Source organism: Pandoraea sp. PE-S2R-1 (assembly GCF_002179865.1).
Taxonomy (GTDB): Bacteria; Pseudomonadota; Gammaproteobacteria; order Burkholderiales; family Burkholderiaceae; genus Pandoraea.
The window spans coordinates 1-53,449 of the sequence record NZ_NGUR01000010.1; the positions used below are offsets into that span (position 1 = coordinate 1).

The window sequence follows — 53,449 nt, forward strand, 5'->3', positions numbered from 1 at the left end:
TCGAGCGCAGTCAGTACATTGATTCTTCAGGGCACCGGCACCGCTAGCAACGCGTTCGTGAACTTCGGCACCCTGCTCGCTCAAGGCGACAACTGGACATGGAGTGGCAGCGGCAACTTCAACAACGCCCAGTTGCAGACCGGCACGTTCAACCTCACCGGCACGCTCGGCGGCGCGACGACGACGGTGGCCTCTGGCGCAACCCTTATTGGCACTGGGACGCTCACGGGCAACGTCACAAACCAGGGCACCGTTCACCCAGGGGACGGCAGTGGCAATGGCACGCTGACTATTGTCGGCAACTACACCGGGCAGAACGGCACCCTGAAAGTTGACTCTGTACTTGGCAACGACAGTTCGCGTGTCGCCCCTCTCACTGTGAGCGGCGGCACGATCAACGGCAACACATCGGTTGCCGTCAATAATCTTAGCGGGCTCGGCAACCTGACCACGGGCAACGGAATTCCGGTGGTGCAGGCCGTCAGCGGCGCGACATCGACTGCGTCAGCCTTCGCGCTCGGCTCCTCGGTGAGTGCCGGCGCCTACACCTATTACTTGTATAAGGGTGGCACGACGGCCGACAGCACGAACAGTTGGTATCTCCGCTCGACGGTTGCTGCCCCCGTTGAGGTGACCGTCACAGATCCGGTCACCGGAGAGCCGGAAGTCGAAATCCTGACGCCCACGCCAGGTATCGGAACACCGCCAACCGCGACGCTCCAGCCCGGCGACGACCCGCTCCCCATCTATCGGATCGAGGTGCCCGTCTACTCGATGATGCCGGAGCTAGGCAGAACCGCAGGCTTCGCCCAATTGGCCACATTCCACGAACGGCAGGGCCAGCAGGGATTGCTTGATGAGCGTGGCTGGCTGACCGATGGCTGGGCTCGGGTGTGGGGGCAGACTGAGCAATTGCGTACGAAAGGCGATGTCACCCCTCAGTTTGACGGCAACATTGGCGGCATTCAGATCGGGCACGACTTCTTTGCGAGTCGCAGCGATTCGGGCCACGGCGACCACGTGGGGATTCTCGGCGGGTGGACACGTGCTTCGGGTGATGTTCAGGGTCTCGCACTCGGTATGCCTGATACGCACGCCGGATCTCTCGGGCTGGACATGTACAGCGCTGGTCTCTACTGGACTCACGTCATGCCCAGCGGTGCTTACACGGACGCTATCTTCTTGGCATCGTCGATGCAATATCAGGCAAAGCCATTGAGCGGCCTCAACCGGAACGTCAACGGCAAGGGCCTGGCCGCGTCGCTGGAGACGGGGTGGCCGATTCACCTATCGGAGACGTTAGCGCTCGAGCCACAGGCGCAGATCATCTGGCAAAGACAGAGTATTGACGATTTCAACGATGGAATTTCCACCGTAGCGTTCAACAACGTCAACAGTCTGATGGCGCGTATTGGCGCGAGACTGGAAGCTAACTACGACGGCGCGCGCGGGCTGCTCCGCCCTTACCTACTCTTCAATCTCATCCACAGCTTCGGTAACGATGGTCGCGTTCTGTTTGGAGGCAATACTCCGGTGGTGACCAACTCCAACAGCACAGCCGCCCAGTTCGGCATCGGCGTCGCCGGCCGCTTCAACAAAGCAGCGAGCGTATATGCCACGCTCGCCTACTTGACCCAGCTTGACGCAACGCGACAGCAGTCGGTGTCTGCCACGCTTGGTCTGCGCTGGACATGGTGACCCATCGTTCGATGACTCCATAGACGGAGGAGCCGGCGGTGCTGCCGCCAGTATCGAAGGTCGGTGGGCACAGGCATTGGTTCGACGCCGACGAATCGAGGGAGGCGAAAAGGGAAGTTGAGAATGCAAGATAGCCCGCGCAAGCGGGCTATCTCATTTGGCGGAGAGGACGGGACTCGAACCCCAGCACAATCCTTATACATTGGGGCTTTCAGGCGATACACTGGCACAATGCTGGCAGTCCGCACCCATGCTCCTGGCAATGGCTGCTTTCGGCAGTAATCGACGTCTCAGTTCGGTGGCCCAAACGACGCCTTTATATTACGGAGCATGCATTCGCATGCTCCCATGGGCATTAGTCGCGCACCGTCTGCCCGTATTGGTTACTAGTCGTCCAACGTTTCATAATCGGCTCCTTCCTTCGTCCATTCCCGGATGAGCCCCGCTACGGCGCGAAGAAATGATTCCGCTAACGGGACATCCGGTGGAGTACCGAAGCCATGCGTAATACCGTTTCTCATAGTCAAAAATTTTTTGGCTATCTGAAAGTCATCGACGGCAATGTAACCAGCGGTGTAGAGTTGGTTCATCAACTTTGTAGCGGGTAGTCTTTCGATAGGCATTGCCGTCGTGATAGCGAGCTTACGCATTGCAGCCTCAAAGACAGACCATAAGTACAGGATTGCGGGTTCAGCATTCCCATTGTCGATCAACAATCGGATCGTTCCGAGTTTCGCCTCCAGCTCCCCCCAACCCACAGTCTCCTGCAACGAGACGGGTACATTCAAGTCATCGACCGTAACAAGGACAAATCTCCACCCGTCATGCTGCTGAACTGTGTGGGCGAGCGACTGGTACCGCTCAATGGACGTCCTTGCGTTGACCGTCTTAACTTCAACGATGAGACCACCATCACGTTTGCGAGCGACAAGGTCGGGGACGTAGTTGCCGAGATCGAAGGGAATATCCTGCCTCCGGGGCTCGATCAGCACAGCATAGCCGTCGCGTTCGAACCGTTCCTTAAGCTCTTGGATCTTCGCTTCATGTGCCGAGTGGTTGCTCTGCGTCGTCATAGATAGTCCTTCAATTCAGAAGCATGCGACACGCGGACGTAGACGCACTCATCGGCGTTCGCAACACCTGCCTGCAACAGCGGCGGCAAATCGGTCACGTCGATCGGGTCAGACAGGAACCGACGATGGCAATCAACATCACATACAGCGACGTCATCTTCGTACACCATACCGACCAGGGCGTCCTGAATCGGCTTAATGATGTTGTCTACGTCAGCAGCATCATCCGCAGCTAAGTACACTAACGTCACCCGCAACTCACCAGCAAACGGTTGCGTATCCGCTGGCCAAATTTTGGCGGCCTCTGCGTTCACAAAGGCCTTCCAAGTCTGTAGGTTTTTTCTCTTCCTAGTCTGCAAAGATACTGGCCGCTGAGGTATCACGAATTCAAAGATTCTGTTCGGCATATTGCCCCCCCCAAGCCAAAACTATGCCACAAAGTTTGTCGGATCCGAAGTGGGCAACTACGGGATCAGCGTCACGGAGCAGCTGCATTGCTGCGCAGTTGGTCGCTCGGGAAATCCGATTCAAGGACGGCAACGGGCAGGAATCAGTCATTGGACGGACGGTGATGCTCCTTCGACCCGAAGTAGCGTACCGGCATGGGGCGCAGGTGGTCGGAGGTTCAAATCCTCTCGCCCCGACCAGAATTGAACCCGCACAGTCATTGGTTGTGCGGTTTTTTTCGTTTGAGTCAATCTGTTGATTCGCACAGCGTAATATTAGGTGACTGTCTAATATTCACTGACGCTTGTCGGGGACGATTCAGGATGTCGACTTGGGCTGCGGAGCTGCGCTCATAGAAGCGGCATCTGGAAGTGTGATGAACGACCTTGCCTTATCCATCCATCGATCGAGCGCCAAGTCAATCGACATAGTCGGCCGGTTAGATGGTCGCGACCAATCGCTTTTCGCTTCCCGGTTTGTGGATGTAGTTCATCAGCGGGCGGTGTTGCGCATTGAACGTATTCAACCCGAGTAAAAAGCACCGGCTATCTCGCAGTTGCACGTCTCATCCAGCGTCGAAGCATATGTATGACAGACTACACTACCTCGACCACCGTAAACCAATCACTCTCCGCAATCCAGTTGACCAAGAGCGGAGAGGATTTAGATCACTCCTTCGCCGGCGCAACGCGGCGCTTAGACTGGGGCTTCTTTTCGGCCATCTTTTCTGGAGACCTCTTAACCCTCTGAGGAAGATTTGATACGCGGAGGCCAAGCGCTGGATCGACGCCGACATATCCCATTTCATGGGCAATGCTACGAACTTTCGGAACGAATACAGGATACGCTTGCAGCGCCGCATACTGCATGAAGCCGGCAAGTTGCTCATCCTCGATCCAACCGCTCGACTCTGCTTCGAATAGGAACTCGGCGCACACACTAATAGAGAAATGCGGTTTCTTATCGCCACTTCCCTTGCCGAATCCATCTAGTGAATATGTGAACTGAACAGCCGCATATTCACCAGGGTCGTTCTTCTCCGGAATAACATTTCCAATTGACTCGAGCCTACTGTGGGAGGTCCCGCCTCTGGAACCGTCATCAGCGGGCTCGGCAAAGCTCTCAGCCTTGATGCTCTTGATCCGATAATCCACCAAACGAAAATCGGTCAAATTCAGTGCCGCGTTACTTTTGGTGCCTCGTTCGACCATTTTGTGACTGCTCTGTATGAGAATGATTCTTCCGACTCGAACATCCCATGTTCGGAATGCGTATGTCGATGCTCGTGCTGGTGAATGGTAACCATTCGCGCCCCAGACACCTCATTGGCGATCGCTTCCCCTACGAATTCATTCAATGAAACGCCGCGACGAGCAGCCGCGATCTGCGCAGCACGATGCGTTGCCGGAGGGATCCGCACATTGAATCCACCACTACACGGTTTATCTGGCTCTACGTCGTTTTCGGCACAAGTATCAAGATAAAAATCCACCGCTTCGACGAACGCCTTCCTCAGTTCACCGAGAGTCTGTCCTTCATACGTTACAAGATCATTGATGAACAAAATCTTGCCATGAAGAACATCGTCCTCAAGACTTGTGTCGATTGAGCCAACATACCCTTTGTGGTCTAGAACTTTTGCTTTTTCAGTCATTATCGCCCCCGTCACTCAGCAAACCGAATTCACGTAGCTTCTCCACTACGTCTCGGATACTGTAGACCTTCACAATCGAACCTGGATGGGGTTTGTGAAGAAAAATTTTTCGCCCAGTCTCATCAAAGAACGTTCGATACGACCCGCCCTTGGCCGCCTTCTCTGTGAACCCTAGGCCTTCCAGAAGAGTGACCATCTCATCCCAGGAAAAATCCGACGGAATTTGGACCACTCGTGCACGAAGCTTCTTTAGCTTGGACACTAACTATATCCATTAAGTATAGGAAGTGCAACTGGATATTAGTTGCAAACCGTCGACGCAGCGCATTACTCACATTCCCCGTGCTTGCATGACGATGACGTTTCGCGTCATAAACGCACATATGACGCATAGTTTGAGCATTATATAGCGTCATATACAGTAATCACTCACCCGCGGTGTTGCTGTGTTTTTATACAGTATTTATGCTAATTTACCTCCCTCACCAGCACCTGAGGGGGGTCGCCATGCGAGATCCTCACATCACCAGATTCATCGTCGTCCCGTTCCGCAAAGGTGCTGGCGGCGATCTGCTGCCCATCGAGGTGCGACCTGCAAGCACGAGCTTCGGGGCCGTGCGCGTGGCCCACTCGATGCGCGAGCGTCACGCCGGCGTTGCCGCGTACGAAGTGCAGATGGATCCTGAGACCGGCGCAATGGATTCGCCCAAGGTGCTGTTTCAGCACGGCCGAATTCCGGCGATCGACGAGCATGCGGCAGCGTAGCTGAGCCCGTTATACCTCTCAATCCCCGTCCGTCAGAGCTGACCATCGACCAGCTCCGCAGCCTCTGGCTGACCAACAAAGATCCAGACGTCCGACCTGCGCTCGAAGAAGTCGCGTTCCGCCGACGCGAAGCTCAGCGAAAAGACAAGGTACTGCGGGAAGTGGAGACGCTTTACGTGGTGATCCACCAAGCGTGGCGGGAGGAAGTTGGAAGCACCCTGATCGCGCTCGAATGTCTGAAGTCGTAGCTTGGGCAGCACCGTGAGGCGAAAGGAGAGTCACCACGCATTCCTGGGGCACCACTTCGGAGATAGACTGAACCCGTTGACAACCACCCTGCCTCTCGTCCCCGGACACCACCACAAATGGCAAGAAGCAGACGCCCCGCCATCCGCATAGGACTTTAGTCCAATGCGCTCCCAACAGAATTGCCGCACCTTCCCTTTGTTCGAAAGCCGAAACAATCAGTTTGGCCGCGTAAGGCACAATAGTCTAACGAACACGGGAGACAGCGCACCTCACCGACGGAGGCCATTTGATGAAGTCACCGCTCCAAGCAAGAGATGATTCTGATGCCATCCAAATGGCAACAGCACGGCCGGTCACAGAGAGGTCGAGACTGGTAGACAACCGTCCAACGGCATTGGCGCAACGCCAATTAGCCGAGATGATGAATAGCAGTCCGCGGACAGTGGCCCAGCGTATTGAAGTGGACGCACTCACCGGCGGGAACGCGCGACTGCCAGAAGGCAGCGCGGTTGCTGGGGCGCTATCACCCCAGCAACCTGAAGAAAAAGCTGACAATACCGGCTTGCCCCATCAGTTGAAGGCGGGAATAGAGTCGCTCTCGGCCATGAGCATGGATCACGTAACGGTGCACTATAACTCGGGTAAGCCGGCGCAGTTGCAGGCGCATGCCTATGCCTATGCCGAAGGTAGTGAAATTCATCTTGGGGCGGGCCAAGAGAGGCATTTGCCGCATGAGGCCTGGCACGTGGAGCAACAGGCGCAGGGGCGTGTCCGACCAACGCTGCAATTACGCGACGCTGTGTCGATAAATGACGATGAGACGCTCGAACGGGAAGCCGATGTGATGGGAGCGCGCGCTGCAGCGTATGGCGGGGTCCCGCACGCCGCCCCGGTGGCGCAACCGGCCATGATCCCATCCGGACCAGTCCAGCGCGTGACGACGGTCGGCGCACAGGCTCGCACGCCGCATGCGCTGATCGGCGCGGCCACCATGTCGGATCAGGCACCCGTCGCCACCGCGGCCAACGGCGACCGCGGCGTGATTATCGAAGTGATGGAAGGCGTCCGCGCTTCGGCCATCGCCAAGATCGACAGCATCGCCAATTCCGCCACTGCGACGGATAACCGCGCCATTATGATCGGTTTGAACAGGCCCGCTGCGGCCGGCGATGTTGCCCCGCTCCCAAACTCCAACTTCGTCAGACCCGGCGCTGTTCTCGCGTCATATGCAGACCTGGTGGCAGATGCCACGGCTGTCGCGACCCATGCCGAGACGCGTGGGGTGCAAGGCGGCTGCTTCCCGACGGTGTTCAGCAATACCGCGCCGGGCGGCGGCTATACCTTCCCGTTTCTTGAAATGCGTGCCAACGTGACCCTCCATCCCGGCACCGAGCATCTGATCAGCCGCCTGCGCGATGCAACCGCCATCTCTCCCGTCATGCGCAGCATGGACGCCGACGTGACCGCCGATCCGCTGCTCGCCACGCCCGTGTCGGCGATGGGACTGGACGCGCGTAAAGCGATCGCTGATCTGGGTCGCGTGACGTACGAGGAACGCGAGGTGGAGGGACCCAACGGACCGGAAAGCAGTGCACCGGATATGGCGTCCAAGGGCGCCGATGTCGTCAGCGGCGGCTATCTCTGGGATACGACGCCGCGGGACGCAGCCTTCTGGGGCGATGGATTTGCCGACCATGGAGGCGACTGGAACCGCAAGCTGACGAGATGTCTTGAGGCGATCAACGAAGGCGAACACCAGGTACGCCGGCGCTACAACGCGATTGCGCCCAAGGCCGTCTATTGGCCTGAACCGAATACCTACATGGACTCCGTGGCACGCACGGCAGGCGCGCGTGTTGCGCTGGAACGGGGCGTGAACTCTGGCAGAGATGCACAGCAGCGAGAGTCGACCTACTACGTCCAGGAGATCAGCAACATGGCCGGCCGCTACCTGCCGGAGCTGCAGACGACCAAGCCCTTGAAGGGGTATTTCACCGCCTTGCGCGACCTGATCAAGCAATCCTCCGTACGCCGGGTGACCTACGGCGAGGTCGATACGGTCGTGCGCAGTGTCCGCCAAACCCATCTGAGCGAGTCGCACTTGGGAGACATCGGCCGTTGGAACAATGGCGCGCAGAGCGTCATAGACAGTACTAACGCGCTGGACGCCGTTCGCGGAAACGTGCGGGGCGCGGTGGTGCGGTCGATCTTGGACGAACTGCGCTGATGGCGTCGGTTCGGCGCCGTATCGGCCAACTCCCCAAGCGCGGCGGCGCCAGGGGTTTATCGGCGGGTCCGCCCGGACGCGTGCAGGGCAATGATCAGTCGGCAGCATCAGGCAGCGGACACACCTCCGCGGGGCTATCCGACAGCCCAAACCCACCCATAAGTCGTTTACACATGGACGGCCCCGCTCTGCTGAAGCGGGCTCCGAAGATGAGTGATATCCGCTACGGTACGGATTGGGATGAGTGGTGGGAGAAGCCGATGGGATCGCGATAGCTACTCATTGATGCACGGCTACTGAAATCAAATGTGAATGATCTCTGCTACGATCGCGGAGTCGAATCCAACACTTAAAATCATGCCATTTCAGATTGACCCATTCGGTCCACTTGGTATTGGTGTAACGCTTGCAATTGCTGCATGGCAATTCATTGAAGCTCGCATCGCGAAGAAGGAGACGCGCAAAGCAACTGAGGAGCTTCAGAGAATGAATCAAGAGGCTCACAAAAGGTTACTGGAGCTACCAGGCGCGTTGATTCGTGGGATCGGGGAAGTTGTTAGGCGCGCGCCGGATGTATACGGAAGTACAGGGGAATGGGCCACGCCTGGATCGCTCGACGGAAATAGTTCGTGGATACAGTCTCGATACGCCGACATTAACAACGATGGAACGGACGAATTGCTAATTGAAGTGATATCCGGCCCCCATTCCACGGCCCTTCTTGTATTCAAGTGCGAACCATGGGAATTCAAACAAATCGCCGAGCTTTACTGCACAACGGGGCATGGCTTTGACGTTACTATCAGCGATGAAGGCAAGAATCAAGTTGAAACGGTCGAGGTGTCAAAAAGGGCCGACCTTCCCTATGTGATGGGTTTCCGAGACCGAGTCACTTATATGCTGAAAGACAATCAGTTTGTCGAAACCGGTCGTGTCGAAGGTTGGGATGACGCTGACCTTAGACTAGTTAGGGAAGAGGAAAACAAACTCTTTTAAGCTTATTCAATTGCCCAGTCGCCAACGGAGGCTTCTCGATCCCATCGTTTGCATCTTTGAAGCCCTCGCACCAGAGCCAAAAGCGCAGCATCATTCACTCCCAATGCGTTGAACCTCCAATCCTGACTCCCCAGTACATCAACCAGCGGCGCCATACCGGTACGCATGTAACGGCCGACGCCTCACGAAGCACTCGGTCCGCGATCGAACGCGGCACCGGTTGCGTCATGTAGAGCCAATCATGCACGGCAGCCGCCTCGTTCGACGTGCCGCCGGCCAGCAGATAGGCAATCGGTACGCGCGGCACCGACGCAAAATCAGTGACAAACCCGCGCGGCACGACGAACGTCTGCCCGGCCACATCGGACTGGTAAATCAATGCGCGCACGAGCCGCCATCGGCCATCGTCGCAGCCGGTGGCGTTCTCGATGACCAGCCTTGTCAGGAACCGGCTCATTTTGCCGCGGCGGTCGGTTGATCCGATGGCCAGGCGGCGATCGCGGCCGCCAGCATGATCTGCGCAGTGGTCACGCCCATTACGATGCGATCCTGATCTTGCAACGACAGCTGCGACGCCTTCGCCACGGTGATGATCGCGGGCAGCCCCGCGCTCGCGAGCGTCTGAAGGTTGACGGCATCGACCGTCGAACCGGCCGCGCAGACCGCCGAGACGACCGGCTGGGCATCGGCGAGCGCGTGCAGCGCAGCGTCACTCATGCCGCTGACCTGCTGCAACGAGGTGATGGCGACCTCAACCGGCGGGCACACTCGTGCAGCTACCTGCGCCGGCGTGGGCGCCGACTGGGGCGTCGTCGAGCATGCGGCGAGGACGAACGAAAGCACGGCCGCGCACGCGGCCACAATGACAAAACGCTTCATGGTGGGATCCTTACGGTGTGGTGAGCTTGATGGCGGCGGCTGCCGCGCTGGTGACTGCTGATGAGATGCTGGAAGCGATGCCTCCGCCTGCGGTGATCGGCGCGCTGGCCGATACGCCTGTTTCGGCAAAATCGAGGGTGAAGCCCTCGGTGGTATTGGTCACGCGCACGGTGACTGCACCGACGTCCTTGCTGCTCCACACGGATGCTTGGCAGCAGATCAACCGGCCGGCCGAGTCATAGAACGGCCGCGCTTCGTAGCGCGCGGTGCCCGCGCACGCCGCCAACCAGATGCTGGCGACGCAAGCGAACGCGGCGCGAATCACCGTGGCGAGCCTGGGTCGGACGGCGGGGCCTGAGTCTTCGCTGCTGCCACATGGACGACGCCGAGGGCGGTCAACGCAGCACTGATCGCTGCAATGAAGCCCTCGACGGGGGTCTTCCCCATCCAAGCAAACAAGCCCCAGAGGGCGAGCAGCGCGCCGTAACAAACCACTTTCATGCGAGTGTTCATTTCGTTGTGTCCTTCTCGTGGTGATGGATGATCTCGTCCGGCGTGAACTTGTAGCCATCGACGGCATACTTCTGTGCCACCCAAAGCGGGAACGGCATCGCGTGGATGCCCTCCCCCTTTCCGATGTGGTGGTCCTTACAGAGCAGCATCCCGTTGACCGTCATGTCGTCGACGAAGCGGTACGGGTCGAGTGGCTGTGCGGCCAGAAAGCCGTCCCAGTCGAATGCGCTGGCCCGCTCACCCCAGACGCCGGAACGGCAGTCCTCGGTGAAGCGCGGCCAGTCGATCAGGTTCGCGGTGCTGCGCTCAATCGGGTGGTGATGGGCTTCGAGCGGATGGCCGACGTCTTGCTCGGCACCGCCGCAAACGAAACACCGGCCGCCCTCGCGCTCGATGAGCGCCAAGCGCGTGCGCGTGAACAGCGGCGTGGTGGTGCGCTGCTCGTGGCCCGGAAGCAGCACGTCGACGGTTAGCGTTTCGCGCTCTTCATGGGTGTCGGTTACGGCAGACATAGGTCCTCCAGAAACGAAAAAGCCGCCCGAAGGCGGCCAGCGGCGCAGTGAATCATCAGTGTCGGTCCCCCATGAAATGTCGCCCTTTTCGCTTGAGTACCCCTTCGATGAACTGGGCGCCAACGACACCGAGCGCACTGCCGATCCCGTACAACGCCAACGGCGGAATGTCCGGAATCTGGATCAACACCACACCAGCGATCATTGACGCGCCAGCCCCCAAGATCGAGCGACCGACCATCAAACGGATCGTCAGCACCTCGTCACTGACCAGCAATTTCCCGAGTCCCATGAGAGCCCCCAACAGAGCCAGTCCTGCAAAACCCCACAGCGTTTTTTCGTCGCCCATCGATCCCCCCGGATTTAGGCTGTTGTGACACCGCCCGCGCGCCGGTAGGCATCGAGCAGCGAGTCGAGTGCGTTTTCGTGTTGGCCGTAGCCGGCACCAGGCAGGCTGGCCCAACGACTGCGGCATTTGTTGAGAGCTGACGCGATACGCCCTGCGGAAATGTCAGCTACCGCACCGCATTCTCGAATAAGGCGCAGTGCTATGAGGTCTTGATTGATCGGCGAGAAATCACGCAGTTGGAGCAGTGGACGGTAGGAATCAAAAATCCACTGCATTTCCTGGTAGCGCCCCGCCGCCGTCGACTGCAACGGCTTGCCGTTGATGATCCGAGGCGCACCAGTCTTATCCCGGATCGTGACGACGATTCGCGGATGGTCCTGATAGCTGGTGAACAGCGTCGGGCGCTGCGGTGTGCCACCGACGATGACGTTGTAGCCGTCGTCGGAATTGGCGAGCCCGATCGCCGTATGTTCGCTGATCGCAAGCGTGTCGAGAAACGCGAGCACGTTCCTACCGCCCGCTGTGGCAGCATCAATTCGAGGCATGTTGTTCCTGAAGAAAGTGCCCGAATGGGCTATGGACTATTCGCCGCTGTGCGACGTCAGTGCGGGAAGCGGGCTCAGGGGCGTTGCTGCCGTGCCAACTTCACGAAGGACAGTTCTGTTTCATGCCCCAGGTGCGGGCAGTTGGCTCTGCCGCGTCGCGTCGAGGTACCCGTACCACGCGGCATATGCCTCGTTCTTGGTGTCTGTCTCAATGAACCCGGGCCAAATGCTTTCGTCTTGCGGGCACGGCGAATAGTCAGTCAACTCGCCCGCGCCGTTGACGCGAATGAAAATCGTCGTTGCGGTCATAGCTTCCTCAGAATGTGTAGCCCGTCGATGTCACCTGAAACGTCGGCACGCCGGCGCTCGAACTCGTCTTGACGTAGAGCGAGCCCGCCGTAACGATGTCGAGACCCATCATGATGGTGAGTGTGTTGTTCGCCTGAACGAGAAACGAACCGTTCCCTTGCTCGCCGGTGCCGTTGGCATCGGCTGCCACTTGAAGCGAAATGGTCACGTTCGCCGTGTTGTTGGCGATGATCAAGCCGCCGTAAAGCGTCTTCGCGTTGAGCGGGATATTGCCGGCCGTCGAGAACGACGTGTAAGACCCGTTACTCGTCGATGTACTGAAAATGACCTTGGTGGGAAAACTAACGCGACGGTCTCGCATCGATCCGACGACGAATCGCCCTAGCGAATCCGTACCCCACACGACTACGAGCGCAGAAACCGTGTAGCCAGCCGGCGGTGCCGCCCCGGCGTAAATTTCTGGCGCGATACCAGATGTTGTGTTGACAATCCGCCGGATAACGGCGCCGGTCGTTGGATTGGCCAACTTGTACAGCGCTACGGCACCGGACACCGGCGCGCTTCCGGCATCCATATCAGTCCCGAGGTTGAACGCATCGGACGCGTTCGCCACGCAATAACGCAGGCCACCAAGCACAGATTCGAGAATCACCTCATCCGCCGTGAACGTAGCCGTGGTGGATGGCGCCGAGACCGTCATCTTTGCGTTTCGGGCTTGGCCAACGACGCCGGACACCTGCTTCTGTGCGATGAATTTCACCGCCTGCGCAAGTTGACCGTTGTTTGTTCGATCCAACGTCAATCCACCGGCGAGAATGGTCGTGGCCAACTCTTCCTGAATAGCATTGAATGCATATGAAGGGAAACGCGTCGCCGGAGTGTTGGTTGCCGGATTGCCGTCCGTTGCTTGCCCTGGGGTACCGGTCGCAGGCGCAAGATCGCCGCTACCGACCGGAACGGTATTTGCCGCAATAAGTCGATCCATGTGATTTGCTTCAGGAGTAATTGAATAGAGGAATCGTATGAGCAGGCGCGAACGCCTGAATCTCACACTGAAGTACGTTGTTTCCCCACGAGGAAAACGGTTCACCAAAACCGCTTATCCCGAACGAGAAATATCGAATCGAATACGTCGGCGCATTGACGCGCCATGCAAAAAACCAATCATCGGAGCCAAGCTGCGATCCGAAAGGTGATTGTCCGAAGCGAAAAGGAGCGAACTGATCGACGCTGATCGCATAGCCTAGATTGGCCGCCAGTTGGGTAAAGTACGCGACCGACTGTCCACCCACAGCCGCGAGACGTGCAACGACTTGAGCTCGTCGGGCTTCCACGGTCGGCGATGATCCTGCGCAGGGGTCTGGCAGGCCAAGCGTTGCCTCCCACTCGGGGAGAAGCTCAAACGTGGTGCCTGGAAACGCATCGACCAACAAGTTGTTTGCGCGCGCAGTATTCTGCGCGTACACCGTATTGAGCCCTCGGAATACCTTCGTTTGAACGGCGTCAGGGTCTCTCGGCCAAACTGCTCCCCTTGGCAGCAGGCCTTGGAATGCTTGGAGAAAATCGTCTGGGGTGAGTGAGGGCACCAGCATGGAGGACCTTACGGATAAGTGACCAGGCCGAGTGTCGGCAGTTGGCCGGTCGAGTTGGTAATGTTCCCCGCTGGGCTGGTGATAACGAAGCCACTCGCACCGGGAATCGCTCCGATCGCGGAATTGATATCCGACAGATCGATCGTCTGACCCGGCGCTCCGTTGGCCCTAAACACTCCTATGATCGCCGCTGAAATTGCCGCTTTCGTCGTCGAATCAGCCGCGGAGAGTCCCGTAATCGTGAATGGGATAGCATTCGCAATTGGCGAGCAGACGTACACCAAAGCCGTGACGGGTTGCAGTGGATAAATTGCACTGGCAACGGTCAGTTGGTCCCCCACTGCGACCACTCCTCGCGATGAGTCGCCGGCGGCAACGCCATTCGCCCCTTGCGGGAATCCTCCGTGCCCAGCTTGCGCGTCGTCGAGCATCACGTACACGACCACCGTTCCAGCGCCGAATCCGTTTCGCGTTACCCATGCACGGGTTACCCCGGAAACGCCCAAAGCCCACGTGACGTAGTCCCCGGCTGCCCCACCCTGTGGTGTGGCCTGGTACGCGCTCATCACACGCTCGCTATAGTCATCTTCGATCTCCGCAGCAGCGCCCCCAGTGAAGGCTGCCGCCGCAACACCCCCCGCTTGGACGCCTGGTATTGCGGTGCCGAGAGTAATCACGGTTCCCGCATCACAATTACCGAGCGCGCCGGCTTCATTCGCGAGCAACGTAGCGGTGGCGACACCGTTGGCCTGAGCTGCCGTGTCTCCCTGCGTTGTATAGAGAAAGCCGTCGCCGCGCGCGCAGGCACTTCCCGAAAGGATTACGGCCCCGGGAGTTGCCTGAAAAGACACCGTACCTTTCGCATTCGTCGGTGCCTTCTGATAGGTGTTCCGTAAAGCGCCCCAAGCGGCCAGATACTCGCCCGTGGAAGTGAACGGCACCGCTTGCTTCGAGATGTAATCGATATATCCGTAGTGCAGATGCGCCAAGCCGGCCTGTGCGCGCCCCGTGATCTTGAGGTTAGCGAAGCGGAGCAGCGGGTCAGCCCCGGGCAAGTTAGATGCAACATCAGCAGCAACCTGCTGCTCAAGATCCGTGAGTGTTGGTCGTTGATAGGGCATCAGTCGTTTCCTTGCCAAGCCCAAGTGAACGTGTTCGGCACGATTGCGCCGTCCTGCTTGTAGGCAGTGACCTGGGCACCGAGTTGACCTCGTTTGATCCACGAGACGTTAATATCGAACCGAGCAACGACCTCGTCATCAACCATCCATTGAATGGCTTCGACGATGTAGTCATAGGCGCGCTGCAATGTCTCCTTGGTTTGCTTCTCTCTGAAGATGAGCCACATTCGAGATCCGATCAAGCCGGCAGCGGGATCGTCACCCCACCAACCGCGCGGGTCAGTGGTGCCATCAGGAATGATGTCGTCCAGATCAGCCATTCGATCGGTGAAAAGACTGATCAGAAGCGCCGTGGTGACGTCATTTCCCGTCTCGAGTGCAGCGCCATCAAGAACCCAGTCGCCTCGATTCGCGACCGAGTCCCAAACTGTTGATGTATCCATTCGAGCCAAAACGAAAAAGCCTCCGAAAGGGAGGCTTGTTGATCGAGCAGAGCAATGCTTACTGATGCTGATTTGGTGGGTCACTTGTGACGGTCGACCCACCACCCTGTACCGACTTGACCGGATGGGTATGAGAATTGGATATTTCGCGCATATCCGCCATCGTGTGCGGATTGCTCGCAAAGTTGTCTTGCATGTCGCCGGTCGATATCACCATCGGCGCGTCGAACTCGACGCCTCCGGGTGCCACCACTTTGAACTTGCCAGTGCAGTTCCAAGTCACGTCAGAAGCATCGCTGACCACAACTGGCTGCCCCTTCGCCTCGACAACGATGCCGCCGGCCGCCGTCAGATAGACGGACTTTCCATCTTGGCTGTGCAAGATCGTTTCGCCAGGACTGAGCCCCGTCGGTCGGGACGGTTGATGGCAAGTTCCGATCACGATCCCCTTTGATCGATCTCCCCCAACGAACGCCACCAAGACGTCTGCACCAGTTGGTGGGTTCGAAGAAAAGCCAAATTCGGTGAATCGAGGAAGATCGTCTCTTACCTCACTCGCGCTCAGCTTTACCTGCATGATCTGAATTCCGCCGGTGTCCCGAACAACGGTCACCAATGCGCGGGCAACAACCAATAGGATTCGCTGCGCAAGCCTCTCAAAAATTTCGGTCATGCCAATTCAGCGCCCCCACACGGCGCCTACTAAGTCGCCGTACTGCGGATAGAGCAGGATCGGTTCGGGCTCGAACGCTTCAGGTGGCATCAACGTAAGATTGGCATGCGTACCAGACTCATCAAGGGTGAACGTCACCTCTGCAATTAGATACCGCACAGGCACGGTGCCCGCCTGATCGCCCGAGACCTTCAGACTTGAGATAAGCACGTCCATCAACTTGTTCGGCTCCCACAGGTTGCCGGCCACATCATGCCAGTTGTCAACGGTGAGATGAATGGTCTCGGCACGACCACGTCGGCGCGCGACCTCCCACAAACCGCGCTTCTTGCCCACCTCCCATCCCAGCTCACCACATTCAGCGATGATGACCCGCCGGCGGAAGCGCGGGACATTCGGGTCCTTGGCAATGAAGTGAGGGGCGTTGATGGAGCTCAGATCCTGCATGTTGTTCGTGCCGGTCAGCATCACGACAATTTCGGAAAACCGTCGATCCATTGAGCGCTCTACCGTCGCCGCTTCGAGGTTGATGCCTTCGTGAACACCACTGGCCATCGCCTCGGTACCGGCACGAGCCAAAATGAGACTTCCGTCAGCACCTTCGTAGACGAGCAGCGCACTGTATCGGGCCGTGCGTTCGACGATGTCGAAGGTGCTTTCGCCAGGCAGGATATTGATCTGAGGAATCACCAGCAGGTTCTCGACATCGCACTTGACGTCAACCCTGTATGTTTCGGCTAATTGCGTCGCCATTGAAAAGGCCGTGACGTTGCTCATCTGGTAGTTCGGCCAGACTGCGGCACAGTCCACGAGATCCTGGCAGCGCCCTCGGCCAGTCACTCGTATTTCATGTCCCTCAGCCGATATACTGGGAGTTACACGGTCGATGTACCCGGTAACGACAGGTGCACCGTTCAACTCCAACACACACGGGTCACCAGGTTTTGCAACGATGTCTTGAGCCTGCCCCGGAAAAATCTCGGTCATTTCCAACTCGAAATCGGTTGGACAACGTTCAATCCCTTGTGTAACACGCACGCGCGTCCAGCCCGAGAGATTCAGCCCGTTAATTTGGAGCTTTATCGTTTCTTCCATTGAGATTTCCATGAATATGAAGATCGCCTTTTTGGCTGCGACGCTCGTGACATCGACAGCCTATGCAATGCCAGTCTTTGAGACCGTCAAAGACGATGTCGTCATCTGCAACACCGAAGCACAGTTGCACGAAGCCTCCCAGGCACCGAGCGCGTTGCCGGTTCATAGTTGCCAAAAGGTGAGCAAAGGATTCCGATTTGAAGCGATGAATCGCAATACTTTCTATTCGCCACCGGGCAGCGACGGCAAGCCAGATGCGATGATTTATGGCCGTTTTCTCGCGGCAGATAACGAACGCGCAACTCCAAAGTACTTCAGCGTCATGAAGGCCGATGTCGAGCCGGTACTTGACGCTAAAGGTAACTTCGTAGAGCCCTCATGTGACTACCCCGAAAGCTATGTAACGAGCAAGATCCTTTCCGCTCCAGATGGAAAGCTATATCTGAAGCAAGGCAAGGTGACCATCAAATGTGTGAACGGGGAAATGCAGCAGACCTACCTGCCTCTAAACTGACTTTCTCTCCCATACAAACAAGAAAGGCCACCTAACAAGGTGGCCTTTCATTTCGGTACGGTGCGATGCGGTACGGTGCGAATCTAGGCTTGGTCCTGAGACTTAAGGTCATATGTTTGGCGAGCGCTTGAAACAAACGCAATGGCTTTCTTCGCCTCGGCGACGCAGAAAACTGCATCGCGGTCAAAGTCCTTACCTAAAACGTAGTCCGCTTCCTTACGAAATTGTTTCAACTTGGCGAGTTTTCTTCCGGCCTGCTGAGCATCCGTACGGCCTGGCCTCAAACTCTTCCCCCAAGCTTCCACAGCATTAACTACGGACTTATGACTTTCGCCTTTGTAGGAAGATTCGTCGGGCGGCGCGAACTCGTCAGGAAGCATCTCGACACAAGCATGGAATGCGCCGTAGTATGACCGCGAAACAGACGACCGCAAAGAGTGCTCGCCCAGTGACGTCGCCAACAAGTGCTCCGCTACTTGAATGATTTCATCGTAGTTTGAACTCATTGGGCGGCCGCCTCTAGTCCGACCACAATGCTACTCAACTGAGGATGCTCAATGCTGTCAAACAGCACCGGCGTGAACTCTTCGTCTAGCTCGCGTGCACGAACTTCGCTAGTGCGAACTACTACGTCGACATACAAGCAACCGTCTCCATCAGAAACATCGAGAGCTTGTTTGAATCCCACGGCTCGTACATTTTTCGAAGCAAGGAATGAAAGCGCACAATCGATCGTACGTCGAACCGTCTCAAGGTCAACCCCAAGCTTCTCTATGCCTTCGATCATCTTCATGTCTTCCCGCATATCATCGCCAAGGCTAGGAGTTCGCTGTGCCAGCTTTTCGCAAAGCTCGCGCGCTACATCAAATTCAAACACCGAGAAATTAAGAACGATCGCGGATCGCAGCAACGCTAGGTTTTCAGGCTCCCGGCCCGACGCTAATAGAAATTGATTTGCCGCCTGACGATATCGATTGATATCCCCGAGCGCACGGGCATAGTTGCTTTGAACGGTAGTTGAGCCGCCCATCGCCAACGCGCGCTCGAAGTTGCTTTGTACCCCAACATCGTCCCAACGAAACGATGCGACCACTCCAAGCAACTGAAGTGCTCCGATAGGATCTTCGTCGAAGGACGCTTTTGCATCGCGCTCGCAACGAGCAAGCGTAAATTCGTCGGCCTCGATTCGGGCGTGTGCAATGTCGCCCAGTTCCGCAAACGCCGCTCTTGCTTTGGAGAGCGGAATCGGATTTGCCATAAGTGCTTGATTTATATGGTTATTTACTCTTAGGGGTAAACAATTGTACCATTTTTGAGCAGCGCCGCACCCTATGTCGCTAGAGCATTAAAGGTAGTTGGGCAGAAAGCAGGATGAACCGGGTTCGCCTGTGTAACAAGCTCGTCCGCGCGGCCAACGTCACGGTAGATGCGATTCGCGAGTGCCAACAACGGAATTGTCCCATTGAACTGAAATGTTGTTACTGCCGCCAGTCCCTGTCCCCGACCGTCGAAGTCAGTCACCACGGCTTGCCTCAATGTGCGCAGCGCCACATAAACGTCATCTTCGCCTTGGTCCGCCGCGACCTGAATCTCGGCGTCGATAAGCCCTACGATGGTATCCCGGACACCAACGGCATCGTCGGCTGAGGCTGGCTGATATGCCGTCGAGCTCATCGCAAGCTGAGCAATCGCAGATCGGCGAAGCAAATCCCCCGTCGCACCGCTCATAACTGCTTGCGCTGCCGCGACGGGCGAGCTCGGCGACACTGACGGCGGCGCGTACTGCGCCAACGGCGTCAACAACCTGATTGCGTCAGCGGGCGATGCGGCAGTGTTTGCGGTCGCGGTCATAAGCGACTGCGCCGCCCCGCTAAATGCCGCCGGATTGGTCCCAGCGCTCACGGCCGCGGCGGAAATCGCCGCCCCGGCGGCAACAACATTGGCAACATTCTGCGTGTCCTGAGCAAGGAGGCTCGCTACCGTAGCAGTAGCAGGTGCTTTCCCGTTGGCGCCGGCATAACCAGAATTGCTACCACCGAAGATTCGTCCGAAGTTTCCTGACAGCGTGGAAATCGAATTAAAGAATCGACGGACGCTATGCACCAAGCCGTTCACAGACTGATAAAACCCGACGGCAACACCGACGGCAGTACGAATGACAGCGACGCCCGCCTTGATTGCGTCGAGAGTGCGGCTGACGAAGCTGAGCAATGATGATGCCGTCAAGCCCGAAGCCGCACTGCTTACCGCGTCCTTAGTCGCAGACTGGGCACTCGGATATAACCTATCGCCACCGAGAATGAACGTCAGGCGCAACTCGACGACGCGACCACGATCCCACGACGTCCCGAACTCAGCTTCAGTGCAATTTGCCTTGATCTCACCCCATGTGGGGTGAACAAGCTTCCCGATACCAGGCGGTTTCGTATTGTTGACGGAACCGCCGCGAATCACGTTCAGCAGATTGATCTTCTGCGTGGTGACGTCCCCGCCACCGTAGATCAGGCTGTTCTCAACGAGAAAGCCGGTGATCTGCAGGACGTTCGTCTTCAGGCCGTTGTCCTCGATCCAGGGACGCGTCTCTTTCTTCGGGTAGGAGTGCACGACCACGTTCCGCCCAAACACGCCACTTTCCGATACGACGGCGAACGGCACACCGTTATAGCTAGCCTTGCGCAATTTGCTCGCATAGTCGCCGCTGCCGAATAGACTCATCAAGCCCTGCGCTGACGAGGCAATTCCCTTGGCGGCAGACGCCACGCCGCCGATGCTTCCGGCGACGTTCACCACATCAGCTACGCTCACACCAACGCCTCCATTTTTGACGTCGTTACCTTGGCGGATGCAGTTGCATTGCCTTGCGACCGCACCTTTGCCGTTGCAGGACGGCCGTCCTGATGGATAACCACGTCCACATGGACTCGTCCCGCATCGGCAGTCACAGCAGGTGGCGACTGCCCTGGCAGATTGGCCTCAGCGATGCGCGGAGAACTACCGTATAGGCCTGTTCCGCCCATGCGGGCCTGAACCTGATCCACGTAGTTGCGCGTCTCCTTCGGGGCGTTTTCCATGCCCTTGCGCTGCAAGTTGCCTTGCCCCCAGTTGTACCCGGCAAGTGCCTTGCTCAGATCGCCACCGTTCTGCTTGAGCAAATCTCGGTACATCTGCGCGGCCGCCGTTGAGGACTTCGACAGGTCATTTGGGTCGTCGAGCCCGTATTGCTTTGCCGTCGCATCCATGAACTGGAAATGCCCCTTGGCGCCGGCGGACGACAGCATGTTCGTACCGCGCCCCGATTCCTGCGCCCATACGCTGTCGAGCAGCCCTTTCGGCAAGCCGTACTGTGTTTCAAGCTTCGAGAATAGTGCGTCCGATTCAGCGCTCGATTTGCCTGCACCTGACTGAAGGCGAAGACCTGACGCGATATCTGCGTTCGATTTCCCTGTCAGCCGGTCCCAACCGGCGCCCAGAAAGCTCATGGCCGGCAGGCTGGCCGATGCGGCCCACCAGTTTCCGGCGGCCACGTCGCTCGCTCCCTTTGCCGAATTCGTGTCGGGCAATCCCGCCGCCTTTGCGACCTTCAGTGCGCCCCACGCCGCCAGACCGGCCACTCCAAGCGTGCCCAATGCGGCAACCGCCCCCGGGATGGCCACAGCGGTGAGTGAAGTCAGATTGGCGACGATCGAGACGATTCCAGCGATCGGTGCGGCAAAGGTGATAGCCGCCAGTGCCACCGCAACTCCCTTTACCCCGCCAATCGCATCGATAAAGTTCGTTACCTTCGCCGCAGTTGCATCCCAATCTACTTGCTCAAGCCACTTCGCGAACCGCTCGACGTATTCGGCCACGTTCGTCGCCACTATCTCTCCGTATTGGTCGACGAGCCGTTGCACCACCGTAATGACTCGCTCAAGCGCTGGCGCCATTGCCTCACCGAACGAATACTTCAGCCGCGTACCGGAGGCCTCCAGCTTGATCATCTGCTCGTTGTAAGCGGCTGCTCGCTTCAACCGCTCGTCACTGAGCACGAGCCCCATGCTTTTCGCCTTTTGCACGAACGCATCAATTCCAGATTCGCCCTTTTGCAGCATAGGTAGCAGCGAGCCAACGCCGAATACATCAGCAATTAGCGATTGCGTCTGGACGTTCCCCTTCTGCTTCACGATTGCATTCGCGAGGTCTTTCAGCGCGCGAGTGGCATCGACGGCACCATCCTTCGTACGATGCAAGCTAATGCCGAACTTCTGCATCATCACGAATGCGTCCTGATTTCGGCCATAGGTCGCGTCTTCGATCGTCTTCCCAAGGGTCTTGAGTGATCCGGCCATCTCATCCGCAGATAGGCCGGCAAGTTTCGCTGCCCCCCGATACGCTTGGAGATCAGCAGTTGATACGCCGATGGCAGCCGAAGTCTTCAAAACCTCTGCGCCCATCTTGCCCCACTCGTTCGTCATCAGGGCAATACCTGCGATTGAGCCGAGCCCCGCGATCCCCGCAAGCGGAGCCACTATTCCCAAGAGGCTCCGGCCAGCGGCGGCGGCGGCATAACCGATGCGACGGATACCGCGCGCAACCTTCGTCACCCCTGTTTCATCGCCCAACGCTTTGAGGGATCGCCCCACGTCAGCGAACGGCTTGCGAAGCGTTGCGGCAGCGTCGTTCATCTTCTTCGAGGACGCTGTCACGCGATCGATAGGACGCGTAATACGCTGCATCGACGCTTCAATCTTCTTCGCCACCGCCGACGCCCTGTCAGCGGCCGTGATGGTGATCTGATACGCATTACCTGCCATCAGACCTCCTCCATTGATTGTCGAATGCGTTTGGCCTGGTCTCTCCACCAAGCCAGTTTTGAAAGCGAGAGGCGCTCTGCCTCAAGAGGGCCCCAACTGAAGAAGTGTGTGACGTCAGCGATTACGTCACCGACTCCGTCGGGCCATCGTCGGTAAAACCCGCGAGATACTCGTTCGCCTCCGTGAAATCACGCTGACTGAGCTTTTCGACGGCCGACTTGGGCAGGCCAGAAACAAGGTGGATCAGCATGATCCCGATGCCGATGTTCGAACCTCCGGTTGTCGTCGCTTTATCGAGTTCGCCTGCGGTCGGCTCGCGCAGGTCGAGTTTGTCGTAAATGACTTCGCTCTCACCGCTGCCGAGCTTCACAGGCTTGCGAAGCTTGAGGGTCTTTTCGTCAGGTTGGCTCATGTTTAACTCGTGGTTTCGGAGACTTGTGGGCCTTCCCACCTCACTTCGAGAGTGGCGTCGGTGGACTTGACGGTCTGATCCTCGACCGTCCACATATTTCGGCCGATGATGGTCTTACCGTTGGCGAGCTGCACGACAACCGTCTCGTTGTCCATCGCGTTGAGATCGGCAACAGTAAGGCTCCCCGCGTCGCGCAGGGTTGCGGAAATCGACCCAGGACGCGGCTTCTCACTGAAGCCATGTACGCCATCCACTCCAGAAAGCGTTTCTCGCGTCACCTTGGACGGGTTGTATTCGAAATCCCCCACAAGCAGGTAATTCGTCCCACTGACGGTGATGCTGGCGGTTCCGGCCAGGCGATTCGGATTACCTGCCATGAGGAATCTCCAAAAATAAGAAAAGCGCAGCGTAAGCGCTGGACTTCACTAGGGTTAGCTCAAGCGGAACTGCATGAGCAGTGCGAAAACGCGCAGTTGCGCGATCAATACGGCCGGGTAAATCACATCGACCCGGTTCGGATTGGTACTGTTCTGCTGCACGATGAGCCCTTGGGCGAATACATCGCTCTGCTGTACGTAGCCGTCGTATTCGAGTTGCTGGTATTGCGCGATCAGGCCAGCCTTGATGATCGCGGGAGTCACAATGGACGAGCCCGGGGCGAACCGAGTACCGTCTGCGGCCAGCTTCATGCGCGAATACGTGCTGGTAACGACAGACCGAAGTGACCGCAGGACATATGCCAGCGTGAACAGTGTTTCCACTTCAAGATAGCTGTCGTCCGGTTGACCGAAGCTATTCAGTTGGTAGGTCGTGATCAGGTTTTCGATGGCGACGGTACCGTCGCTGGCGACTGTGAACGTAGAGATCCCGTCCCACAGCAACGTGTTCCGATCGCTCAGAGCAAAGCGCGAAGCCAAGGGCGGCGCCAGGAAGCTCGACAGCGCCAACGTCTGCACAGGTCGAGCAGCGTCAGCACGAACGGAGGTCGCAACCGTGCCCGCGAGATCAGCCGCCAGAATCCATGCCGGAGTCGGTGAATCGTTGAACCCCATGATCGACACGTGCTCATCGTTTCGGCTGTTGCCGAACGTCGTAAGTGCGCCAAGAGTTCCGCGGTAGCCGGCGAAAGCGTGCCCGTAGATCTGCTTGCTCCAACTCCAGCGACCGGTGGTCGAACTCAGGAATGCCTTCATGGCATCCAGCGAGTTCGCATCCGTGTACGGGAACGCGATGAAATCGAACTCCTGATCGAGCAGATTCGCGAACGCAGTGGTGAGAGCAGGATTGACTGCGCCCCCAGTCATGGGAGTAATCGTGATCGCCAAACCCGGCGGCAAAGACTCACCGCTCGCGGCACCACGGTAATTGAGGCGAATATCAATATCGTTGCCTGCCAGCCCCTTGTTCTTGGCTGTCACGGTCACCGTCGAGGTCGAAACACTCGCAGCCACCGGCAGATCCGTCTGGGCATTGATCGCGGCCGCAATGGCGGTGGCGACCTGGGCACTGGTCTGCATCGCCGTAACCGTCGCGGTCACCGGCGGCACACCATTGATGCCGGCGATATAGAGGTACACGACGCCGGTTGCCGTCGGAGGTGAGGTCACCGCAATGGTGCCAGTGGCCGCTACGCCGGTCGCGTCATCGGCCAGAGGTAAATACCAAACCTCGCCGAAAGGGTCCGCCTGACGATATGCCGCCGTCATGAGCGCGAGCATCGAACCCGCGCCACCAACCGACTTGGCCTCGGTAGCACCTTGGGAAATCTGCGGAACGCCCGGCGTCCCTGTCCCGGCAGACGTAATCTGCCCGATGATCAACGCACGTTGCGTCGACGCACCGCTGTTTGCTTTGCTGTTATCGAGCTCGGCATGAAACAGAGGAACCCGCAGATTCTGCGGAATGGTTTTAAAGGGAACTGTCACTTGGCGCTCTCCAAAACAAAAACCCCGCCGAGGCGGGGTAGTTGTTCAAATCGTTGATGTGGTCAGGCGCTTTTCACAGCCTTGGCCGGTGGCGTCTCGGGCTGAGGGCCGGAAACCTTGATAGCGTCGCCATCATTGATGCGGCGTACCCAGTAGAGGTCGAAATCTCCAACCTCCTGCCCGGTTTCGGGGACGAACTGTCGTGTTTCAGGATCGCGAAGCATGATGCCGGGTGCGGGCTTGATGAACATTTCCGCTCCTTACTGTTGCGGGTTGATGATGATTCCTGGCTGAAGCGTGCCATCAGCGACGGCCGCGGCGATCTGCACTTCGTTGATCGGCACAGTCGGAATCGGGAAAAAGTCTTCCGGGCCCTGATAAAACTTGACCTCGATATGCATAACCAACTCGGCCATCGGCATCTCGCCCTCGGACGACGACGATATCTCCGAATCGATCGCAACAAATTGCTCAATGAGTGCGCCACTGTCTGCACTATTCCAGATGAGCGGATTGTTGATCAGCGCCACCTCAATTTGAGCTTTCAGCCGCTCAGCGGCGGCCAACGCCACTACCGATCCCTCATCACCAATCAACGCTGGCGACACGGTCCGAGCAATTACCTGCAAAGTCGCATAGACGTCGTATCCAGGCTGAAACGGCCCGTGGGATTCCTTCCGTTCTTTCGGGGCGCGCACTAAGACGCAGGGATATGCACCACCCATCGTCGGCCAATCGAATGGGGAAAATACAAGGTCGCCGGCATCTGTCGAGCCTTTTAGGGCCTCGACGAACTTGGCGCGAATGTCCGCAGAGGTAGTCATGACGCCCCCATCCTGCTCAGAATCAGTTTCGCGCCACCGTGACTGTCGACTCGGACATCTTTCACGACGTAAGCGCCGCCCGTGCGAACGACCGTCAACTGATCGTTCTGGGCGGGAGGCACACCAAACTGCGACAACTGGACGCCGAGAACAGCCTGGACGGTAGTGATCTCGCTTGACGCGTCGCTGAAGAGCATTTCCTTCTGGTACGCGTCATCAAACACCCCGTCGATCGTCAGCGCATTTCCGACGCGCGGCCGGTACTGCACCGGCTCACCGAACACGCCCATCAGCGGCCCCAGAACCTCCGCTCCCCAATTGATCGGCATTACGCTTCCGCACGGCCGCTGGCGAGCACTTCGGGGCGCGTGCAGAGGTAGAGGGGATACGCATATGCTTCCATCTTCCACCACATGCGACGATCGCGATCGATGATCGGCAGGACATAGACCGGGGCCCCCGGCTGATTGATGAACTCAGCCGATTCACCAGGCGCCATCACTTCTTGGAAGATGCCGGGCGCATTGACCGGGAAGAACTTGACCTTGTCGTCAGCGATTTTCACGGACGTGTTGTCATCCGATCCGCGGTAGTTCACCCACGTCACACCATCGAACTCGAAGGACGCGAACGCGTCGCCGAACGAATCGTCACGGATATCGCGAGCGCCCTCCCAGTTCAGGAACGTGCGAATCACGTCGGAGTGGTTCGAAAACTGGTCGTAGAACGCGTCGCCGCAGAGTGCCATGATGCGCGTCTGGTTCGTGAATGCCCCTTGCGCCTTCCGAGCCATATAGCGTTTCACCCCGTTGATGATCGGGCGAAGGCTGTTGGGCGTATTAGCCGCCAGATTGAACGGCGTCTCGGTTGCTTGCGTGATCTGGAATTCGTCGAACCAGTTGTACAGAACAGAACCATCTTTCGGGTCCAGCACAAGGCCTTGGACAGCGGCCAGGCGCAAGTATTCCTTCGTATACTCGACGCTCGCCAAAAGTCCGGTCGGACCAGCGAGTCGGCGCGCGACTTCACGCTCGAGCTGCATGGGGACGGTAATGACCTGCCCCGTCGGCCCTTCCGGAAATTCGCGGATGTTCTGGATTTCGTAGGTGTAGACCGTATCGTCGTGCATCAGGCGCGGCACGTCGAAGTAGCGCATCTTGCGCTTTTCCGTCGTGCGCTGCGTACCTTCGGTGCCGCGCTCGCTGAATCCGATCAGCTTCAGCGTGCCGGTGCGTTCTTCGACGGACACGGCCGTCGTTCGGATCGGGTTCGGATCGAAGATGTTCAGCCGGCCAAGAGCGCCGGGCTGGTAGGGATTGCGTTGCACGCCCTGCGTGAGCGTCAGCGCGCTAAACGCGTCGCTGTTGAAAATGTCGATGATTTCGCCGGCCATGGCTTATTCCTTAGAAAAAAGAAAAGCCGCCTTGCTGGCGGCCTCAATGCGTTCACGAAAGCGCCGCCAACAGGCGGCTTTTGGACTGGGGTGCGGTTAGCGCGGGATGATGGTCAGCGCCTTCAACTGCGAGAGAGCGCCGGCAATCGCGGCGCCGCTCATACCCGTCGGCCACACCAGTTCCGATGCGTTGACCTCGGCGAGTCGCACGACCACCGCACATGGTTTGTCTGCGGTCGTAACGTCCTTCGATGCGAACAGAATCGCACTCGGCACTTGCGATCCGTCGACGTTAGCGGGGTCGAACGGCTTGTATTTGCCAGACCCAGCCGCCACAGTCACCGAGAAACTGTCGCCAGGCGCGAAGGCAGTACCACCAGCCGTGATCGTGAATGCGAGGCCAGCAGCCTTGAACGGCGTGCCGGTGGCACCGTGGCCGACCTCGGCGCCGGTCGGATCGGACATCACGAAGTGCGTCGCATCGTCGAACTCGACGGAGTAAACCCCTGCCTTGGCCGCGTAGCCTTGCACGCTGAGCGAACCGACGGTGCCATTGCCGGCGTTCGTGCCGGCGGCTGACGTGATCGTCGGATTGCCGGGCGCCGCCGTGGTCGTCAGAGCGAACGTGTCGCCAGATACGAAAGGCGTTCCGCCAGCAGTAATGGTGAACCCGATGCCAAGGCCGCTGAATGCGGAACCGACGGCACCAACGGCCGTTTGCCCGTCCGGCGCAGTTACCGAGAAAGCGGTCGCACTCGTGAGCGCCACGTTGTACGTGCCGATCATCGTCGCCGGTGCGGCTTGAACCGTAACGGGACCGAACGTGCCGGTGCCGGTGTTCGTGCCCAGCGCCGCCGCGATAGCCGTCAGGGCCGATAGCACGCTGCCGAGCACCGTACCGGCCAACACTTTGACGCCGCCCGTGAGGACACCTTGTTCGATCGATTGGTGGCCATTCGCCTGGGAGACGAGAAAGCCACCGTTGTGCCAGTTTTCTTGAAACGGCGTATAGGTCGGGTTACCCATGATGGTTCAGTTCCTTGAAGGCTGAGGGTTTATTAGCGACGGCCCGGATTCGCGGCCTTGAGGTTTGCATCCCAGCGCGCCGCAAGAGCCTGTTGACGAGACGGTTTGGCGCCGCCGTCACCGCCGAGGCTCGGGTTGCGAGCCGCGCGAGTCGAATGAGCTGCCGACGCCGAGGCGGGAGTCGCTTCGAGCGTATCGATCGCTTCCGCACGGGTCATACGAGTTTTGAATGCCAGGTTGGCAGCGAGCACCGGATTGCGAGCGGCCGCCTTCGAACCCATGATGGCGGCGCAACGCGCTTGCTCGCGCCGTCGCGCTCGTGCGGCAGCACTCTTGCCGCGCATTTCTCCGTCGTCGTCTTCTGCGTCCGGATCGGCGTCTTCATCCTCCGCGTCCGGATCGGCATCGTCATTCGCGGTGCTGCGCCCCGACTTATTCGGATCCGAATCGTCTTCTGCGTCAGGTTTGTCGTCCTCGCGATCTTCCGCGCGACGACCCTTCTTGTCCTTCGAATCACCGGGATCGCCATCGTCACGATCTTGGTCGTCCATCTCATCGTCCTCGGCGCGATCATCGTCGCGGCGATCTTCGTCTTCAGCGCGCGCTGCGCGGCTGGTAATTCCAGCGAGATGGGCAAACGAAAGCCCGCGCGCCGCGAGGGTGCGAATACTCTTCATAAGTGAAACCTCTTGGGGTTGGGAATGTCAGCCCAGCTCGGCGAGCAGTGAGCGAAAAGCTTCGTCAGGTGCCATTACGGCATCGGCGAAACCGATCTCGACGCCTTCGGCGCCAAGGAACGTCGTCGCCTGCGTGCCGCGCACAGAGGCCACCGACAATTTGCGATTACGAGCTACGGTCTTGACGAACAGCTCGCCCATTGCATCGACGTCTGCCTGATACCGCGCAAGCGCCACATCGGACAGCGGATTGAATTCGTTGCCATCAGCCTTACGATCGCCGTAATGGATCATCGTGACCGCAATGCCGTCTTTCGCAAGCGCTTGGGAGAAGTCCACGTGTGCGCAGATGACGCCCACTGAGCCAGTGCCGCCAGTACGAGGAACCGTTATCCTGTCCGCCGCGCTTGCAATCGCGTAAGCCGCCGAAAATGCGGATTCGGACAGGACTGCCCAAATGGGCTTCTTGCCGCGCGCGTTGTAGATGGCGTCGACAAGGTCAAAGCACCCGGCCACTTCGCCACCGCCGCTTTCGATATCGAGCATTACCGCGCGCACTGCGGGGTCATCCAGCGCCATGCTGAGATTCGCTCGAATTCCGTCGTAACCCGTCATGCCACACGTCGGGCGCATATACCCAGACTTATGCACAAGCGTGCCCGTGATGGGGATGATCGCGATGCCGCGCACGACCTCGTAGTAACGGTAGTCGGGCTCATCCGCTTCATCTTCGAGTCCGAATTCGCTGATGGCGAGCGGTTGACCGCTCGCGCGAAAGAGTTTCGTAATGCCGAAGCGATCGGCGAGCGCCGCCATAACCATTTCCGCTTTCGCTGGGGTGATGGCCAGGGGTGTGTTGAAAAGCCGCTGGGCGAGGAAAGGCAGATTGTTCATTGGGGTTGAGGTTCCTCTTCCGGTTCGGATGCCTCCTCGGCACTTTCCACACCAGACCAACTTGGAAGCTTCATTCCGAGGCGCTTGAATGCTTCAAGCTCGATTGCTCGTTGGGCGAGGACTTCCTCCCAGTCGAGCCCCTGCTCCGCACACTCACGCTTGAGCGTCGACAATCCAGCGTCCATGCCAAGCACGGCGCCCTGCTTTTCCTTGACCGGGTCGACCCAACCGCGGGCGACGCCCAGCCAATCGCAGCGCGAATAGGCCGTCGCCGCCTCAACAAAATCTGGCGCGCCAACAGGCAGCACGTCGTCAAGCTCGCCGTTCTCCATCGCTTCTTGCAACCACGTGGCAAACAGTGGTGTCGCAGTGCCAACTTTGAATTCCGCATTGCGACGGCTAAGCGTCTTCCAACTTTCAAGAAGCGCGGCGCGCGCACTCGAATAGTTGGTCTTGCTCCAGTCCTGCGTGATCTGCTCCGCCGAAACCCCCATTGCAGCGGCGATCGAACGAAGCATTTCGTGCGCAAACTCCCCGAATCCGCTATGCGGGTGGGCCGCGGCAACCTGCTTGATCTCTTCGCCAGGAGCAAGAGTTGGTACTCGAACGCCATTGAGCATTGCCGGCCGTTCTTTCGCCCAGTCGGCACGAAGCTCTTGGTAATAGCCGATTTCCTGATCGCTACCTTGCGAGTCCATTGCGGCTTCAATCATCGCCGGATCATATGGGCTCGTGACATAAGTGCCAAAGATCGTTGCGACCGTGGCGGCTTGCAACTCAACGCCGTAGTAGCGGGCAAGCATTTTTGCGTGAGCCAGCACCGGCGTGAACACGCCGATCCCACGGCTCTGGCCGGCGCGATCTCGCTCGAAATCGTGGATCACGCGGCGCCAACCATCCTCATCCTCACGCTCAACGCGCTCCCACTCCATCGATTCGACCGCGTTGTACCAATCGTTCTGATGGGCCTTGCGAATGTGATAGGCCAACGGCACGCCATCGTCATCAATCTCAACGCCCCCGCGCAAGTACTTCGTATCAATCATCTGATACGGGTTCGACAGCCGATCTGGATCTACCACCAGAAACGATGTCGCGTATTGAGCGGCCCCACGTCCCACGCGCTCCGGCTTCCAGTACGAGACGAGAAGCGCCTCGCCATCGACCAGCTTGTGACGCAAAGCAAGGCGCAGTTGCTGCGAAACGGTCAACTGGCGCGACACATCGTTGTATCGCCCGAGATCCTCGGAATACAAGCGCCACAGCGCTTCAACGGCCTGTCCAAAATCCTTCGCCCAGGTCGCATCGAATCCCTTCGCGAACCGCTGCAATACTCGCCAGTCCGGACTCGTCGACAATCGTAAGTGCGCACCTACGGTGTTATCGAGAATGCGCGTAATGCCACCGCTCGCCCAGCCATCATTCCGAGCAAGGTCACGCGAGCGTGCGACCATCTGGTCGCGATAGAGGTTGATTTCCGAGTCCGGAGAACGGATCCACGGATACCAACTCCCCATTTCGGGGGATGTGAGCGATGCCGCCTCGTACGGGAAGGCATTCGCGTACGGCGGGCGTGCGAAGCCCGTAGACCCGCCCATCCCAGATTCTGCGCGCAACCGCCCCTCGCCTGACGCGTCCCCAAAGGGCTTGCCAGATGTATCGACGATGAGAGATGCCATTTAGAACAGAATCCTGCGTGCGCGGTGGAAGCTCGGGATGATCCCTAGGGCCTTTTGCAGCATCTGAATGCTGCGCATGATCTGTGCAAGATCGCTTTGCTGGTATGTAACCGACTTGGCCCCGTCGCCCTGGTTGTAAGTGGCCGTCACGATCTTCGAGCCGGACGATAGGTCGAAATAGGCCGCCTGCAGCGCGGCCAGTCTCGACTGCATGTCCGCTGCGCTCATCCCATCCGTGATTGCCATTTCTTTCCTAAGCAAGTCGTCCTGTGAGTTTTCTGCGGGACGTTTGAGTTTCCACCGATGTCACCGGCAACTGTGCTGCAGGCTCTGCGACGGCCTGAGGCACTGATTCGGTCTGTAGAGCGTTGTGCTCGAGAGGCTGCGCCACAAGGTCAGCTCGCCGATTTAGCTTTAATCCAAGATGCATCAGCCCGCAGAGCGCTCCATACGCATACACGCGGCAATCAAGCGCCTCGTTCGCACGGCCAGACGGCAGTTCCCACACCCGGTACTTCTGACCACCCGAGATTTTTACGACGGAGCGTTCTGATGTGAGTTGCTCGAAATAGCCGATATCCCGATCGCTCGGAAAATGCATGAAGCCGGGCCCTGGCTCGTCAACATGAAGTCGATTGCGTATCGTGTCCTTGGCGGTGTTCACGCCGAGAATCACCGGGCGGAACGACGCTTTCGTCCGCCGGGATGGCTTCTTGACCGGCCAAACAGGGTTTCGCTTGCCGCTTACAGCAGATTCACCCTTGATGGCCCAAATCCTCCGACCGAGCCGCGCTTTGGAAAATTCGTAGACCTTCTGGGTGTGGTGTCCGCCCGAGTCGATGCAAACCGCCATTGCCTCAAACGGTCGGCCATCCGCGCGGTGCCATATCTGATCGAGAAACGCGTCGAGCCGTTCCCACGGCCCCGGGGTCTCCAGATCGCCCTCGATGACCTCATAGTCGATCGACCAGCTCTCTTCGTTGCGCCCCCAGCCGACGACTTCGATTTCAAATCGATAGTCCTGCACGTCAACGCCAACCGTGACCACCGCAACACCGTCAGGGACTTGAGCCGCCCAGCGCTCACCTCGAGCGACGAGCGCCTCAAGGCGCAAGACCTTGCCAGAGTTGGGGCGATACGGCATGCCCGCTTGCGTGTTCCACCAGGTTTGCTTCTTCTCTTCGTCGCCCTCGGCTTTCAGCCATTTCGCGGCGATATCTGATGGCTTGTCCTTCGGCCACGGGCTGTAGAGCTTGCTCGCCTGGAATCCAGCGTGCTCGTTATCAACCTTCCACTCGCCGCAATCCGGGCACTTCGCGCGATATACCGCGTGGCGGTCACTTTCCCACCAATCCCAAACCTGTGCGACAGCCGTTTCCGAAGACGACTCGCGTGAATCATCGGGGCCACGCCAAGCGCGCTCGTATGCAGCAAGGGGAATGTGATGCGTACCGCAGCACTCAAACGGGCGAGTTTGGTGCCAACGCACGGTCTGTAGCGCTCTGAGCCGATCACCTTCGGACCAAATCTGTCCGCAGGACTCGCAGGATATCCGCGCGGTCTTTGGCAAATGCTCAATAACGTTACCGCTCTCATCACGGCGCTTGTCCCAATCGACGTGCTTGAAGAAGTCGGGGAACATCCGGTGCCCGCAATGGGGGCAGGCCACCGATGCGCGCCGTTGATCCGACTCCTCGTAACTGTCTTCGATACGACTTTCATCTTCAACTGTCGGTGAGCACGCTCGAACCGAGAGCCAATTAGCGCCGAACGTCGCTGTGCGTTCCTCAGCCAAGGGAATCGGCTCGCCCTCGCGAGTCACCGGATACTTGTCGACCTCATCCGACAAGAGCACACGGATGGGTCGCCGCGCGAGGTTGTCAGGACTGCCTGCCCCCGCTAATGCAAGGAAGCCACCCGGGAACGCTTTGAAAAGTAGCGTTTCGTCGGCGTTACGCGTCTTGCTTGTGCCCACCAGTTCTCGCAGAACAGGCGTGACCCGAATCAGCGGACTAATACGCTCCTTACTGAACTGCTCCGCGGCTGCTTCTTTAGGCTGGAGCAACAGAATAGGACATGGATCGAGGTGCGCAAAATACCCAAACACATTCTCGAGCAACGCAGTCTTAAGCAACTGCGTGCTGACCATCGTGGTGATGATATGAACCCCAGGCTCGGTCACCGCAAGCATCGGCCCACGAGCCACCTCAACCGTCGATGTCTCCCAGTTTCCCGATGTGCTCCCAGATTCCTTTGCAAGTCGCCGAAATCTGTCGGCCCATGCGGGCACGCTAATGCGTGGCGGAGGTGTCCAGGCTCGACGTACCGATGCACGAAGTCTGTCAGCCTTCCCGTTCAGAGAAATTGGCCTCGGGTTCCCCGAGTTGAGCGATTTGCTTGTGGACATGCGCAGTTAGGGCCTCGACGACTCGGTCTGCCTCGACGCCTAGATCGGCCGCCAGAATTGGCCCCACTCGGGTCGGCCAATTGAGCCACGCATCACGCTGCGCCCGAAATTCCTCAAACAGGATTGCTGTTGCGGTATCCAGCTCGACGAGTGATCCGGATTTCCGTTCGTACTCAAGCTGGGCCATCAGGCCGAGATAGTTCTCTTTGAAGCAGCGCGCCTCGTCGAAGTCGAGCATCTCGACGTTACCGGCTAAGATCCGACCCGCTACTTCGCTGGCGCTCTCACCGGCTTCGAGTGTTACCCCAGCCACCACCTGGGTAACAGTATTTCGCTTGTTACCCTTCGGGGCTTGGGTAACAGCCGGAATCCCGTTGCGGCGGTACCTTTTCAAAAGTGCATTCGACTGGTCGACGTCGATGTCATCGCCCGCAAACACAAGCCAGCCGCGCTCCTTCCACTTCGTGACTGTCTTTCGACTGACCCCGTGAAGTGTCGCGAACTCGCTTTGATTCATGTATGGATCTGTTACCTGTTACCCAAATTCCAAAACTCAGCGCTGGGCGAATTCCGCGAGTCTTCGCTCCCGCCCTGCACTATCCTCCGGGAAGGACCCGCCCATTATTTAGGCACCCCGTTTCGACCACGCGGATCATCCGCGACGGCTCGCCGCGAAAGCTAGTTCGTGCCGGAGAATCTGCGGAAACTTCTGTCGAATCTTCGCCATGACGGCTTTCTGAACTGCGTCGTTGGCAAGGGACTGCGGAATTGACGGCCCAAACAATTCCTTTATCGGAAGCCCTGAGCGCATGACCTTGCCGTTGCGCACGACCTTCTGATGATGCTTTCCGGTACGTTCGAAAACGCCACGGTGACCGTTCGGCATGCTCGCAATGAATGCGTGCTTAAGGACCTTGCGACCCGATTTAACTTGGACACTGACTCCGCCGCTCCCTTGGCGTGCGGCGTAGTTGATCAGGCCAATCGGGCGACCGGTAGCTTTTAGCGTAACAACCAGGTGCCCAGCAGATGCGCGCTTGATTGAAAACGACTTCTTGATTGCGCTGGCCTTGATGTTGTAGCCAACAGCACGGACTTCCTTTGACGCCTCGGTGCGGGCTTGGACAGCAGTCTTGTTCAACGCCCTCACAACTGCTTTTTTCTCGGCCCCAAGATATCTCGATAAATCCGCGGAAATGTCTCGAACGTCGGATCGCACATTTAAGCTGAGCATTGCTAGGTTCGCGCCCGCTTAAGCCATGCGGCCGGAAGCACACCCTCGACAGGTGGACGCGGATAAAGCGGAATGTCCACGAGCATTCGCGATGAGGCACCGGCAGGAAACGCTGTTAGGGAAACAAGAGCTAGCGCCCCGACGGGCAGAAGCGCCGCGTCCGTGGTTGCCGCTGTCACCAAGGCGGCGACGCTGCGATTCCCGTTGTGCCAGATGGCGGATCGAATGAACGCAATCTCCCCCAACAAGGCGTCAGCATCGATGCTCTTTGAAGGACGCGCCATGTGAACTCTGAAAAGGAAATTCCCGCATCCGCGGAAGCGGGGCGGGCAAGCGACTTACGTCGAGGAGGAGACAACCAAAACCCGGCAAAGTAATCAAAAATATTTACCGAAAGACATTGCATTGGTAAACATTTTTGATTACTATAGACACATCAACACAAACACCGGAGGTGCGGTGAAGCGAAATGAGTTGGTCCGGTGGCTCGCCGAACAAGGCGCGACTTTCAAGGAGGGCAGCAGCCACACGAAAGTCTACCTACACGGCCAGCAAACGGTGATCCCGAGGCATACCGAAATAAAGAAAGGTACAGTCGAAGGGATCAAAAAGCAGCTCAACCTTAAATGAGGGCAGCCCCGAAAGGGGCTTGTCCGCATGCTTCACCGCACCCACAACCGAGGGCCTGCAATGAAATATCCTGCAACGTTTGAGCCTGACCACGAGGCCGGTGGCTTCGTGGTTACCTTCCGCGACATCCCCGAAGCCATCACGCAAGGCGATACAGAGGAAGAAGCCATGCAAATGGCGGCTGACGCATTGCTCACGTCAATGGACTTCTACTTTGACGATAAACGCCCCGTGCCTAGTCCGTCGAAGGCACTCAAGAGCGAGCGACTCATCTCGCTTCCTGCGAGCGTGTCAGCAAAAATCCTGCTCCTGAACGAGATGCTCGCGCAGAAAATTCAGCCCATCGAGCTGGCACGCCGCCTTAACACGACGAAACAGGAAGTGAATCGCCTTATTGATCTGAGCCATACAACGAAGATTGATCGCATCGAGGAAGCCTTGGCTTCGCTCGGTCGAGATCTCGAACTTGCAGTCACTTGACAGAAAAGCCCGCGAGGTTCTCACCGTCGCGGGCTTTGGAGGCACTGATTCAGCCTTTCCGAAATGATACGTTTTTTGCCGAATTTGTATAGCTCGAAGATGTATAGCGTGGCGCTATACACTTTCGACCATTCGGCAATATGCTCGATACGCTTGCGAACGACCACTCTCCACACGCTTGTAAAACGCATCGCGCGAGATCCCCAGCGCCGAGGCCACCCGCTTGATGTGAGAAACGCGGTGGATGTAGAACAGGTACAGCGCTTCCTTCTCCGGACTCTCGGGCAGCGACAGGACTGCGAGGTTGAAGAAGCTCAGCATCGACGAGCAGATCGCATCCGGCTCAGGGCCGACCTTGCGGGGCTGCATCCCGGCGAGCAGGCCGCTCGGCATGGGCGGGGCGAAGATTCGGCGCGTGCGGTGCCAGGCCGCCCAGTCCTCGCAAAGTGCGCCGAGGTCGCGTTTCGTGGTCATCGCTGTTCCTCGTACAGCTTGCATCGGCGCATGTTCTTGGCGCCCGGCTTGGTCTGCTCCTTGGCGCAATACTCCAATCCCCATAGCGTCAGCTTGTGTAAGCAGCCCTTGCATGTTTTGCTCTCCTCAATTTCAATAACTTTCGCCGGATCCCGATACAAATACGAAGGTAGCGCCGCCATCAGGCAACCTCCGGCGCTACACTTGCGAATATTCGGTGCGCAGTTTCGAACCTTGTTTGCGCAAGCAATGCAGCCTCTGTGCCGTATCGCCGCTGGAACTCGGCAGGGCCAGCATGAAACGCAATGCCGTATCCACCCTCACGATGGTGCATGGGGCACAATGGAATCGTGTCGGTATGGGCCGATCTCTGCCCACCTCCGGCCAGATATCGCACATGGTGAACTTCAGCCGGACTCTCTCCATACCCAAGGTTCCGGCAAACGATGCAACACAGGCCCGCGATGACGCCCATGTGCTCGCGCTCGGCTTTCTTTGCTCGCTTGCGAGGTTTCGACTTGAAAGGCGAGCGCTTAAGCGGGGTCGCCGAGCGCAGCGGTTTCTTTCTCAGCAGACTCATCGCGCCACCTCGCACAGAGCCTTGTGAGAATCGAAATATGCCGCATACGATTTGAGTGGCGTCCACTTCGGCGCGTAGCGCGGGCCAGCTACGGTAGGCGTGCACTCATAGGTGGGTGCCTTGGCCACCATGCGACGCATAGCCAAACGCACTCGCTTTTTGTGGTTGTGAAAGTCACATTCGAGAACCCCATCGGCAACCAGTTCACGACATGCCTTCGCTACCGCCCAGCGCGAAAAGCCACTCATGCCAGCAAGCGTTTCGTAGGCGTACCAAATGCCCTTATCCATGCTTTCGAGAATGGTGCGTTTCATTTGATCTCCACGATGCTCAGGCCCTTCACCGCCATCAGATGGCGTTTGATTCGATACTCGGGAGTGATCATCCCCTTGACGTCTTCGACGATGGTTTTGTCGCCACGCTCATAAACGAAGTCGGCGATATAGCGCAGTGGAGGGGCCAATCGACCATTGATCCGGACTGCCGGCGCCAGCACGTAAACGACTTGCCGCTCCAGGTCAGTGATCTCTCCTGCATCCCGCATGAGCACCAGTTGTTGCCATCGCCGCGCCTCCTTTCGACTGTCGAACTTGATGCCGTCCACGACGCATTTCTCGTTCCGATACTTAGACGGCTTCTTGGCCGCCATAGCAACAAGCGGCGCTGTCAACGGGACAGGGCCGGTCGATTCCAAAGCAACCGCGGTCGCCCCGATTTGCGCTCGGATACGCGCCGTGCCCACACAGCCCTTGCTTATTGCACTTTCCGGAAACGTCAGGCCCTTTCTCTTCACTTCCGCACTCCGCGTAGGTGGGCGATATACGCCCTCAGTTCCTTTTCCTGCCGAACCGCCACTGCGTCACCGCAGCGCCGCCGCACTGCCGCGAGATAGCCCCTCGCCACGTTGCCCTGTCCTGCCAGCGCCGCCCTCGCCGCTTCCTCGAAGCGCCGCCAGCACTCGGTCGGCGTCACGCTGAGACCTTGCCCCGCTCGCTTTCCCAATCGAACACAATGGCGCGCCCGCCATCCTCACGCAGACGGTCGTAGACGCGCTCACCGAGGTATTGCTCTACTTCCTTGGGGGGCAGGTTCGAAAGAAGGATCGTCGGGTGACGCTTCTCATAGCGCTCGTTCATGATGTCGAAGAGGATGGTCTTTTCGACCTCGGACCCAAATTGCACGCCTACCTCGTCGAGGATGAGCAGGTCCGGGAACACCAAGGCCGCGATCGCCTGGGACTCACTCACGGTGCTTCCACGCGTCCACGTATCCTTGACGCCGCGAATGGCGCGAAGAACGGTTGTGAAATACACCGACCGGTTGTCGCGCTCCATGATGTGCAGGCCGATGCCGGCCGCCAGATGCGTTTTGCCCGTGCCGCGCTTGCCGATGAAAATCGCGCAGCGACCAGTACGCAGCACCTCGTCGAAGTTCGCTGCGTAATCCTCGGCGAACTCAAGCGCCGTCCGTTGCCCGGCGACATCGACGCGATACGTACTCAAGCGGCGGTCGTGGAACCGCTCCGGAATGCCCGAGTCGCCAATCTTTCTCTGCCAAGCACGCAGCCGATCGGCGCGAGCCTTCGCTTCGGCTTCGGCACTCTCGCGCTCCTCACGCTCCGTAGAGCATGCCGGGCAGCCAAGCCAGACCTTGCCAATGAAACAGCGGGCGACATACTCGCCATGCACGTCGCAAAGTGCTGCACGCTCAAGCGGTGGGTTGTGGAGCCCGACTCCCTCGCCGATACGGATCACAGCCGCCCCCCGGTTCCGTAGTCGCGGTTCTCGAACCCGCTGTGCGCGGACTGGCCGCCCTGAGTGGCTCGCAAGTCGGCGCCGGCGTTTTGCATCCAACTGCCTTTGAACCCGGCCCACCCCGCCTTGGCGGCGCACTCCACTGCTTGCGCCGGCGTCATTCCGGCCTTGTCGGCCTCCAGCTTGATGTCATCCCAAGCCGTCTGCGTGAGCGGCAGGCGTTTCACCTTGCGGATCGTCAGCCAGTCCTTGGCGTGCTGCTTGTCGACGCCTTCGGCGATCAGATCCTTCTCACTCAGCGGCTTAGCCACCTCATCCCCACCCGACACACCAGCACCGCGCTTGCGCGAGTGCGTTTTGTCTTTCTTCTTCTCTTCTTCTGTATCTGTATCTGTATCTAGGCCGTTACCGGAACGTTTCTGTAACGTTTCATCACCGTTACCATCCTGTTTCGTCTTGTTGCGGTGTGCGCGCACGCGCTCAGTGCTCGAATCTGAGCGCATCTGACGCTTGTCCCAAGCCGCGGGCTGCCAGTTCGCATCGATCAGGCCGACGGTCATCAAGCGCTTCTTGATCTCGCCGACGATGGCAAAGTCGACCCACAGACGTTGCGCAACGATGCGATTGAGTAGATCAGGCGCGCATTTATTGTCCAGAGTGCCGTCACCCTTCAGGGCGAGGAGACCGATGAAATGGCGCTGATCCTCAAAGGCCAGCGTTATCATCTTCGGATCATTGAGGAAGTCCGTGTACATACGGAACCATGGCATTTGTTTCGTGCTCATGCGACTGCGGCCTCCTTGCCGTACTTGCGTTGCAGGAAGACCTGCCCTTTGCCCGTGACGAGGGTTTTGAACGTCGGGTGTGCCTCACCAGCAGAATCGCGCCAGATGTTCTCGACCACACGGAAGTAGCCACGGTCGATGTAGATCTGATACGGGCGATTGCCCTCCATCAGCAGGTTGTCGGCGCGTAGCATGCGAAAGAATGTGTTCTGGCCATGCCCCAGAACCCGCGCGAAGTCGCCAATGCTCACGGCGTCGGAGGTATTGCGAACTGCCTGGGCAAACTCAACCGCTGGACGCTGCTGCTCAAGCAGTTCCGCCTGGTTGGCAGCGAGGCGAAGCGCTTCTACAAACGTGCGTGGAACCTGCGGAGCGACGGCCCGCGCCTCCAGTTCTTGCCACCGATCGACCAAGCGGGCGCAGAACTCCGGCGACAACTGAGCGACGATCACGTAGCTGTCGCGCTTGTTGACGTGGTACTCGACTCCTGGGCGACCGCCGGAGGACTTTTCCGCCACTGGCGTAAAAGCAATCACGCCCTTATCTGCCAAGCGTTCGATCGAGAGTTTTACGGTGTCATGGCGAGACTCCACCAGTTCCGCAATTTCACGGCTCGACATGGTCAGCTCGGCATCACGGCGGACGAGATCGTTCATGGTGGCTCCTCAGTGTTCGCACGGCATGTCGCCGTTGGGCAAGCGTCGAGCTCCGCAGCAAATGCATACGCTCGCCGCAGGCGCCTCTGTGAGTAGCGGTGCGATCAGATGTGAACTCTTGATAAGCGCACCGGCGACCGTCTCCGACACATCCATAACGTAGGGGCCGGGGATGCGCATGTTTCGAACGACATCTCTCATCGTCACCTCACGCTGCTCTCGGCAGAACCTTCACCCGGCGCTCGAAACCGCACTCACCACCCCCCTCTCGCGCACAACGGCACCCAACACCGGTCTCCGCCATCGACGCGAGACCTTCGAGATAACGCGGCGTCACCATCACAAAACCCGTCAGGTAGATCACCTGGTCGAGCTTGTCGATGGGGATCCCGTTCTGCCCGGAAAGAAAGCGCGAAACCTGCGATGCATCCCAGTTCAGAACTTCCATCGCAGCTTTCCGCTCGTCGCCAGAAAGGAGAAGACGCAAGGCCTTCTCAATATTCGGCCGATCAGCCATGTTCAACCTCCCTCAATCTAAGTTGCGTGCTGTTGCACGCTGATTTGCCTACGATGCAAGGCATGAATCCACACCCTGCGAGATAAAGATGAGCACTCACCGTCATGCGAGAATGGTGTTTCCACACAACCAGTTCACTCAATCTAGGAGTGCTCATGACTTTCAGCCTGGACGACAAGACCATCGATGTTCCCTGCGGGAAATGCGGCCAGAAGTCCAAGGAGACGATCCGACGGCTCAAGACGAATCCAGATCTCACCTGCCGTTCCTGCGGCGCCATCACTGCTGTGAAAGCAGACGAGATCCGAGCTGCCGAGCAGGCCATCAAAGAAGCTCTGGACAACATTCGGAAGGCGCTCCGCTAGACCTGCAAGATCACGCAGCGCCATCTCCAACTTTTCGGATCTCATGCAAAACCGAATCGAATGCGCCTCGTTCATTCGCCTTCTCCAGAAGCGCCGCCGGCCAATTCAGGCCAGATCGATTGCCAATCGTCTTTCCGCAGCTCCGGGCGACTGACCGACCCGCGCGTCTCTCGCTCAATCGGCCACGCAAACGGGATGGGCACCGGCCTTTTTCCGGATGCCCAAGCGCTTACGTCTGACGAGTGAGCGCCGATAGCCCGACTGAGGCGACTGAGGCGGCCACGTTCTGCGGAGAGGTACGTTTTGAGGTCCATGGCGAAAGTATAGCAATTTGCTAAATTAAAACAATAGCAAATTGCACATTCCGATTTTTAGCGTTTTGCTATCAAATGCCGTCTATGAGAACGATCGACGAAATCCGCCGCGCGAACTTGCTGCTCGCGATTGACCGAGCAGGAAGCGCAAAAAAGCTGGCAGACCTGACTGGCTTGTCTCCGGCCTACATCAGCCAGGTCAAGACGCGTGCCCCGGAAAGTAAGGGTGGGCGAGAACGCAACTTAGGGGACGACGCCGCACGTCGGATCGAAAGGGCTCTCGGAGAACCAACGGGATGGATGGATGCAGCTCACGCCGAGCGACCTTCGGGCAATACGTTGGCCGAGCGCGTGGCTCGCGTGGTAGCCGGAACTGAAGTGACCCATCAGGAACTTGAGGCGACCGCAGGGGCGCCCCCCGGAAGCGTGTCGAAATGGCTTTCCGGAGAAATATCCGCCATTGCTCATTTGGAGGCAGCCAAGATCCAAGAAGCCTACGGCTTCAACATGGTCTGGCTGGTTACGGGCCAAGGCGAAGAACGCATCCCAACATACCGTAGGCCCGATCAGAAGATTGTTCCAGTGAGCCCGAAACTTCTCGACATTGGAGCGCCGGAGGGTTTTCCTGCGAGACTTCAGCATGCAATGAATCTCAGGAATATCAGACTGAAGGGTGATATCGCAAGCGCCGCCGGCGTCAGTGCATCTGCGGTGAGCCAGTGGTTCAAGGGCGACACCAAATCACTCAAGGCTGACAACATCCTCACTCTGGCCAAGTTCCTTCGAGTTAATGTCGAATGGCTGAAAGACGGGGTGGGCCCGATGGAAGGCGATGCAAACGTTCGCCCCGCGGAAATCGGCATGAGGCGCATTCCGTTGATTAGCAGTGTTCAAGCCGGCTTGATGAGCGAAGTCGTTACGCCCCTACCGACTGGCATCGCGTTTGAGTATCTGCTGACCGATCTGGATTTATCGGAGCATGCTTTCGCGCTGGAGATCGAAGGACGATCAATGGAACCGGACTTTAAGGAAGGGGACCGGATCATCGTTGATCCAGCCTTGGAACCAGTGCCAGGGGATTTCGTCGTCGCGAAGAATGGTGAAGAGGAAGCCACTTTTAAGAAATATCGACCCAAAGGCCCCGGCGCCAACGGCAATATGGTTTTCGAACTTGTGCCCCTGAACCCCGATTACCCCACGATCAATAGCGAACGGGAACCTGCGCGCGTTATAGGGGTGATGGTTGAGCATCGGCGCTACCGACGGCGCTAACATCGAGCCAGCCCGCGATACAGTCACAACCCGCCATGTGCGGGCTTTTTTTTTCGCCAAAAATCTCTGTCAACCATCGAAATCGACACGCAAAGATTAGCACTCCGCACACGAAATTTAGCATTTTGCGAAATTTTTCTTGCAGTAAATTTAGCACATTGCTATATTTAATCTCAACGCAGCACACATCGCTGCCCGCCCGCCCTCTCGGGTGCTCTCTAAAAATTCGACGGATAAAAGGTGTCACGCGGCATAGCGCCGCCATGCGCACACATCTCCCACACGCGTGGATGAGTAGGTTGGAAACGCGGAAATGGTTGGCCAACTGGTTTGGCTGGCTTCCGCAACACATCGCGGCGCCCACTCATCGTGTCGATGGCGAGGTGATCGACACAAAACGCAGCTGACCCCGGAGCCGGCTTGGCCGGGTGTAGCCGGGGCACTGCGTGCGATGTATCTGAGGCGGCTTTCTTCCGAGAGCTGCGCCATATACGTCAACTAACATCGGCTTAAAGCCTTGTCCTTCGCGCCGCCGTCCCGCGGGGGATGATTGTGAACATGGTTTCGCCAGCGGCGGCGGCTTCCTTCATGCCATTCAATATGGCAGTTTGCAAATTTAGCTCCTGCCGTTGCTCGATAACATATGAACGAGCCCGCTCTCTGTCCTCTTCGCTAACGCTATCGGATTTTGTTACATATTCGAATTCCGCGATCCACCCTTCACACATTTCAATTACGTGCTCAGTTGGCAGATAGTCACTGGAGTAAGTCTTTGCTTCTTCACAGCGATCTCGGTCAGCGCTCATAGATCTTACCGACAATGCCTGAATTAAAAACAAGGACACCATTACAAATCTTTCTCGACCGCCGCTGATCGGCATTGACTCGAGAAGCCTCACAATTTTCGCATCGTCTTCGCCTTCGAATACTTCGTGTATCGCCGTTAATCCATGTGGCAAGATCAAGTGGTTGCATTTATCAGCGACGGACTGATTTGTGAAGTTGAGTCCTCCTAAGTTATGGGCGAATTTATTCCTAATTTCACGAATTTGATGAAGCCACTCCGCTTCTTGTCCGCTCACTAAGCCGAGTGATAGTGCGACATCAATCTTCCCGCTGAATGCAGAAAGGGGGCCGCGATGATCAAAAAGAGACTTAACTCCTTCTGCACGATTCACCATGAAGTTGCGCAGCACCTGCTCAAGCATGGCATCAAGGTATGAGGCAATAACAATTGCAGTAGCTCGGTCTGTTGCCCCAACGAGTTCTTTGCGAAGCCGGTCAACATGCCGCCACGGCTCCTTTCTCATTTCATCCCGCATTTCTTCCTCCCCGTAACGAATTAAACCGCAAGAGGTTATCAGATGAAGCGCTTCATCGTGACGGTCTATACGGCCGGTGGCCGCTATCGCGGCGATGGTATCGCTCGCACCTGGAGCGAACTCGGACAAGCTGCCGCTGAGCACTTCGGCACCTCCGCCCTGCGAATCGTCGTGAGGCCCGCGCATGTTTGATCGCATCCTCATCTGGACTGTCAACGGCGCCGACAAGTGGATTCGCGCTCACCAGCCAGCCGCCTGGACGATCTGGGGCGTTCTTCTCGTTGCCTGCCTCTATGTGAGGTGGAAGCACGGCGTATGAGCAATGCCCCGAACAGGGCGGCAGCCTTGCGGGCTTGGGAAGCACTCCGGTCGCTTGTGAGCAAGCGTCGAGGCCGAACAGCGAAACCCGCACTCGTCGGGTCAGCCAGATATCACGAAGAGATTGAGGCGCGCCAAGCACTGGCCGAGGCGCTCGCCGCTCACTCGCCCGTCCTACTGGCCGCCCTCGCCTTCTACATCAAGACCGATGCCCAGCGCCGCGACGACGTCGAAGAGGACGCCGCGCGCTGGCGCCACGTCGAATCTCACTACCCATACGGCGGACACCCTTCGAAGGGATTCCGAGAACACATCCGTACCGCCGTCGACCGCGAACGAGGAAAGAAATGACCGCCGTACCGTCGTTCAAACAGAAGATCAACGACAAGGAAATTCGCCGCGCGGACGCAATGAAGATCCGCTACGCCGATATCCACATCGAACCCGGCTTCAATCTGCGCGCCTCGCTTGACCTTCTTGAGGGCGAGGCTCTGGAACAGGCCAAGCTCGAAGACGAAAGCCTGTTTCAGCACATCATGGCCGGCGGCCAGTATCCCGCGCTTGAAGTTCGACCGCGCGCAGAGGGCGGCGTCTGGCTTGTCGATGGGCACCGCCGACACGTTGCCATCGGTCGTGCCGATGCTGCCGGCGCTCCCCTCCGGGATCGAGACGGCGAGTTGATGATTCGGATCGACGCGTTCGACGGCAACGACGCCGACCGAACCCTTCGAATCTTGTCGAGCAACAAGAACCTCCAGCTTCACCCGCTCGAAAAAGCATTCGGTTATCAGCGCCTGAGCCGGTTCGGCTGGGACAACGCCAGAATCGCCGAGAGCGACCGGGTATCACCCCAATGGGTCGGCAAGATGCTCGTACTGGCCGGCGCGAACTCGGATGTTCACCGCCTTGTGTTCGCCGGCAAGACTTCGGCATCGGTCGCGGCCGACGCCGTGCGACAACACGGCGAGGCGGCCGGCGCGTTCCTATCCGGTGAATTGGAGAAGGCTTCGGCAGGCGGCAAGAAGAAGGTCACGGCCGGGTCGATCAAAGGGAAGTCCTACCCACGCAAGGTCGTCAGCACCTACGTCGAGCGCGTCGGCTCCTTCGTCTCGACGCTGCCCGAGGCTCAGCGCGTCGCGATCACGAAGAGCGAAACTGACTTTCAAGTTTCCGTGAGTGCGAAGGCGTTGCGCGAGCTGCTCACCGCGCACTCGGACATCAGCGCCGCCCCGAGAGCCTGATCATGCGAATCTGGATACCCAAGATGGTCGCGAATGCAATCATCGCCCGCGCTCAGCGAACGCCCTACTTTGACCTGAAAGGCTACATGCAGCGCTGGTGGGTCAAGAAGCCGCGCGGCCACGACGCGAGCGCCGCCGAAGATGGGCGCCGCGACACAAGTTGGGGCGCCCGCGTCCACCGGACCATTCGAAGCGATGCGGGTCGCGATCTTCACGATCACCCGTGGTGGAATATCTCGATTGTTCTGCGCGGTGGCTACTGGGAAGTCATGCCGACCGATCAGGATCAGTTGCCAAGATTCGATAGCCGCCCCGAGAGGACTTTCCGCTCTGGCTCCTATGCAGCGACGGTGCAGGGGTATCGCCGCGTCTGGCGCGGTCCAGGCTCGATCGTCTTCCGCAAGGCCACAGATCGGCACCGCCTTGAAATCCCAGACGGCGGCGAAGCTTGGTCCCTCTTCATCATGGGGCCGTGGCAGCGTAACTGGGGATTTCATACGCCTAATGAGTGGGTCAATTGGCGTGCCTACATCAAACTACCCGTTGACGACCAGAACGCATAGGGCCTATTTAATCGGCGGCCAAAACTCGCTCCCTTATGAATCTTAGTTTTCTTAGCTCGGTCTCAAAGCCTCGTACGTCATTCATCGGCAATGCCGGCTTCTGAGAAAACTTGTCAACCACGGTTTGCATGATTTCGACTGCATACGCGATCTGCACAATCGCTTCCGCTGAGTCAATGTCGGAAGTTGGGAACCCCTTCAGCGCGTCCAATGCGCTCCGCATGCGCGGCGAAAAATCGGTAACGAAGTGAGCGAATGAATCGTCGAACTCCTTGCCGCCGCGCGTGAACGTGTCCAGCACAAATATCGCAACTCCAATGGTAGCTGCGGCACATGACCGCCTCTGACGGCGTTGGAACCCCGACTGGTAATGGAAGAGTGCGACGCCGGCAAATAGCGCCGCCACCGTCCCGGCTGCTTGCGCCCAAGCGGCCCAATCAGAGCTTCCCATCGGCGGGTTCTGCCAGAACTTCGCCAAGAAAACTCCCCCGATTACTCCACCTGCGAGGCTGCCTATGTATTTCCACATGCGTTCGCCCTCGACGTATTTTCAGGAATCCTAGCATGGGCTACCAAGACCCCCGCCCGGAAGGGCTGAATACCGATCCGGCTCCGCCTTCAGCGGTGGAGACGATGTCCAGTACGCCTGCGCTTATTGAGGCATATCAGAACAGCTTTCAAGCAGATTGGAACGATCCCGCTATGCGTACGGAGCGCGACCTTTTCACCAAAGGTTGGTATGCCCGCGCCGCGGTGTCGGCAGATGGCGGGGAGGAAGAGCGCGACCTCTACTACGTGCAGGACACGCGCTCGTTCATTGGCAACTGCCCGATGTGGTGGGGGGAAGACTTCCGTGGCTACGTTACGCGGATGGATGAAGCTGGCAAATACACGCGCGAGGAAGCCGAACGCATCTGTAAGCGTGAGACCGACAAGATGTGGCCGTGCCACATGATCGACCCGCTGCGCCGTCCGACCATCGATTTCCAGCACCTGCCGACCGAGGACGAGCGTGTTGCCGCCATTGCCGCCAATCAGGCGAAGGGGGATGCGTCGTGAGCGGAAACGTCAGAAGCGGGTTGCGGACGCCGTACCAAACCGGCGCCGTTAACGACTATCTTCCTGCCTCGCTAGACCCACCAATGAGGCCGCATGCTTTGCACTCTCGGCCCTTGTAAGCGCCTCGAGGTCTTGCATGACAACTTGACTCGCTTGGACGGTAACATTCATCGACTCCAGCGCCATTTTCGCAGCACCGCGGCGCAATTCTGATGTGGAATCACGATGTTCACTCGCAGCACTAGCAAGGAAGTTCATTGCTGCTCCGGCGTGATCACTGGTGACTGCCAGATAGAACGCTGCTCGAGGTGCCAGCGGAAGCAGCGCTAGACGCACTTCTGCGGTACAAAGTACAACGGACCTGAGCTGATCAGTCGTAAACTGAAAGTACTCCGGCGACTGGTCAACAACAATGGCCGTTACGACTTGATTTCTGACATGTTGAAGCATCGCGTTGGCAGCGCCGATACGATAGAGAATGCTTGCTGCCGTCATTCGTGCCCTTGACGCTTCTGCATCCCTCTTTTCGCGCGAATCACGAGTAGCAAGCCAAATCGTCGCACCTATCGCCGCAACCGTGCCTACAGCCTGGGCCCAACTCGCAAGCGCTGAATTGTCGACGGGTGCCAGCTTTGCCAACCAACACACTGCAATCGCTGCCAGCAATCCCACCGCCACTGCAAACGCACCTGTCGCGAAAATATACGTCTTCTCACTCACCGTCATTTTCCCTATTTTTAGGCTACCTCAAGTCAGGTCGTCGAAAGTTGTATATACGGACAGTCTCGCCTTCGTTATAGGCGTTCCGCCTGCAATCCGAACGACCTCATCGTAGTGTTTGTGAATGTAGTGCAGTTCGCCCCGTGCATATCCTTTGACGTCAGCGTCCGACGCACCATCCATGTCTCCGTTGCCGAATTTTCTCTGGATACCCTCGTCCACCAACTTCTCCAAGTTCCAAGCGTGTTGCTGCAATCCGATTACCGCTGACACAAGTTCGGCGGAATCCAGATCAAAAATCGGCACCGCTTCAAGTCGTGCGAGCGATCTCCTGTATTCCACAACGTCGTACTTAGAATAAAAGCTAAGGGATCCGAATTCTCTGTGGCCTTCAAATACAGACTCAACGTCCACGCACTGCTGATACAGCGAGTCAATCACGGATTTCACTGACGACCAGCGCCGCAACAGAGCTGCCTGCTCACGCGACAGTTGAAGGTCGCGCGTGTCTGTCATTTGCCTACGCCCCAGCCAAGCCGCTCCGACGATTGCACCAATGGCCCCGACGGCCTGTACCCAGTTCGCTGCACTTTCACTGTGCTGCTTAAACGCATACATCAGCGCTACTACGACAATGCCAAGCCCCACCAGAGCAAAACCAAATTCCAGACAACGCCATGCCCTCTCCATACATATCCTTAATATTTATTAGGGATCCATCATGATACATAACGAGATCATTCTGGACGACTGCCGCGACACGGTTCACGTCGTCTCAATGTCTGGCGGAAAGGACAGCACGGCGACTGCGATTCTCGCCGTTGAGATGCACGGCCGCGAGAACTGCCGCTTCGTTTTTGCCGACACCGGCAACGAGCACGAAGCCACGTACGAATATGCCTTGGGCTACTTGCCGGAGGCACTCGGCATCGCAGTCGAGGTGGTCGCGGCCGATTTCTCCGACGAGTTCGCAACGAAGCGGGCCAACCTCGCAAGGCTGGCGGGCGGGGAGCCGGAATCCGCCGTGTACGGGAAACGCAAGTTCCAGTACGCCTGGACGCCGGCATCCGCCGAACGAGCGCTTGAGCTGCTCCACCCGACCGGTAACCCTTACCTCGACATGTGCATGCTTAAGGGCGGATTCCCTTCGCGGAAGCGCCAGTACTGCACCGACTACCTGAAAACCCAGCCGCTCACCTCGTATGCACTGAACATCATCGACTCCGGTCTGGCCGTATGGTCGTGGCAGGGCGTGCGGATCGACGAGAGCCAGAGTCGCCGCGAGCGGCTACAGGGCACCGGCGCGTGTGTGAAGGCATTCGAAGTCGCAGGCGGCGGCCTGTTCAACTACCGCCCGATTCTGCGTTGGAACGTGCGCGACGTTTTTCAGGCGCATGAACTGGCCGGAGTAAAGCCGAACCCGCTGTACACCCAGGGAATGACGCGGGTCGGTTGCATGCCGTGCATCAACTGCTCGAAAGCCGAACTGCGGGAAATTGCCCGGCGGTTCCCGGAACACATCGAGCGCATCGCAGCATGGGAACGCTTGGTGTCGGATGTCTGCCGCCCGCGCTCGCCGGTGTCGTTCTTCCACATGGGAACTCAAGGGCATTCGGGACAAGACAGCACGATTCACGCGGTCGTTGAATGGAGCAAGACCACGCGAGGCGGTCGCCAATACGACCTACTCGGAGATTTCGAAGGACCGACGGCATGCTCGTCGGCGTATGGGCTATGCGAATGACCACCAACCCATCGTCGAAAAAAAGAAGCCCGCCAGAACGTGGGGGCTTGAGTCCGTATGGCTTGGGGCAAAAGTGGCTAACGGTCAGGACAGGCTACGCGACGCTGGGATGCTTGTTCCTAAGGAAATCCCGCGCACACCCACTTCAAACGGCTGACTCAGCAGCCGACCAGCCGCTGATCAATCGCCAGACATACCTCGTCCACAAGGGTGTTCGTGATGTCGTCGAGCGCTTCGGTCTTTGGCAGCTTGAGTTTTCTGGGGCCGAAGGGCTCGATGAGCTCTACTCCGTCGAAAGGCGTGACTTCGATGGTGATGTCCCACAGAGTCGCACGCTCGCCGATCTGAATGTCGACGGTGCACCCGCGATGCACAAAGTTGATGGACGGCATGGTTTGAGCGGCTTCCGAGAGTGGCCGAGAAGCCATGATAGTACGAACGAAATTCTGCGGGTGACCGCGAGAGATTGGGGAATTGTGAGATGAGCGACTACCTCTCCATGCACGAGCTCGCCGAGCTGATTGGATGCAAGGCAAACCAACGGGCCGCCATGATGAAGTGGCTTACCACCCACCGCTGGCGCTATGTCGTTGACGCACACGGTCAACCGAAGGTTGCACGCGCCTACCGCGACAAAAAAATGGGTATCGCCCACGAAATCGAGAACACGAAGCATGACGAAACGCCGAACCTCAAAGCCTTCATCCACGCATAGAGAGCGCACCACCGTACCGCGCCTTTATAAGCGCACGGGCGTAACGAAGGTTTCGTTCATCTACCTCTATCCGGACGGTCGCGGCGAGACCCTCGCTACTGCGCCGGTTGGTGATCGGGCAAGTATCAGTGTCGCGGAATCAACGGCGAAGCGACGAGCTCTGGATATCCAGGCCGGACAGGTCGTGGCCGGCTCAGTCGGTGACATGATCGATCGCTTCAAGAAGGACCACGACCCGAAGCACTATCGAGACCAAAGCAAAGACGGGATCGCTGTTCGTAACTCGCGATATGCGAACCTCACGAAGTTCTTTGGCCGAATGTCCCCGACGTCGCTCAAGATGGTCCACGGCTATCAGTACCTCGACGCTCGGGCAGCGGCCGGCGCCCCGGCAAGCGCAAACAAAGACATGGCCGCCATGCAGACGATCTGCAATTACGCCGTGCGTTGGGGCTTGATAGACGTCAACCCGTTTATCGGGCTCATGCTCAACGAGACGGAAGTAATCCGGCGTGATGTGACGAGCCGCCAAGTGACGCGCTTCTACCTGTGGGCGATCAAACAGGATCTGCCCTTCAAGACGATGGGATGCGCAGCGATGTTCGCTTACCTCACTGGGTTCCGCGCGGCCGAGGTGCGACCTTTCCACCGCTCGGGCATACGGGACGATGGCGTTCTAGTCGAAAGTGCCAAGCGCAAACGCGGGGAAGAGAGGGTGATGAAGCTACGTGCCTGGTCGCCGCGATTGAACGTTGTCGTCAAACGCGCTCAGCAAGGGCGTCGGATTCCTGGCATGGCCCTCTTCGGCAATCGCAAAGGTCAGCCATATACAAGAAGCGGATGGGGAAGTGTTTGGCAGGATGCTCAGTTTGCATGGATCGCGACATTCGACACTTCTGTGCGAGCCGAATGGCAGGACGCGGAGCGTCGCGCTGCCCATCTCATCACGACTCACCCTGCGTACTTCACGCTGAATGACGGAAGGCCCGTTGCGATCACGGAAAAACTTGAGCGCCGAGAGGCTGACGTGTTCGACTTTGCCGCGCACGCGGACCCGGGAACGACGATGCGTCACTACGATCGCAGACGCGTGAAAAAGGCGTCACCGACAAAGTGAGCAAATTGACAAATCGGGGAATTCGTTGATAAACGAAGTGGTTACTACCGGGAACAACAAGGAATTTTGGGGTGACCGATGGGACTCGAACCCACGACGACTGGAATCACAATCCAGGACTCTACCAACTGAGCTACGGCCACCGCCGTGATCAACAACATGACTTGCTTGCTGAACAGAAACAAGATTATAGCGACGTTATTATCGCGTTGCCAAGCACTTTCTTCACTTCTTTTAAATATTTCTTGGCTCACACGCGTGATCGATGCGCGGCATGGTGTTCTCGCGCGGCAATGACCCGCCGCGCATCGCCCTCTCGGGCCTTCTTACGCCGACATCAATGACGACACGTCCGGCGTATTGCCGGCATCGCGCGCCTCACGCGCGTCACGGCTATCGCGCTCGGCCAACGCGCCCGCACGCAGTTGCGCACGCGCCTCTTCGAACGCACCGATGCCCGCCTTCAGACGCTTCGGGTCGGAGAGCACCCGACGCCACCCGCGTGCGCCCGGCACGCCACGATACAAGCCCAATGCGTGACGCGTGATCGCGCCCAGATAGTGCCCCTTCGCCACTTGCGCCGCCGCGTATTCGATCAACGCATCCTCGACAGCCTCGCGTGACTTCACCGGCGCAGCATCGCCGTAGAAACGCGCGTCGACTTCCGCGAGCACATACGGGTTGTGATACGCCTCGCGGCCCAACATCACACCATCCACATGTTGCAGATGCAGCGCCACCTCATCGAGTGTCTTCACGCCACCGTTGATCAGGATCTCGAGTTGCGGAAACGCCTGCTTGAGACGATAGGCATAGTCATACTTGAGCGGCGGAATCTCGCGGTTCTCTTTCGGGCTCAGCCCCTTGAGAATCGCGTTGCGCGCGTGAACGATGAACGTGCCGCATCCCGCCTCCGCGATCTTGCCGACAAAATCCTCGACGAACGAAAACGATTCGACGTCATCAATGCCGATGCGATGCTTGACCGTCACCGGCACCTGCACCACGTCGCGCATCGCCTTCACGCAATCGGCCACCAATTCGGGCTCCGCCATCAGGCACGCACCAAACGCTCCGCGCTGCACGCGCTCCGACGGACAACCGCAGTTCAAATTGATTTCGTCATACCCCCACTGCTCACCCAGCTTCGCAGCACGTGCGAGATCCTGCGGCTCGCTGCCGCCGAGTTGCAACGCCACCGGATGCTCGATCGCATCGAAGTCCAGATGGCGCGCGACATCTCCGTGCAACAGCGCACCAGTCGTCACCATCTCGGTATACAGCCACGTGTGACGCGAAAGCTGGCGATGGAAAACGCGACAATTCGAGTCGGTCCAATCCATCATCGGCGCCACGCTGACGCGGCGGGCAGGCAAGTTCATGCAAATTCCTCGGTATTTCTTGATACGTCCTGATCGGCCCCGGGTGAGCAGCAATGTCGCAGCACCCCATCAAACGACGTCTTTTACGATGCAAAACACGAAGTATACGTCATGCGTACCGGCCTCGCAGGCGGCGCAACCCACCTCCGGACCTCGCACCTAGCCCTCAACAACGGGCGCCCCTCAATTCGGTTCCTGACGACAACGTCGACGCTCGGGGAGTACACTTTCGCCTTCCCGATGTCACAAGAACAAACACAAGGAGACGCCGCCATGGCCCCGAAGGATCTGTTGCAGGCATTGATCGTGGTCCTTGCCTGGGGCGTGAACTTTGTGGTCATTAAAGTCGGGTTGCACGGCGTGCCGCCCATGCTGCTCGGCGCGCTGCGCTTTTTGCTTGCAGCGTTTCCGGCCATCTTCTTCGTCAAGCGCCCGGCCGTGCCGTGGCGATGGCTGATCGCCTACGGCGTCACCATCTCGTTCGGCCAGTTCGCGCTGCTGTTTACCGCGATGTACGTCGGCA

Annotated in this window: 69 protein-coding genes and 1 tRNA gene (1 of these 70 cut by a window edge); 17 read left to right on the forward strand and 53 right to left on the reverse strand. The window is 58.3% G+C overall.

Features of this window, described 5'->3' with window-relative positions:
* Positions 1-1,698, forward strand: a 1,698-nt coding sequence (locus CDV44_RS10430) for an autotransporter outer membrane beta-barrel domain-containing protein (RefSeq protein ID WP_170935945.1), incomplete at its 5' end; no start/stop codon positions are given.
* Between the two features lie 386 nt (positions 1,699-2,084).
* Here the strand turns inward: CDV44_RS10430 and CDV44_RS10435 are convergent.
* The 5 genes from CDV44_RS10435 to CDV44_RS28725 all read right to left on the reverse strand — a co-directional run bounded on the left by CDV44_RS10435 (position 2,085) and on the right by CDV44_RS28725 (position 5,068).
* A complete protein-coding gene (locus CDV44_RS10435; RefSeq protein ID WP_087688014.1) occupies positions 2,085-2,771 on the reverse strand; it encodes a hypothetical protein in 687 nt (228 codons plus the stop codon).
* A complete protein-coding gene (locus CDV44_RS10440) occupies positions 2,768-3,178 on the reverse strand; it encodes a RusA family crossover junction endodeoxyribonuclease (protein WP_087688015.1) in 411 nt (136 codons plus the stop codon). The genes CDV44_RS10435 and CDV44_RS10440 overlap by 4 nt, the downstream gene beginning before the upstream one ends.
* 708 nt (positions 3,179-3,886) lie before the next feature.
* A complete protein-coding gene (locus tag CDV44_RS10445; protein WP_141118710.1) occupies positions 3,887-4,429 on the reverse strand; it encodes a hypothetical protein in 543 nt (180 codons plus the stop codon).
* Positions 4,393-4,872 carry a type II toxin-antitoxin system HicB family antitoxin gene (locus tag CDV44_RS10450; RefSeq protein ID WP_087688017.1) on the reverse strand — a complete coding sequence of 160 codons (480 nt, stop codon included), beginning with the start codon at positions 4,870-4,872 and terminating at the stop codon, positions 4,393-4,395. The genes CDV44_RS10445 and CDV44_RS10450 overlap by 37 nt, the downstream gene beginning before the upstream one ends.
* Complete coding sequence (locus tag CDV44_RS28725; protein WP_371328763.1) at positions 4,865-5,068, reverse strand: type II toxin-antitoxin system HicA family toxin; 204 nt, start codon at positions 5,066-5,068, stop codon at positions 4,865-4,867. The genes CDV44_RS10450 and CDV44_RS28725 overlap by 8 nt, the downstream gene beginning before the upstream one ends.
* Positions 5,069-5,379: 311 nt before the next feature.
* On the opposite strand from CDV44_RS28725, the gene CDV44_RS10460 reads away from it, so the two are divergent.
* The 3 genes from CDV44_RS10460 to CDV44_RS10475 all read left to right on the forward strand — a co-directional run bounded on the left by CDV44_RS10460 (position 5,380) and on the right by CDV44_RS10475 (position 9,109).
* Entirely contained in the window at positions 5,380-5,637 is a 258-nt protein-coding gene (locus tag CDV44_RS10460) for a hypothetical protein (RefSeq protein ID WP_087688019.1), read from the forward strand.
* 538 nt (positions 5,638-6,175) lie between these two features.
* Complete coding sequence (locus tag CDV44_RS27775; protein WP_141118711.1) at positions 6,176-8,113, forward strand: DUF4157 domain-containing protein; 1,938 nt, start codon at positions 6,176-6,178, stop codon at positions 8,111-8,113.
* A 312-nt stretch (positions 8,114-8,425) separates the two neighbouring features.
* A complete protein-coding gene (locus tag CDV44_RS10475) occupies positions 8,426-9,109 on the forward strand; it encodes a hypothetical protein (RefSeq protein ID WP_087688021.1) in 684 nt (227 codons plus the stop codon).
* A 94-nt stretch (positions 9,110-9,203) separates the two neighbouring features.
* Here the strand turns inward: CDV44_RS10475 and CDV44_RS10480 are convergent, their stop codons facing one another.
* The 13 genes from CDV44_RS10480 to CDV44_RS10545 form a co-directional block, all read right to left on the reverse strand.
* Positions 9,204-9,566 (reverse strand): DUF1353 domain-containing protein, encoded by a 363-nt coding sequence (locus CDV44_RS10480; RefSeq protein ID WP_087688022.1) that lies wholly within the window; start codon positions 9,564-9,566, stop codon positions 9,204-9,206.
* A complete protein-coding gene (locus CDV44_RS10485) occupies positions 9,563-9,988 on the reverse strand; it encodes a hypothetical protein (RefSeq protein ID WP_087688023.1) in 426 nt (141 codons plus the stop codon). Before CDV44_RS10485 ends, CDV44_RS10480 begins: the two co-directional genes overlap by 4 nt.
* A 10-nt stretch (positions 9,989-9,998) precedes the next feature.
* Positions 9,999-10,313: a hypothetical protein gene (locus CDV44_RS10490; protein ID WP_087688024.1), complete on the reverse strand. Its 315-nt coding sequence runs from the start codon at positions 10,311-10,313 to the stop codon at positions 9,999-10,001.
* The gene (locus CDV44_RS10495; RefSeq protein WP_087688025.1) at positions 10,310-10,501 is read right to left on the reverse strand and encodes a hypothetical protein; all 192 of its coding nucleotides are present in this window, start codon (positions 10,499-10,501) and stop codon (positions 10,310-10,312) included. The genes CDV44_RS10490 and CDV44_RS10495 overlap by 4 nt, the downstream gene beginning before the upstream one ends.
* The gene (locus tag CDV44_RS10500) at positions 10,498-11,013 is read right to left on the reverse strand and encodes a hypothetical protein (RefSeq protein WP_087688026.1); all 516 of its coding nucleotides are present in this window, start codon (positions 11,011-11,013) and stop codon (positions 10,498-10,500) included. Before CDV44_RS10500 ends, CDV44_RS10495 begins: the two co-directional genes overlap by 4 nt.
* Positions 11,014-11,068: 55 nt before the next feature.
* A complete protein-coding gene (locus tag CDV44_RS10505; RefSeq protein WP_087688027.1) occupies positions 11,069-11,362 on the reverse strand; it encodes a holin in 294 nt (97 codons plus the stop codon).
* A 14-nt stretch (positions 11,363-11,376) separates the two neighbouring features.
* The gene (locus tag CDV44_RS10510; protein ID WP_087688028.1) at positions 11,377-11,907 is read right to left on the reverse strand and encodes a glycoside hydrolase family 104 protein; all 531 of its coding nucleotides are present in this window, start codon (positions 11,905-11,907) and stop codon (positions 11,377-11,379) included.
* 316 nt (positions 11,908-12,223) lie between these two features.
* Positions 12,224-13,306: a hypothetical protein gene (locus CDV44_RS10520; RefSeq protein WP_170935946.1), complete on the reverse strand. Its 1,083-nt coding sequence runs from the start codon at positions 13,304-13,306 to the stop codon at positions 12,224-12,226.
* Positions 13,212-13,808 (reverse strand): YmfQ family protein, encoded by a 597-nt coding sequence (locus tag CDV44_RS10525; protein ID WP_087688031.1) that lies wholly within the window; start codon positions 13,806-13,808, stop codon positions 13,212-13,214. The genes CDV44_RS10520 and CDV44_RS10525 overlap by 95 nt, the downstream gene beginning before the upstream one ends.
* 8 nt (positions 13,809-13,816) lie before the next feature.
* Positions 13,817-14,929, reverse strand: coding sequence for a baseplate J/gp47 family protein (locus CDV44_RS10530; protein WP_087688032.1), 1,113 nt, complete (start codon positions 14,927-14,929; stop codon positions 13,817-13,819).
* Positions 14,929-15,372 carry a phage GP46 family protein gene (locus CDV44_RS10535; protein WP_087688033.1) on the reverse strand — a complete coding sequence of 148 codons (444 nt, stop codon included), beginning with the start codon at positions 15,370-15,372 and terminating at the stop codon, positions 14,929-14,931. Before CDV44_RS10535 ends, CDV44_RS10530 begins: the two co-directional genes overlap by 1 nt.
* Positions 15,373-15,430: 58 nt before the next feature.
* On the reverse strand, positions 15,431-16,045 hold the full coding sequence (locus tag CDV44_RS10540; RefSeq protein ID WP_087688034.1) for a phage baseplate assembly protein V: 615 nt from the start codon (positions 16,043-16,045) through the stop codon (positions 15,431-15,433).
* A 6-nt stretch (positions 16,046-16,051) separates the two neighbouring features.
* The gene (locus CDV44_RS10545; RefSeq protein WP_249277501.1) at positions 16,052-17,152 is read right to left on the reverse strand and encodes a phage baseplate assembly protein; all 1,101 of its coding nucleotides are present in this window, start codon (positions 17,150-17,152) and stop codon (positions 16,052-16,054) included.
* Here CDV44_RS10545 and CDV44_RS10550 point away from each other — a divergent pair.
* Positions 17,151-17,654 (forward strand): hypothetical protein, encoded by a 504-nt coding sequence (locus CDV44_RS10550; protein ID WP_087688036.1) that lies wholly within the window; start codon positions 17,151-17,153, stop codon positions 17,652-17,654. The two genes, CDV44_RS10545 and CDV44_RS10550, sit on opposite strands and share 2 nt — an antisense overlap.
* A gap of 83 nt (positions 17,655-17,737) precedes the next feature.
* Here the strand turns inward: CDV44_RS10550 and CDV44_RS10555 are convergent, their stop codons facing one another.
* From CDV44_RS10555 to CDV44_RS10645, 19 genes are all read right to left on the reverse strand, one after another.
* The gene (locus CDV44_RS10555; protein WP_087688037.1) at positions 17,738-18,160 is read right to left on the reverse strand and encodes a hypothetical protein; all 423 of its coding nucleotides are present in this window, start codon (positions 18,158-18,160) and stop codon (positions 17,738-17,740) included.
* Complete coding sequence (locus CDV44_RS10560; protein WP_087688038.1) at positions 18,157-18,912, reverse strand: hypothetical protein; 756 nt, start codon at positions 18,910-18,912, stop codon at positions 18,157-18,159. The genes CDV44_RS10555 and CDV44_RS10560 overlap by 4 nt, the downstream gene beginning before the upstream one ends.
* Positions 18,913-18,983: 71 nt before the next feature.
* A complete protein-coding gene (locus tag CDV44_RS10565) occupies positions 18,984-20,459 on the reverse strand; it encodes a DNA circularization protein (protein ID WP_249277502.1) in 1,476 nt (491 codons plus the stop codon).
* Complete coding sequence (locus CDV44_RS10570) at positions 20,456-22,447, reverse strand: transglycosylase SLT domain-containing protein (RefSeq protein WP_087688039.1); 1,992 nt, start codon at positions 22,445-22,447, stop codon at positions 20,456-20,458. The genes CDV44_RS10565 and CDV44_RS10570 overlap by 4 nt, the downstream gene beginning before the upstream one ends.
* 121 nt (positions 22,448-22,568) lie before the next feature.
* Positions 22,569-22,859: a phage tail assembly protein gene (locus CDV44_RS10575; RefSeq protein WP_087688040.1), complete on the reverse strand. Its 291-nt coding sequence runs from the start codon at positions 22,857-22,859 to the stop codon at positions 22,569-22,571.
* Between the two features lie 2 nt (positions 22,860-22,861).
* Positions 22,862-23,236 (reverse strand): phage tail tube protein, encoded by a 375-nt coding sequence (locus CDV44_RS10580; protein WP_087688041.1) that lies wholly within the window; start codon positions 23,234-23,236, stop codon positions 22,862-22,864.
* Between the two features lie 54 nt (positions 23,237-23,290).
* Positions 23,291-24,784: a phage tail sheath subtilisin-like domain-containing protein gene (locus CDV44_RS10585; protein WP_087688042.1), complete on the reverse strand. Its 1,494-nt coding sequence runs from the start codon at positions 24,782-24,784 to the stop codon at positions 23,291-23,293.
* A 62-nt stretch (positions 24,785-24,846) separates the two neighbouring features.
* A complete protein-coding gene (locus tag CDV44_RS10590; RefSeq protein ID WP_087688043.1) occupies positions 24,847-25,035 on the reverse strand; it encodes a DUF2635 domain-containing protein in 189 nt (62 codons plus the stop codon).
* Between the two features lie 9 nt (positions 25,036-25,044).
* The gene (locus CDV44_RS10595; RefSeq protein ID WP_087688044.1) at positions 25,045-25,608 is read right to left on the reverse strand and encodes an ABC transporter permease; all 564 of its coding nucleotides are present in this window, start codon (positions 25,606-25,608) and stop codon (positions 25,045-25,047) included.
* Positions 25,605-25,937 carry a hypothetical protein gene (locus CDV44_RS10600; RefSeq protein WP_087688045.1) on the reverse strand — a complete coding sequence of 111 codons (333 nt, stop codon included), beginning with the start codon at positions 25,935-25,937 and terminating at the stop codon, positions 25,605-25,607. The genes CDV44_RS10595 and CDV44_RS10600 overlap by 4 nt, the downstream gene beginning before the upstream one ends.
* On the reverse strand, positions 25,937-27,001 hold the full coding sequence (locus tag CDV44_RS10605; protein ID WP_087688046.1) for a major capsid protein: 1,065 nt from the start codon (positions 26,999-27,001) through the stop codon (positions 25,937-25,939). The genes CDV44_RS10600 and CDV44_RS10605 overlap by 1 nt, the downstream gene beginning before the upstream one ends.
* Before the next feature lie 96 nt (positions 27,002-27,097).
* Entirely contained in the window at positions 27,098-28,027 is a 930-nt protein-coding gene (locus tag CDV44_RS10610) for a head decoration protein (RefSeq protein ID WP_087688047.1), read from the reverse strand.
* Positions 28,028-28,059: 32 nt separating this feature from the next.
* Complete coding sequence (locus tag CDV44_RS10615; RefSeq protein ID WP_087688048.1) at positions 28,060-28,704, reverse strand: hypothetical protein; 645 nt, start codon at positions 28,702-28,704, stop codon at positions 28,060-28,062.
* Between the two features lie 27 nt (positions 28,705-28,731).
* Positions 28,732-29,598 (reverse strand): S49 family peptidase, encoded by an 867-nt coding sequence (locus tag CDV44_RS10620; RefSeq protein WP_087688049.1) that lies wholly within the window; start codon positions 29,596-29,598, stop codon positions 28,732-28,734.
* Complete coding sequence (locus CDV44_RS10625) at positions 29,595-31,277, reverse strand: phage portal protein (RefSeq protein ID WP_087688050.1); 1,683 nt, start codon at positions 31,275-31,277, stop codon at positions 29,595-29,597. The genes CDV44_RS10620 and CDV44_RS10625 overlap by 4 nt, the downstream gene beginning before the upstream one ends.
* Positions 31,278-31,523: a gpW family head-tail joining protein gene (gene gpW / locus CDV44_RS10630; RefSeq protein ID WP_087688051.1), complete on the reverse strand. Its 246-nt coding sequence runs from the start codon at positions 31,521-31,523 to the stop codon at positions 31,278-31,280. It abuts the gene before it with no gap.
* A gap of 7 nt (positions 31,524-31,530) precedes the next feature.
* Positions 31,531-33,684 (reverse strand): terminase gpA endonuclease subunit, encoded by a 2,154-nt coding sequence (locus CDV44_RS10635; RefSeq protein ID WP_170935947.1) that lies wholly within the window; start codon positions 33,682-33,684, stop codon positions 31,531-31,533.
* Positions 33,620-34,201, reverse strand: a complete 582-nt coding sequence (locus CDV44_RS10640; RefSeq protein WP_087688053.1) for a hypothetical protein — start codon at positions 34,199-34,201, stop codon at positions 33,620-33,622. The genes CDV44_RS10635 and CDV44_RS10640 overlap by 65 nt, the downstream gene beginning before the upstream one ends.
* A 135-nt stretch (positions 34,202-34,336) precedes the next feature.
* Entirely contained in the window at positions 34,337-34,918 is a 582-nt protein-coding gene (locus tag CDV44_RS10645) for a phage tail protein (RefSeq protein WP_087688054.1), read from the reverse strand.
* Between the two features lie 459 nt (positions 34,919-35,377).
* On the opposite strand from CDV44_RS10645, the gene CDV44_RS10655 reads away from it, so the two are divergent.
* Entirely contained in the window at positions 35,378-35,548 is a 171-nt protein-coding gene (locus tag CDV44_RS10655) for a type II toxin-antitoxin system HicA family toxin (protein WP_087688713.1), read from the forward strand.
* 60 nt (positions 35,549-35,608) lie between these two features.
* Complete coding sequence (locus CDV44_RS10660) at positions 35,609-36,028, forward strand: type II toxin-antitoxin system HicB family antitoxin (RefSeq protein WP_087688056.1); 420 nt, start codon at positions 35,609-35,611, stop codon at positions 36,026-36,028.
* Between the two features lie 114 nt (positions 36,029-36,142).
* Here CDV44_RS10660 and CDV44_RS10665 read toward each other — a convergent pair whose 3' ends face one another.
* The 8 genes from CDV44_RS10665 to CDV44_RS10705 form a co-directional block, all read right to left on the reverse strand.
* On the reverse strand, positions 36,143-36,502 hold the full coding sequence (locus CDV44_RS10665; RefSeq protein WP_087688057.1) for a sigma-70 family RNA polymerase sigma factor: 360 nt from the start codon (positions 36,500-36,502) through the stop codon (positions 36,143-36,145).
* Between the two features lie 181 nt (positions 36,503-36,683).
* The gene (locus tag CDV44_RS28730) at positions 36,684-37,082 is read right to left on the reverse strand and encodes a Ref family recombination enhancement nuclease (protein ID WP_087688059.1); all 399 of its coding nucleotides are present in this window, start codon (positions 37,080-37,082) and stop codon (positions 36,684-36,686) included.
* Positions 37,079-37,396, reverse strand: coding sequence for a hypothetical protein (locus CDV44_RS10680; protein ID WP_087688060.1), 318 nt, complete (start codon positions 37,394-37,396; stop codon positions 37,079-37,081). The genes CDV44_RS28730 and CDV44_RS10680 overlap by 4 nt, the downstream gene beginning before the upstream one ends.
* Positions 37,393-37,875 (reverse strand): DUF1064 domain-containing protein, encoded by a 483-nt coding sequence (locus CDV44_RS10685; RefSeq protein ID WP_249277503.1) that lies wholly within the window; start codon positions 37,873-37,875, stop codon positions 37,393-37,395. The genes CDV44_RS10680 and CDV44_RS10685 overlap by 4 nt, the downstream gene beginning before the upstream one ends.
* Before the next feature lie 175 nt (positions 37,876-38,050).
* Positions 38,051-38,836, reverse strand: coding sequence for an ATP-binding protein (locus tag CDV44_RS10695; RefSeq protein ID WP_170935948.1), 786 nt, complete (start codon positions 38,834-38,836; stop codon positions 38,051-38,053).
* A complete protein-coding gene (locus CDV44_RS28015) occupies positions 38,833-39,621 on the reverse strand; it encodes a hypothetical protein (RefSeq protein ID WP_170935949.1) in 789 nt (262 codons plus the stop codon). Before CDV44_RS28015 ends, CDV44_RS10695 begins: the two co-directional genes overlap by 4 nt.
* Positions 39,618-40,277, reverse strand: coding sequence for a phage antirepressor KilAC domain-containing protein (locus CDV44_RS10700; RefSeq protein WP_087688063.1), 660 nt, complete (start codon positions 40,275-40,277; stop codon positions 39,618-39,620). The genes CDV44_RS28015 and CDV44_RS10700 overlap by 4 nt, the downstream gene beginning before the upstream one ends.
* 208 nt (positions 40,278-40,485) lie before the next feature.
* Positions 40,486-40,794, reverse strand: a complete 309-nt coding sequence (locus CDV44_RS10705) for a DNA-binding protein (RefSeq protein WP_087688064.1) — start codon at positions 40,792-40,794, stop codon at positions 40,486-40,488.
* A 155-nt stretch (positions 40,795-40,949) separates the two neighbouring features.
* On the opposite strand from CDV44_RS10705, the gene CDV44_RS10710 reads away from it, so the two are divergent.
* A complete protein-coding gene (locus CDV44_RS10710; protein WP_087688065.1) occupies positions 40,950-41,159 on the forward strand; it encodes a hypothetical protein in 210 nt (69 codons plus the stop codon).
* A gap of 71 nt (positions 41,160-41,230) precedes the next feature.
* Here CDV44_RS10710 and CDV44_RS10715 read toward each other — a convergent pair whose 3' ends face one another.
* Entirely contained in the window at positions 41,231-41,473 is a 243-nt protein-coding gene (locus CDV44_RS10715) for a YdaS family helix-turn-helix protein (RefSeq protein WP_087688066.1), read from the reverse strand.
* A gap of 84 nt (positions 41,474-41,557) precedes the next feature.
* Between CDV44_RS10715 and CDV44_RS28440 the strand changes: the two genes are divergently transcribed.
* Complete coding sequence (locus CDV44_RS28440; RefSeq protein WP_249277504.1) at positions 41,558-42,745, forward strand: S24 family peptidase; 1,188 nt, start codon at positions 41,558-41,560, stop codon at positions 42,743-42,745.
* A gap of 509 nt (positions 42,746-43,254) precedes the next feature.
* On the opposite strand, the gene CDV44_RS10725 is transcribed toward CDV44_RS28440, so the two are convergent.
* On the reverse strand, positions 43,255-44,211 hold the full coding sequence (locus tag CDV44_RS10725; protein WP_170935950.1) for an MltR family transcriptional regulator: 957 nt from the start codon (positions 44,209-44,211) through the stop codon (positions 43,255-43,257).
* Positions 44,212-44,382: 171 nt separating this feature from the next.
* Between CDV44_RS10725 and CDV44_RS10730 the strand changes: the two genes are divergently transcribed.
* From CDV44_RS10730 to CDV44_RS10740, 3 genes are read left to right on the forward strand one after another with little or no spacing between them, the layout of a single operon-like run.
* Positions 44,383-44,736: a hypothetical protein gene (locus tag CDV44_RS10730; RefSeq protein ID WP_087688068.1), complete on the forward strand. Its 354-nt coding sequence runs from the start codon at positions 44,383-44,385 to the stop codon at positions 44,734-44,736.
* A 59-nt stretch (positions 44,737-44,795) separates the two neighbouring features.
* The gene (locus tag CDV44_RS10735; RefSeq protein WP_141118713.1) at positions 44,796-45,626 is read left to right on the forward strand and encodes a hypothetical protein; all 831 of its coding nucleotides are present in this window, start codon (positions 44,796-44,798) and stop codon (positions 45,624-45,626) included.
* Positions 45,627-45,628: 2 nt separating this feature from the next.
* Entirely contained in the window at positions 45,629-46,189 is a 561-nt protein-coding gene (locus tag CDV44_RS10740) for a hypothetical protein (RefSeq protein WP_087688070.1), read from the forward strand.
* A gap of 7 nt (positions 46,190-46,196) precedes the next feature.
* On the opposite strand, the gene CDV44_RS10745 is transcribed toward CDV44_RS10740, so the two are convergent.
* On the reverse strand, positions 46,197-46,667 hold the full coding sequence (locus CDV44_RS10745; protein ID WP_141118714.1) for a hypothetical protein: 471 nt from the start codon (positions 46,665-46,667) through the stop codon (positions 46,197-46,199).
* A gap of 86 nt (positions 46,668-46,753) precedes the next feature.
* Between CDV44_RS10745 and CDV44_RS10750 the strand changes: the two genes are divergently transcribed.
* Positions 46,754-47,248: a hypothetical protein gene (locus tag CDV44_RS10750; protein ID WP_087688072.1), complete on the forward strand. Its 495-nt coding sequence runs from the start codon at positions 46,754-46,756 to the stop codon at positions 47,246-47,248.
* 48 nt (positions 47,249-47,296) lie between these two features.
* On the opposite strand, the gene CDV44_RS10755 is transcribed toward CDV44_RS10750, so the two are convergent.
* Positions 47,297-47,968 carry a hypothetical protein gene (locus CDV44_RS10755; RefSeq protein WP_141118715.1) on the reverse strand — a complete coding sequence of 224 codons (672 nt, stop codon included), beginning with the start codon at positions 47,966-47,968 and terminating at the stop codon, positions 47,297-47,299.
* A 27-nt stretch (positions 47,969-47,995) separates the two neighbouring features.
* Positions 47,996-48,658 (reverse strand): hypothetical protein, encoded by a 663-nt coding sequence (locus CDV44_RS10760; RefSeq protein WP_087688074.1) that lies wholly within the window; start codon positions 48,656-48,658, stop codon positions 47,996-47,998.
* Between the two features lie 31 nt (positions 48,659-48,689).
* Here CDV44_RS10760 and CDV44_RS10765 point away from each other — a divergent pair, with 31 nt between their 5' ends.
* Positions 48,690-49,712 (forward strand): phosphoadenosine phosphosulfate reductase family protein, encoded by a 1,023-nt coding sequence (locus tag CDV44_RS10765; RefSeq protein WP_087688075.1) that lies wholly within the window; start codon positions 48,690-48,692, stop codon positions 49,710-49,712.
* 158 nt (positions 49,713-49,870) lie between these two features.
* Here CDV44_RS10765 and CDV44_RS10770 read toward each other — a convergent pair whose 3' ends face one another.
* Complete coding sequence (locus CDV44_RS10770) at positions 49,871-50,104, reverse strand: hypothetical protein (RefSeq protein WP_087688076.1); 234 nt, start codon at positions 50,102-50,104, stop codon at positions 49,871-49,873.
* 89 nt (positions 50,105-50,193) lie between these two features.
* Between CDV44_RS10770 and CDV44_RS10775 the strand changes: the two genes are divergently transcribed.
* On the forward strand, positions 50,194-50,427 hold the full coding sequence (locus CDV44_RS10775) for a DUF4224 domain-containing protein (protein ID WP_087688077.1): 234 nt from the start codon (positions 50,194-50,196) through the stop codon (positions 50,425-50,427).
* Entirely contained in the window at positions 50,387-51,544 is a 1,158-nt protein-coding gene (locus CDV44_RS10780) for a hypothetical protein (protein ID WP_141118716.1), read from the forward strand. Before CDV44_RS10775 ends, CDV44_RS10780 begins: the two co-directional genes overlap by 41 nt.
* Before the next feature lie 67 nt (positions 51,545-51,611).
* Here CDV44_RS10780 and CDV44_RS10785 read toward each other — a convergent pair.
* Positions 51,612-51,687, reverse strand: a tRNA-His gene (locus tag CDV44_RS10785).
* A 183-nt stretch (positions 51,688-51,870) separates the two neighbouring features.
* Positions 51,871-52,926: a tRNA dihydrouridine(20/20a) synthase DusA gene (gene dusA, locus CDV44_RS10790; protein WP_249277505.1), complete on the reverse strand. Its 1,056-nt coding sequence runs from the start codon at positions 52,924-52,926 to the stop codon at positions 51,871-51,873.
* Between the two features lie 273 nt (positions 52,927-53,199).
* On the opposite strand from dusA, the gene CDV44_RS10795 reads away from it, so the two are divergent.
* Positions 53,200-53,449, forward strand: partial view of an EamA family transporter gene (locus tag CDV44_RS10795; RefSeq protein WP_087688079.1) — the beginning only. 635 nt of this gene lie beyond the right edge of the window; only the first 250 of its 885 coding nucleotides appear in the window; it begins with the start codon at positions 53,200-53,202; the stop codon falls past the right edge of the window.

Excerpts from the sequence above, each read along its gene's own strand:
- CDV44_RS10615 (WP_087688048.1), bottom strand. The coding sequence starts at position 28,704 with ATGAAGAGTATTCGCACCCTCGCGGCGCGCGGGCTTTCGTTTGCCCAT.
- CDV44_RS10500 (WP_087688026.1), bottom strand. The coding sequence starts at position 11,013 with ATGTCTGCCGTAACCGACACCCATGAAGAGCGCGAAACGCTAACCGTC.
- CDV44_RS10570 (WP_087688039.1), bottom strand. The coding sequence starts at position 22,447 with ATGGCAGGTAATGCGTATCAGATCACCATCACGGCCGCTGACAGGGCG.
- CDV44_RS10775 (WP_087688077.1), top strand. The coding sequence starts at position 50,194 with ATGAGCGACTACCTCTCCATGCACGAGCTCGCCGAGCTGATTGGATGC.
- CDV44_RS28730 (WP_087688059.1), bottom strand. The coding sequence starts at position 37,082 with ATGAGTCTGCTGAGAAAGAAACCGCTGCGCTCGGCGACCCCGCTTAAG.
- CDV44_RS10740 (WP_087688070.1), top strand. The coding sequence starts at position 45,629 with ATGCGAATCTGGATACCCAAGATGGTCGCGAATGCAATCATCGCCCGC.
- CDV44_RS10750 (WP_087688072.1), top strand. The coding sequence starts at position 46,754 with ATGGGCTACCAAGACCCCCGCCCGGAAGGGCTGAATACCGATCCGGCT.
- CDV44_RS28015 (WP_170935949.1), bottom strand. The coding sequence starts at position 39,621 with ATGAGCACGAAACAAATGCCATGGTTCCGTATGTACACGGACTTCCTC.
- CDV44_RS10450 (WP_087688017.1), bottom strand. The coding sequence starts at position 4,872 with ATGACTGAAAAAGCAAAAGTTCTAGACCACAAAGGGTATGTTGGCTCA.
- CDV44_RS10440 (WP_087688015.1), bottom strand. The coding sequence starts at position 3,178 with ATGCCGAACAGAATCTTTGAATTCGTGATACCTCAGCGGCCAGTATCT.
- CDV44_RS28725 (WP_371328763.1), bottom strand. The coding sequence starts at position 5,068 with ATGGTCACTCTTCTGGAAGGCCTAGGGTTCACAGAGAAGGCGGCCAAG.
- CDV44_RS10760 (WP_087688074.1), bottom strand. The coding sequence starts at position 48,658 with ATGGAGAGGGCATGGCGTTGTCTGGAATTTGGTTTTGCTCTGGTGGGG.
- CDV44_RS10435 (WP_087688014.1), bottom strand. The coding sequence starts at position 2,771 with ATGACGACGCAGAGCAACCACTCGGCACATGAAGCGAAGATCCAAGAG.
- CDV44_RS10680 (WP_087688060.1), bottom strand. The coding sequence starts at position 37,396 with ATGAAACGCACCATTCTCGAAAGCATGGATAAGGGCATTTGGTACGCC.
- CDV44_RS10765 (WP_087688075.1), top strand. The coding sequence starts at position 48,690 with ATGATACATAACGAGATCATTCTGGACGACTGCCGCGACACGGTTCAC.
- CDV44_RS10480 (WP_087688022.1), bottom strand. The coding sequence starts at position 9,566 with ATGAGCCGGTTCCTGACAAGGCTGGTCATCGAGAACGCCACCGGCTGC.
- CDV44_RS10555 (WP_087688037.1), bottom strand. The coding sequence starts at position 18,160 with ATGAGTTCAAACTACGATGAAATCATTCAAGTAGCGGAGCACTTGTTG.
- CDV44_RS10770 (WP_087688076.1), bottom strand. The coding sequence starts at position 50,104 with ATGCCGTCCATCAACTTTGTGCATCGCGGGTGCACCGTCGACATTCAG.
- CDV44_RS10475 (WP_087688021.1), top strand. The coding sequence starts at position 8,426 with ATGATCTCTGCTACGATCGCGGAGTCGAATCCAACACTTAAAATCATG.
- CDV44_RS10660 (WP_087688056.1), top strand. The coding sequence starts at position 35,609 with ATGAAATATCCTGCAACGTTTGAGCCTGACCACGAGGCCGGTGGCTTC.
- CDV44_RS10625 (WP_087688050.1), bottom strand. The coding sequence starts at position 31,277 with ATGGCATCTCTCATCGTCGATACATCTGGCAAGCCCTTTGGGGACGCG.
- CDV44_RS10735 (WP_141118713.1), top strand. The coding sequence starts at position 44,796 with ATGAAGATCCGCTACGCCGATATCCACATCGAACCCGGCTTCAATCTG.
- CDV44_RS10665 (WP_087688057.1), bottom strand. The coding sequence starts at position 36,502 with ATGACCACGAAACGCGACCTCGGCGCACTTTGCGAGGACTGGGCGGCC.
- CDV44_RS10645 (WP_087688054.1), bottom strand. The coding sequence starts at position 34,918 with ATGCTCAGCTTAAATGTGCGATCCGACGTTCGAGACATTTCCGCGGAT.
- gpW (WP_087688051.1), bottom strand. The coding sequence starts at position 31,523 with ATGGCAATCACGGATGGGATGAGCGCAGCGGACATGCAGTCGAGACTG.
- CDV44_RS27775 (WP_141118711.1), top strand. The coding sequence starts at position 6,176 with ATGAAGTCACCGCTCCAAGCAAGAGATGATTCTGATGCCATCCAAATG.
- CDV44_RS10550 (WP_087688036.1), top strand. The coding sequence starts at position 17,151 with ATGAATATGAAGATCGCCTTTTTGGCTGCGACGCTCGTGACATCGACA.
- CDV44_RS10580 (WP_087688041.1), bottom strand. The coding sequence starts at position 23,236 with ATGGCAGGTAATCCGAATCGCCTGGCCGGAACCGCCAGCATCACCGTC.
- CDV44_RS10635 (WP_170935947.1), bottom strand. The coding sequence starts at position 33,684 with ATGTCCACAAGCAAATCGCTCAACTCGGGGAACCCGAGGCCAATTTCT.
- CDV44_RS28440 (WP_249277504.1), top strand. The coding sequence starts at position 41,558 with ATGAGAACGATCGACGAAATCCGCCGCGCGAACTTGCTGCTCGCGATT.
- CDV44_RS10620 (WP_087688049.1), bottom strand. The coding sequence starts at position 29,598 with ATGAACAATCTGCCTTTCCTCGCCCAGCGGCTTTTCAACACACCCCTG.
- CDV44_RS10530 (WP_087688032.1), bottom strand. The coding sequence starts at position 14,929 with ATGCCCTATCAACGACCAACACTCACGGATCTTGAGCAGCAGGTTGCT.
- CDV44_RS10595 (WP_087688044.1), bottom strand. The coding sequence starts at position 25,608 with ATGACTACCTCTGCGGACATTCGCGCCAAGTTCGTCGAGGCCCTAAAA.
- CDV44_RS10460 (WP_087688019.1), top strand. The coding sequence starts at position 5,380 with ATGCGAGATCCTCACATCACCAGATTCATCGTCGTCCCGTTCCGCAAA.
- CDV44_RS10495 (WP_087688025.1), bottom strand. The coding sequence starts at position 10,501 with ATGAACACTCGCATGAAAGTGGTTTGTTACGGCGCGCTGCTCGCCCTC.
- CDV44_RS10485 (WP_087688023.1), bottom strand. The coding sequence starts at position 9,988 with ATGAAGCGTTTTGTCATTGTGGCCGCGTGCGCGGCCGTGCTTTCGTTC.
- CDV44_RS10575 (WP_087688040.1), bottom strand. The coding sequence starts at position 22,859 with ATGAGCCAACCTGACGAAAAGACCCTCAAGCTTCGCAAGCCTGTGAAG.
- CDV44_RS10780 (WP_141118716.1), top strand. The coding sequence starts at position 50,387 with ATGACGAAACGCCGAACCTCAAAGCCTTCATCCACGCATAGAGAGCGC.
- CDV44_RS10730 (WP_087688068.1), top strand. The coding sequence starts at position 44,383 with ATGAGCAATGCCCCGAACAGGGCGGCAGCCTTGCGGGCTTGGGAAGCA.
- CDV44_RS10525 (WP_087688031.1), bottom strand. The coding sequence starts at position 13,808 with ATGCTGGTGCCCTCACTCACCCCAGACGATTTTCTCCAAGCATTCCAA.
- CDV44_RS10640 (WP_087688053.1), bottom strand. The coding sequence starts at position 34,201 with ATGAATCAAAGCGAGTTCGCGACACTTCACGGGGTCAGTCGAAAGACA.
- CDV44_RS10545 (WP_249277501.1), bottom strand. The coding sequence starts at position 17,152 with ATGGAAATCTCAATGGAAGAAACGATAAAGCTCCAAATTAACGGGCTG.
- CDV44_RS10560 (WP_087688038.1), bottom strand. The coding sequence starts at position 18,912 with ATGGCAAATCCGATTCCGCTCTCCAAAGCAAGAGCGGCGTTTGCGGAA.
- CDV44_RS10510 (WP_087688028.1), bottom strand. The coding sequence starts at position 11,907 with ATGCCTCGAATTGATGCTGCCACAGCGGGCGGTAGGAACGTGCTCGCG.
- CDV44_RS10610 (WP_087688047.1), bottom strand. The coding sequence starts at position 28,027 with ATGGGTAACCCGACCTATACGCCGTTTCAAGAAAACTGGCACAACGGT.
- CDV44_RS10710 (WP_087688065.1), top strand. The coding sequence starts at position 40,950 with ATGACTTTCAGCCTGGACGACAAGACCATCGATGTTCCCTGCGGGAAA.
- CDV44_RS10715 (WP_087688066.1), bottom strand. The coding sequence starts at position 41,473 with ATGGACCTCAAAACGTACCTCTCCGCAGAACGTGGCCGCCTCAGTCGC.
- CDV44_RS10445 (WP_141118710.1), bottom strand. The coding sequence starts at position 4,429 with ATGGTCGAACGAGGCACCAAAAGTAACGCGGCACTGAATTTGACCGAT.
- dusA (WP_249277505.1), bottom strand. The coding sequence starts at position 52,926 with ATGAACTTGCCTGCCCGCCGCGTCAGCGTGGCGCCGATGATGGATTGG.
- CDV44_RS10600 (WP_087688045.1), bottom strand. The coding sequence starts at position 25,937 with ATGCCGATCAATTGGGGAGCGGAGGTTCTGGGGCCGCTGATGGGCGTG.
- CDV44_RS10505 (WP_087688027.1), bottom strand. The coding sequence starts at position 11,362 with ATGGGCGACGAAAAAACGCTGTGGGGTTTTGCAGGACTGGCTCTGTTG.
- CDV44_RS10700 (WP_087688063.1), bottom strand. The coding sequence starts at position 40,277 with ATGAACGATCTCGTCCGCCGTGATGCCGAGCTGACCATGTCGAGCCGT.
- CDV44_RS10540 (WP_087688034.1), bottom strand. The coding sequence starts at position 16,045 with ATGACCGAAATTTTTGAGAGGCTTGCGCAGCGAATCCTATTGGTTGTT.
- CDV44_RS10605 (WP_087688046.1), bottom strand. The coding sequence starts at position 27,001 with ATGGCCGGCGAAATCATCGACATTTTCAACAGCGACGCGTTTAGCGCG.
- CDV44_RS10590 (WP_087688043.1), bottom strand. The coding sequence starts at position 25,035 with ATGTTCATCAAGCCCGCACCCGGCATCATGCTTCGCGATCCTGAAACA.
- CDV44_RS10705 (WP_087688064.1), bottom strand. The coding sequence starts at position 40,794 with ATGGCTGATCGGCCGAATATTGAGAAGGCCTTGCGTCTTCTCCTTTCT.
- CDV44_RS10535 (WP_087688033.1), bottom strand. The coding sequence starts at position 15,372 with ATGGATACATCAACAGTTTGGGACTCGGTCGCGAATCGAGGCGACTGG.